This window comes from Curtobacterium oceanosedimentum (assembly GCF_020297365.1).
In the GTDB taxonomy this organism is placed as follows: Bacteria; Actinomycetota; Actinomycetes; order Actinomycetales; family Microbacteriaceae; genus Curtobacterium.
This window is the reverse complement of record NZ_JAIXIG010000007.1, coordinates 58,661-116,201: the sequence shown is the minus strand read 5'-3', so window position 1 is coordinate 116,201 and position 57,541 is coordinate 58,661. Positions and strand designations below refer to the sequence as shown.

At 72.9% G+C, this 57,541-nt stretch carries 53 protein-coding genes, 1 tRNA gene and 1 pseudogene (1 of these 55 only partly in view); 34 read left to right on the top strand and 21 right to left on the bottom strand.

What is annotated here, in order from left to right; genetic code table 11:
- Positions 1-27 precede the first annotated feature (27 nt).
- Both LEL83_RS04960 and LEL83_RS04955 read right to left on the bottom strand, forming a co-directional pair.
- A pseudogene (locus LEL83_RS04960) lies at positions 28-1,236 on the bottom strand (catalase); the annotation flags it as partial.
- 139 nt (positions 1,237-1,375) lie between these two features.
- Positions 1,376-2,128 (bottom strand): HpcH/HpaI aldolase family protein, encoded by a 753-nt coding sequence (locus LEL83_RS04955; RefSeq protein WP_225557983.1) that lies wholly within the window; start codon positions 2,126-2,128, stop codon positions 1,376-1,378.
- Positions 2,129-2,234: 106 nt separating this feature from the next.
- Between LEL83_RS04955 and LEL83_RS04950 the strand changes: the two genes are divergently transcribed.
- A complete protein-coding gene (locus LEL83_RS04950) occupies positions 2,235-3,614 on the top strand; it encodes a hypothetical protein (RefSeq protein ID WP_225557982.1) in 1,380 nt (459 codons plus the stop codon).
- A 13-nt stretch (positions 3,615-3,627) separates the two neighbouring features.
- Here LEL83_RS04950 and LEL83_RS04945 read toward each other — a convergent pair whose 3' ends face one another.
- Positions 3,628-3,834 (bottom strand): hypothetical protein, encoded by a 207-nt coding sequence (locus tag LEL83_RS04945; RefSeq protein ID WP_198658522.1) that lies wholly within the window; start codon positions 3,832-3,834, stop codon positions 3,628-3,630.
- A gap of 133 nt (positions 3,835-3,967) precedes the next feature.
- On the opposite strand from LEL83_RS04945, the gene LEL83_RS04940 reads away from it, so the two are divergent.
- From LEL83_RS04940 to LEL83_RS04900, 9 genes are all read left to right on the top strand, one after another.
- Positions 3,968-4,039: transfer RNA gene (locus LEL83_RS04940), tRNA-Gly, on the top strand.
- 447 nt (positions 4,040-4,486) lie between these two features.
- On the top strand, positions 4,487-6,088 hold the full coding sequence (locus LEL83_RS04935; RefSeq protein WP_198658523.1) for an ABC transporter substrate-binding protein: 1,602 nt from the start codon (positions 4,487-4,489) through the stop codon (positions 6,086-6,088).
- Positions 6,085-7,101 carry an ABC transporter permease gene (locus LEL83_RS04930; RefSeq protein ID WP_225557981.1) on the top strand — a complete coding sequence of 339 codons (1,017 nt, stop codon included), beginning with the start codon at positions 6,085-6,087 and terminating at the stop codon, positions 7,099-7,101. The genes LEL83_RS04935 and LEL83_RS04930 overlap by 4 nt, the downstream gene beginning before the upstream one ends.
- Positions 7,098-7,982 carry an ABC transporter permease gene (locus LEL83_RS04925; RefSeq protein ID WP_198658525.1) on the top strand — a complete coding sequence of 295 codons (885 nt, stop codon included), beginning with the start codon at positions 7,098-7,100 and terminating at the stop codon, positions 7,980-7,982. Before LEL83_RS04930 ends, LEL83_RS04925 begins: the two co-directional genes overlap by 4 nt.
- Positions 7,979-9,826, top strand: coding sequence for a dipeptide ABC transporter ATP-binding protein (locus LEL83_RS04920; protein ID WP_225557980.1), 1,848 nt, complete (start codon positions 7,979-7,981; stop codon positions 9,824-9,826). The genes LEL83_RS04925 and LEL83_RS04920 overlap by 4 nt, the downstream gene beginning before the upstream one ends.
- Entirely contained in the window at positions 9,823-11,886 is a 2,064-nt protein-coding gene (locus tag LEL83_RS04915) for a CocE/NonD family hydrolase (RefSeq protein WP_225557979.1), read from the top strand. The genes LEL83_RS04920 and LEL83_RS04915 overlap by 4 nt, the downstream gene beginning before the upstream one ends.
- Positions 11,883-12,575 carry a TetR/AcrR family transcriptional regulator gene (locus LEL83_RS04910; RefSeq protein WP_225557978.1) on the top strand — a complete coding sequence of 231 codons (693 nt, stop codon included), beginning with the start codon at positions 11,883-11,885 and terminating at the stop codon, positions 12,573-12,575. The genes LEL83_RS04915 and LEL83_RS04910 overlap by 4 nt, the downstream gene beginning before the upstream one ends.
- 29 nt (positions 12,576-12,604) lie before the next feature.
- Positions 12,605-13,027, top strand: coding sequence for an SIP domain-containing protein (locus LEL83_RS04905; RefSeq protein WP_198658528.1), 423 nt, complete (start codon positions 12,605-12,607; stop codon positions 13,025-13,027).
- Positions 13,028-13,151: 124 nt separating this feature from the next.
- A complete protein-coding gene (locus LEL83_RS04900; protein WP_225557977.1) occupies positions 13,152-13,664 on the top strand; it encodes a Dps family protein in 513 nt (170 codons plus the stop codon).
- Between the two features lie 140 nt (positions 13,665-13,804).
- Here LEL83_RS04900 and LEL83_RS04895 read toward each other — a convergent pair whose 3' ends face one another.
- From LEL83_RS04895 to LEL83_RS04880, 4 genes are all read right to left on the bottom strand, one after another.
- On the bottom strand, positions 13,805-14,464 hold the full coding sequence (locus LEL83_RS04895; protein WP_225557976.1) for a DedA family protein: 660 nt from the start codon (positions 14,462-14,464) through the stop codon (positions 13,805-13,807).
- 91 nt (positions 14,465-14,555) lie between these two features.
- Positions 14,556-15,440, bottom strand: coding sequence for a glycosyltransferase family 2 protein (locus tag LEL83_RS04890; protein ID WP_225557975.1), 885 nt, complete (start codon positions 15,438-15,440; stop codon positions 14,556-14,558).
- The gene (rfaE2, locus tag LEL83_RS04885; RefSeq protein ID WP_198658531.1) at positions 15,437-16,930 is read right to left on the bottom strand and encodes a D-glycero-beta-D-manno-heptose 1-phosphate adenylyltransferase; all 1,494 of its coding nucleotides are present in this window, start codon (positions 16,928-16,930) and stop codon (positions 15,437-15,439) included. The genes LEL83_RS04890 and rfaE2 overlap by 4 nt, the downstream gene beginning before the upstream one ends.
- Positions 16,927-18,411 carry an aldehyde dehydrogenase family protein gene (locus LEL83_RS04880; protein WP_225557974.1) on the bottom strand — a complete coding sequence of 495 codons (1,485 nt, stop codon included), beginning with the start codon at positions 18,409-18,411 and terminating at the stop codon, positions 16,927-16,929. The genes rfaE2 and LEL83_RS04880 overlap by 4 nt, the downstream gene beginning before the upstream one ends.
- A gap of 123 nt (positions 18,412-18,534) precedes the next feature.
- Between LEL83_RS04880 and LEL83_RS04875 the strand changes: the two genes are divergently transcribed.
- Complete coding sequence (locus LEL83_RS04875; RefSeq protein ID WP_372454436.1) at positions 18,535-19,632, top strand: glycosyltransferase family 9 protein; 1,098 nt, start codon at positions 18,535-18,537, stop codon at positions 19,630-19,632.
- Positions 19,633-19,890: 258 nt separating this feature from the next.
- On the opposite strand, the gene LEL83_RS04870 is transcribed toward LEL83_RS04875, so the two are convergent.
- The 7 genes from LEL83_RS04870 to LEL83_RS04840 all read right to left on the bottom strand — a co-directional run bounded on the left by LEL83_RS04870 (position 19,891) and on the right by LEL83_RS04840 (position 26,749).
- Positions 19,891-20,595, bottom strand: coding sequence for an SDR family oxidoreductase (locus tag LEL83_RS04870; RefSeq protein ID WP_198658534.1), 705 nt, complete (start codon positions 20,593-20,595; stop codon positions 19,891-19,893).
- 94 nt (positions 20,596-20,689) lie between these two features.
- The gene (locus LEL83_RS04865; protein ID WP_225557972.1) at positions 20,690-22,099 is read right to left on the bottom strand and encodes a PfkB family carbohydrate kinase; all 1,410 of its coding nucleotides are present in this window, start codon (positions 22,097-22,099) and stop codon (positions 20,690-20,692) included.
- Positions 22,096-22,719, bottom strand: a complete 624-nt coding sequence (locus LEL83_RS04860; RefSeq protein WP_198658536.1) for a D-sedoheptulose-7-phosphate isomerase — start codon at positions 22,717-22,719, stop codon at positions 22,096-22,098. Before LEL83_RS04860 ends, LEL83_RS04865 begins: the two co-directional genes overlap by 4 nt.
- Positions 22,716-24,041: a glycosyltransferase gene (locus LEL83_RS04855; protein ID WP_225557971.1), complete on the bottom strand. Its 1,326-nt coding sequence runs from the start codon at positions 24,039-24,041 to the stop codon at positions 22,716-22,718. Before LEL83_RS04855 ends, LEL83_RS04860 begins: the two co-directional genes overlap by 4 nt.
- Positions 24,038-25,039, bottom strand: a complete 1,002-nt coding sequence (locus LEL83_RS04850) for a glycosyltransferase (RefSeq protein WP_225557970.1) — start codon at positions 25,037-25,039, stop codon at positions 24,038-24,040. The genes LEL83_RS04855 and LEL83_RS04850 overlap by 4 nt, the downstream gene beginning before the upstream one ends.
- A gap of 79 nt (positions 25,040-25,118) precedes the next feature.
- Complete coding sequence (locus LEL83_RS04845; protein WP_225557969.1) at positions 25,119-26,195, bottom strand: glycosyltransferase family 9 protein; 1,077 nt, start codon at positions 26,193-26,195, stop codon at positions 25,119-25,121.
- Positions 26,192-26,749, bottom strand: a complete 558-nt coding sequence (locus LEL83_RS04840; RefSeq protein WP_198658540.1) for a D-glycero-alpha-D-manno-heptose-1,7-bisphosphate 7-phosphatase — start codon at positions 26,747-26,749, stop codon at positions 26,192-26,194. The genes LEL83_RS04845 and LEL83_RS04840 overlap by 4 nt, the downstream gene beginning before the upstream one ends.
- 100 nt (positions 26,750-26,849) lie before the next feature.
- On the opposite strand from LEL83_RS04840, the gene LEL83_RS04835 reads away from it, so the two are divergent.
- From LEL83_RS04835 to LEL83_RS04815, 5 genes are all read left to right on the top strand, one after another.
- A complete protein-coding gene (locus LEL83_RS04835; RefSeq protein ID WP_225557968.1) occupies positions 26,850-27,833 on the top strand; it encodes a glycosyltransferase family 9 protein in 984 nt (327 codons plus the stop codon).
- Positions 27,834-27,882: 49 nt separating this feature from the next.
- Positions 27,883-28,239 (top strand): PRC-barrel domain-containing protein, encoded by a 357-nt coding sequence (locus tag LEL83_RS04830; RefSeq protein WP_198658541.1) that lies wholly within the window; start codon positions 27,883-27,885, stop codon positions 28,237-28,239.
- Positions 28,240-28,331: 92 nt separating this feature from the next.
- Positions 28,332-29,369 (top strand): SGNH/GDSL hydrolase family protein, encoded by a 1,038-nt coding sequence (locus tag LEL83_RS04825; protein ID WP_225557967.1) that lies wholly within the window; start codon positions 28,332-28,334, stop codon positions 29,367-29,369.
- A gap of 127 nt (positions 29,370-29,496) precedes the next feature.
- Positions 29,497-29,964, top strand: a complete 468-nt coding sequence (locus LEL83_RS04820; RefSeq protein WP_225557966.1) for an NUDIX hydrolase — start codon at positions 29,497-29,499, stop codon at positions 29,962-29,964.
- A 117-nt stretch (positions 29,965-30,081) separates the two neighbouring features.
- On the top strand, positions 30,082-32,223 hold the full coding sequence (locus tag LEL83_RS04815) for a carboxypeptidase-like regulatory domain-containing protein (protein WP_225557965.1): 2,142 nt from the start codon (positions 30,082-30,084) through the stop codon (positions 32,221-32,223).
- Positions 32,224-32,460: 237 nt separating this feature from the next.
- On the opposite strand, the gene LEL83_RS04810 is transcribed toward LEL83_RS04815, so the two are convergent.
- Both LEL83_RS04810 and LEL83_RS04805 read right to left on the bottom strand, forming a co-directional pair.
- The gene (locus LEL83_RS04810; protein WP_198658543.1) at positions 32,461-33,819 is read right to left on the bottom strand and encodes an MFS transporter; all 1,359 of its coding nucleotides are present in this window, start codon (positions 33,817-33,819) and stop codon (positions 32,461-32,463) included.
- A gap of 227 nt (positions 33,820-34,046) precedes the next feature.
- Positions 34,047-34,607: a hypothetical protein gene (locus LEL83_RS04805; RefSeq protein ID WP_225557964.1), complete on the bottom strand. Its 561-nt coding sequence runs from the start codon at positions 34,605-34,607 to the stop codon at positions 34,047-34,049.
- Between the two features lie 504 nt (positions 34,608-35,111).
- Between LEL83_RS04805 and LEL83_RS04800 the strand changes: the two genes are divergently transcribed.
- Positions 35,112-35,333, top strand: a complete 222-nt coding sequence (locus LEL83_RS04800) for a hypothetical protein (protein WP_225557963.1) — start codon at positions 35,112-35,114, stop codon at positions 35,331-35,333.
- A gap of 1 nt (position 35,334) precedes the next feature.
- On the opposite strand, the gene LEL83_RS04795 is transcribed toward LEL83_RS04800, so the two are convergent.
- Both LEL83_RS04795 and LEL83_RS04790 read right to left on the bottom strand, forming a co-directional pair.
- A complete protein-coding gene (locus LEL83_RS04795) occupies positions 35,335-36,078 on the bottom strand; it encodes a YidC/Oxa1 family membrane protein insertase (RefSeq protein WP_225557962.1) in 744 nt (247 codons plus the stop codon).
- 61 nt (positions 36,079-36,139) lie between these two features.
- Positions 36,140-36,433, bottom strand: a complete 294-nt coding sequence (locus tag LEL83_RS04790; RefSeq protein WP_225557961.1) for a DUF6412 domain-containing protein — start codon at positions 36,431-36,433, stop codon at positions 36,140-36,142.
- Between the two features lie 66 nt (positions 36,434-36,499).
- On the opposite strand from LEL83_RS04790, the gene ybaK reads away from it, so the two are divergent.
- From ybaK to pdxT, 8 genes are all read left to right on the top strand, one after another.
- On the top strand, positions 36,500-36,985 hold the full coding sequence (gene ybaK, locus LEL83_RS04785; protein WP_198658548.1) for a Cys-tRNA(Pro) deacylase: 486 nt from the start codon (positions 36,500-36,502) through the stop codon (positions 36,983-36,985).
- A 96-nt stretch (positions 36,986-37,081) separates the two neighbouring features.
- Positions 37,082-39,685: an ATP-dependent Clp protease ATP-binding subunit gene (locus LEL83_RS04780; RefSeq protein ID WP_225557960.1), complete on the top strand. Its 2,604-nt coding sequence runs from the start codon at positions 37,082-37,084 to the stop codon at positions 39,683-39,685.
- Positions 39,686-40,294: 609 nt separating this feature from the next.
- Complete coding sequence (locus LEL83_RS04775; RefSeq protein ID WP_225557959.1) at positions 40,295-40,528, top strand: hypothetical protein; 234 nt, start codon at positions 40,295-40,297, stop codon at positions 40,526-40,528.
- A gap of 127 nt (positions 40,529-40,655) precedes the next feature.
- On the top strand, positions 40,656-41,198 hold the full coding sequence (locus tag LEL83_RS04770) for an adenine phosphoribosyltransferase (RefSeq protein ID WP_198658551.1): 543 nt from the start codon (positions 40,656-40,658) through the stop codon (positions 41,196-41,198).
- A gap of 54 nt (positions 41,199-41,252) precedes the next feature.
- Complete coding sequence (thrS, locus tag LEL83_RS04765; RefSeq protein WP_372454435.1) at positions 41,253-43,274, top strand: threonine--tRNA ligase; 2,022 nt, start codon at positions 41,253-41,255, stop codon at positions 43,272-43,274.
- Entirely contained in the window at positions 43,274-43,843 is a 570-nt protein-coding gene (locus LEL83_RS04760) for an HIT family protein (RefSeq protein WP_225557958.1), read from the top strand. Before thrS ends, LEL83_RS04760 begins: the two co-directional genes overlap by 1 nt.
- A 13-nt stretch (positions 43,844-43,856) precedes the next feature.
- Positions 43,857-44,777 (top strand): pyridoxal 5'-phosphate synthase lyase subunit PdxS, encoded by a 921-nt coding sequence (gene pdxS, locus LEL83_RS04755; RefSeq protein ID WP_225557957.1) that lies wholly within the window; start codon positions 43,857-43,859, stop codon positions 44,775-44,777.
- Positions 44,767-45,378, top strand: coding sequence for a pyridoxal 5'-phosphate synthase glutaminase subunit PdxT (pdxT, locus tag LEL83_RS04750; protein WP_225557956.1), 612 nt, complete (start codon positions 44,767-44,769; stop codon positions 45,376-45,378). The genes pdxS and pdxT overlap by 11 nt, the downstream gene beginning before the upstream one ends.
- Before the next feature lie 55 nt (positions 45,379-45,433).
- On the opposite strand, the gene LEL83_RS04745 is transcribed toward pdxT, so the two are convergent.
- Positions 45,434-46,861: a tetratricopeptide repeat protein gene (locus LEL83_RS04745; protein ID WP_225557955.1), complete on the bottom strand. Its 1,428-nt coding sequence runs from the start codon at positions 46,859-46,861 to the stop codon at positions 45,434-45,436.
- A complete protein-coding gene (locus tag LEL83_RS04740) occupies positions 46,858-48,159 on the bottom strand; it encodes an AAA family ATPase (RefSeq protein WP_225557954.1) in 1,302 nt (433 codons plus the stop codon). Before LEL83_RS04740 ends, LEL83_RS04745 begins: the two co-directional genes overlap by 4 nt.
- A 152-nt stretch (positions 48,160-48,311) precedes the next feature.
- Here LEL83_RS04740 and LEL83_RS04735 point away from each other — a divergent pair, with 152 nt between their 5' ends.
- From LEL83_RS04735 to LEL83_RS04695, 9 genes are all read left to right on the top strand, one after another.
- The gene (locus LEL83_RS04735; RefSeq protein WP_198655856.1) at positions 48,312-49,079 is read left to right on the top strand and encodes a YebC/PmpR family DNA-binding transcriptional regulator; all 768 of its coding nucleotides are present in this window, start codon (positions 48,312-48,314) and stop codon (positions 49,077-49,079) included.
- A 2-nt stretch (positions 49,080-49,081) separates the two neighbouring features.
- Positions 49,082-49,729 carry a crossover junction endodeoxyribonuclease RuvC gene (ruvC, locus tag LEL83_RS04730; protein WP_198655857.1) on the top strand — a complete coding sequence of 216 codons (648 nt, stop codon included), beginning with the start codon at positions 49,082-49,084 and terminating at the stop codon, positions 49,727-49,729.
- Positions 49,726-50,346 (top strand): Holliday junction branch migration protein RuvA, encoded by a 621-nt coding sequence (gene ruvA, locus LEL83_RS04725; RefSeq protein ID WP_198655858.1) that lies wholly within the window; start codon positions 49,726-49,728, stop codon positions 50,344-50,346. Before ruvC ends, ruvA begins: the two co-directional genes overlap by 4 nt.
- Positions 50,343-51,386, top strand: coding sequence for a Holliday junction branch migration DNA helicase RuvB (gene ruvB / locus LEL83_RS04720; RefSeq protein ID WP_198655859.1), 1,044 nt, complete (start codon positions 50,343-50,345; stop codon positions 51,384-51,386). The genes ruvA and ruvB overlap by 4 nt, the downstream gene beginning before the upstream one ends.
- 90 nt (positions 51,387-51,476) lie before the next feature.
- A complete protein-coding gene (locus tag LEL83_RS04715) occupies positions 51,477-51,878 on the top strand; it encodes a preprotein translocase subunit YajC (protein WP_198655860.1) in 402 nt (133 codons plus the stop codon).
- A 90-nt stretch (positions 51,879-51,968) separates the two neighbouring features.
- Positions 51,969-53,720 (top strand): protein translocase subunit SecD, encoded by a 1,752-nt coding sequence (secD, locus tag LEL83_RS04710; RefSeq protein WP_198655861.1) that lies wholly within the window; start codon positions 51,969-51,971, stop codon positions 53,718-53,720.
- Positions 53,720-54,724 (top strand): protein translocase subunit SecF, encoded by a 1,005-nt coding sequence (gene secF / locus LEL83_RS04705; RefSeq protein ID WP_225557953.1) that lies wholly within the window; start codon positions 53,720-53,722, stop codon positions 54,722-54,724. Before secD ends, secF begins: the two co-directional genes overlap by 1 nt.
- Entirely contained in the window at positions 54,724-55,071 is a 348-nt protein-coding gene (locus LEL83_RS04700; RefSeq protein WP_225557952.1) for a rhodanese-like domain-containing protein, read from the top strand. The genes secF and LEL83_RS04700 overlap by 1 nt, the downstream gene beginning before the upstream one ends.
- A gap of 69 nt (positions 55,072-55,140) precedes the next feature.
- Positions 55,141-57,465 (top strand): RelA/SpoT family protein, encoded by a 2,325-nt coding sequence (locus LEL83_RS04695; protein WP_225557951.1) that lies wholly within the window; start codon positions 55,141-55,143, stop codon positions 57,463-57,465.
- Here the strand turns inward: LEL83_RS04695 and LEL83_RS04690 are convergent.
- Positions 57,452-57,541, bottom strand: partial view of a type IV toxin-antitoxin system AbiEi family antitoxin gene (locus LEL83_RS04690; RefSeq protein WP_225557950.1) — the 3' end only. Its footprint extends 489 nt past the window's final position; 90 of the gene's 579 nt are visible here — the last part of the coding sequence; its start codon lies beyond the right edge, outside the window; it ends in the stop codon at positions 57,452-57,454. The genes LEL83_RS04695 and LEL83_RS04690 overlap by 14 nt on opposite strands.

Below are 57,541 nucleotides of genomic sequence, written 5' to 3'. Positions count from 1 at the left end.
GCGCAGGCCGCCGGTGATCGAGGGCTCGTAGTTGACGTGCGGGTTCTCGCCACCGTGGTCCTGGTGGTACGCCATCTGCCCGTCACGCTGGTTCGTGGCGACGTTCCCGTTCTTCGGCGCGTTCACCGGGAGCTGCAGGTAGTTCGGGCCGACGCGGTACCGCTGCGTGTCCGAGTACGAGAACGTCCTGCCGACGAGCATCTTGTCGTCGGAGAAGTCCAGGCCGTCGACGAGCACGCCGGTGCCGAACGAGAGCTGCTCGTTCTCGGCGAAGTGGTTCGTGACGTTCCGGTTGAGCACCATCTTGCCGACGACCTTCGGCGGGAACTCGTTCTCCGGCCACACCTTCGTGTCGTCGAGCGGATCGAAGTCGAGCTCCGGGTGGTCGTGGTCGTCCATGAGCTGCACACGGAGCTCCCACTCCGGGTACTCGCCGCGCTCGATCGCCTCGTACAGGTCCTTCGACGCGTGGCCGAGGTCGCCGCCCTGCACCACGGCGGCGTCGGCCTCGGTCATCGAGCTGACGCCCACCGACGGGATCCAGTGGTACTTGACGAGCTTGGTGTCGCCGTCCGCGTTCACCCACTTGTACGTGTTCACGCCGAACCCCTGCTGCGTCCGGTAGTTCGCCGGGATGCCGCGCGGGCTGAACAGGTTCACGAGCATGTGCATCGACTCGGGGGTCTGCGACATGAAGTCGAAGATGCGCGCCGGCTCCTGGCGGAAGGTCACGGGGTCGGGCTTGAGCGAGTGGATGACGTCGGGGAACTTGATGGCGTCGCGGATGAAGAAGACGCCGAGGTTGTTGCCGACGAGGTCTCAGTTGCCGTCCTCGGTGTAGAACTTCACGGCGAAGCCGCGGGGGTCACGGGCGGCCTCGGAGGAATCGCGACCGCCGATCACGGTCGAGAAGCGGATCGCGAGGTCGGTGCGCTTGCCGGCCTGTTGGAAGAGCTTCGCGCGGGTGTACTGCGCGATGGGCTCGTCGCCCCAGGTACCGGTCGCCTCGAAGTACCCGAAGGCCACGGCCCCGCGCGCGTGCACGACCCGCTCCGGGATCCGCTCGCGGTCGAAGTGGCTGATCTTCTCGAGGAACTGGTAGTTCTCGAGCGTCGCCGGGCCGCGTGCTCCGACGGTGCGCTGGTTCTGGTTGTCGTAGACGGGGTGGCCCTGGCGGTTCGTCAGGACCCGGCGGTCGTCACCTTCGGCGGGCGGTTGGCTGGAGACGTCGGTCATGTCTCGTCCTCTCTCGGTCGCGGTGTGCTCGGGTTCCCGTCCGAGTCTGGACCGGGGCGCGAGGTGGCTTCCCAGCGGCCACGGAGGACGCCGACCCGGCAGCGGCGCGGGTCAGGAGGCCCGGGTCAGGAGGCCCGGGTCAGTACGAGGTCCGTCCGGTCGCCCCGGCACCGAGCACCGCCGCCGCACCGTGGGCGAGCAGGGTCGCGTCGGTGACGACGGCGACGCGGTCGAAGCCGAGTGCGCGCAGGCGGTCGGCGCGGGCGAGGTCGCCGGCGAAGGCACCGGTCTGCTTGCCGGCGCGGCGTGCGGCGGCGACGATCGCGGGGAGCGCATCGGCGGCGTCGTCGGCGGCGAGCAGGGCGTCGAGCTCCGTGCCGAGTCCGATCGACAGGTCGAAGGGGCCGACGAACACCGCCGAGACGCCCGGCACCGCCAGCACCTGTTCCGCGGCACGGACGCCGTCCGGGGTCTCGAGCATCACCCAGACCTCGGGCTCGGCCGCGGTCACGGCCGGGGCGGTGCCGCCCCAGAGTCCCGACATCGGCCCCCAGCTGCGTCGCCCCCGGGGCGGGTAGTGCGCGGCCCGGACGGCGCGTTCGGCCTGCTCGACGGTCTCGACCATCGGCACGACGACCGCGTCGGCCCCGAGGTCGAGCGCCCGCCCGATCGCCGCGTCCGACAGCTCGGCGACCCGGACCGCGACCGGCACGGCGGGAGCGGCGACGGCGAGGGTCGCCATCGTCGCCGTCAGGGTCGCATCGTCGAAGGCGCCGTGCTGCGCGTCGAGCCCGACCCAGGCGAAGCCGGAGCGGGCGATCTGCGCCGTGGTGCGCGGCTCGCCCAGGGTGCACCACACACCGTCGGCTCGACCGTCTCCGAGTGCTGGCACCGCTGTCCTCCGTCCGTTCCCCGCGTGGCAGCGTACCGGCGCGTCCGCCGCGGTGTGCGCCCTCGACGGGCGTCGGGGTGCGGGTGGCACCGGTACCGTTGCGTCCGTGACCGACGACCCCGATGCCGCCATCGCCCAGCACGTCCACGACGCATGGGACGGCTCGCTGCGGCTCGTCCACATCACGATCACGGACGAGGACGGTGACGCCTGGCCGGGCCAGGACGTCGACCGCTGGGTGATCGACGTCCGGGTCCCGATCACCGACGACGACGCGCAGGCGGTCTCGGTCGCCGAGGTCACCGCGTTCACCAGCCGTGCGCCCGGATCGCTCGAGGACCTCGTGCTCGGCTACCAGGTGTCGGACGTCGTCGGCGCCTTCGCCACCGCGGTCGCGACGCCCCACGCCACGGGGGAGACGTTCTTCGCCCTGCAGACGAGCGCGACCGAGATGCTCGGCGCGCCCGACCTGCTCGCGATCGACCGGCTGACGGTCCGGCCGTCGTACCGGACGCTGCCCGGACTCCTGCCGGCGATCGTCGACGCCGTGCGGCACGGACCCGCGGGACGCACCGCCTCGTGGGTGCTCGTCGACCCGTCCGTCTGGGACGTCCCCTTCAGCGACGAGGACCGCGCCGCCGGGGACTTCGTGCCCTGGGCGGACAGCGGCGTGCTGACGTCGATGAACGCCGCTCCGGACGACCTGGAGCGACTGTCGCTCGTCCCACCGACCGGTGGCATCGCGGTCGGCGCACGTGCGGACGAGGTCCACCTCGGCGACGCCATCGAGCACGCGATGACGCTGCCCGCGATCGCCGTACCGTTCGACCTGCCGCCGAAGCTGCCCGCGAGCACCTGGGCCGCCGCGCCGGAGGACGTGCACGGCGTGCACCCCGACGAGGCCACCGGGTCGATCACGGTCGAGACCCACGACGAGCAGCTCGAGGTCGTCGGCTCACCCGGGACGGCGCCGCAGCTCGTCGGCACGTCGGCGTCGGCAGACGCCGCGACGCAGGACTGGCTGCGAGCCGTGCACCAGCGCTGGTGGCAGTACGAGCCCGACCTGCACGCCCGCATCCACGAGGTCGTCGACGAGTACCTGGCGACCGGTCGCATCGAGTCGGCGACGGACGAGCTCGCCGGGCACCTGCACGCGCCGGACCTGCCGCCGTACCAGACGGAGTGGCCGGGGACCGGGACGGTCGTGCTCGAGGCGCTCGGCGAGGACACGGAACCGGTGGTCTTCGACGCGGTGCTCGAGGACGGCTCGCGGCACGAGCACATCGGCGTCGTCGTGGTGCACGAGTCCGGGCACGTCCGGGCGTTCCTGCACGACGAGTGGGAGCCCGGGTTCGCCGAGCCGGAGGCTGCGGTCGCGCACCTGGTGAGCCTGGGCGCCGGTGAGTTCTTCGCGGACGCGCTGCACGACGAACTGTCGGCCGGGGTGGAGCACGCGATCCTGACGGGCGACGTCCGGGGGCACTGAGCCCCCGGCGCGCTCAGACCGGGCGGTAGATGGCGATCGGCGGCGTCCCGTCGTCGCCACCGTCGTGGGCGTCACCGGTGGCGAGCCACGTCCGCCCCTCGTGCTCGATGCTGGTGGGCAGGTCGCCGTGCACCAGGATCCGGACCGCCGGGGCGTCACCGTCCACCAGGTCGACCCCGTGGGCCTCGGTTCCGCCGGGGTTGTCGTGCACGTAGCTCATGCTCTGATCGAACTCCGTGCACCTGGTGGACACCCCCGCGGCGCGCCGGACACGCCCGGAACGGCGGCGGAACCAGCCGCCGGGGTCGCCATCGGGTAGAGTCGTCTCCGCACGGCCGACAGGGCGTGCGAACGCGGATGTGGCGCAGTGGTAGCGCATCACCTTGCCAAGGTGAGGGTCGCGAGTTCGAATCTCGTCATCCGCTCGATCAGGACCCCCGGTGCAGCGCTCAGCGCGCAGCATCGGGGGTCCTTCTGTCTGCCACGACGCTCGCACCGGGGTGCGGCGTCCGTGCCGGCGGTCTGCGTCCGGCGGGCGCAGGTCTTCGGGTACCCGCGCCCACCGTTCGCGCGGGCGACGCTGCCCATCGGTGCGCGGCAGGTGGGTGGCCCGTCGCAAGCACCGAGGAGTGATCCGGAGCCGCCCCCCGAACGGGTGGGTCCGGAACGAGAACCTGCGGACAACCACAGGAACCGTACCCGGCGGCGCGTGTAACGGCTTGGTGAAGTTCCGGCCGGGCCGAACGCCGTCGATCCGCGCCCGCACGCGGATCCGCTGCTGCCGAGCACCGGCCCGCGCCCGGTCGCGGGCTTGGGGGATCGGCCCCGGCCCCCTATCGTTCACCGGAACGATTACTGGAGGGGTCACCCCGATGCAGCCCATCGTCACCGAACCACGGAACGCGCACGGCCCGAGCCGTCGCGCGGTCCTCACCGGCGCGGCCGGCCTGGCCGGCCTCGGCCTGCTCACGCTCACCGGGTGCAGCTCCGGTGCGACCGCCGGCACGCCCACCATCCCCGAGGCCGCCGCCACCGGCGTCGCGCGCCGCGGGGGACGCCTGCGCATCGCGCGACCTGCGGCGTCGGCCGCCGAGACCCTCGACTCCGCCAGCTCGCTGTCGGCGTACGAGTACCTCGGCGCGCTCTACAACCGGCTCGTGAAGCTCGACGAGCAGGGCACCACGGTGCCCGACCTCGCCGAGGAGTGGTCCGCGAACGCCGACGGCACCGAGTGGACCTTCGCGCTCCGCCGCGGTGTGACGTTCCACGACGGCTCGCCGTTCACCGCCGACGACGCCGTCGCGAGCATCCGGCACATCCTCGACGAGGCGACCGGCAGCCCGCAGGCCGGCGTGCTCGGCGAGGTGATGGACGCCGACTCGATGCGTGCCCTCGACCCGCACACCCTGCGGTTCTCGCTGACCAAGCCGAACGCCGAGTTCCCGTCGCTGCTCACCGCGTACCAGTGCTACATCGTGCCCGCTGGTGCGATCGCCGACATCGGCCGCACCGGCATCGGCACCGGCCCGTTCCGCCTGTCGTCGTTCACGCCGGCCGGCGCGGGCAGCGTCGAGGCGTTCGAGGACCACTTCGCCGGCCGCCCGGCGCTCGACGGCATCGACTTCTTCTCGATCCAGGACACGACGGCGCGGGTGAACGCCCTGCTCGCCGGGCAGATCGACCTGATCTCGCAGACGAACCTGGACTTCGCGACCGCCCGGGTGGTCTCGGCGTCCGACCGTGCCACCGTCGCCCGCTCGAAGAACGCGCAGTGGTACACGATCCCGATGCTCGCGACGAGCGACGAGTTCCGCGACCCGCTGGTCCGCCAGGCGATGAAGCTCGCCTACGACCCGCAGACGATCGTGGACACCGCACTGCAGGGCACCGGGTCACCGGGCTGGGACAACCCCGTGCCGCCGCAGCTCGCCGCCTTCGTCGACGACCACCGCGAGTACGACCCGGACAAGGCACGGGCGCTGCTGAAGCGGGCGGGGCGCGAGGGCTTCCGCACCGCGATCCACACGTCGAGCTACGAGTCGGTGTTCACCCCGTTGGCCGTCGCCTACCGGGACGCCGTCGCCGACGCGGGCATCCGGCTGACCGTCCGCAACGCCAGCGCGGACTCGTACTACACGCAGATCTGGATGCAGGAGCCGCTCATGGTGAGCTACTGGTTCACCGGGCGACCGATCGACCAGCTGCTCAACCAGATCTTCCGGACCGGGTCGTCCTACAACGAGAGCGCCTGGTCGAACGAGACCTTCGACGCGCTGCTCGACGACGCCCGCGCCGAGATGGACGACGCGAAACGGCTGACGCTCTACCAGGACGCCCAGCGACTCGTGGTCGAGGACGGCGCCGACATGACGCCGATGTTCGGCGACCGGCTGGTCGGGTTGTCCCGTGACGTCGTGAACTACTCGGAGTTCGGCTTCGAGTTCGACTACCTCCGGATCGGACTGCGCCGATGACCATCCTCACCACCGTCCTGCGCCGGGTCGGCATCGCCGTGCTCACGGTCGTGCTCGCCTCGCTCTTCGTGTTCCTCGCGGTGCAGGCCCTGCCGGGCGACGTCGCCCAGCAGCTGCTCGGCCAGAACGCCACGCCTGAGGCGGTCGAGCAGCTGCGGGGCTCGCTCGGCCTCGACCAGAACGTCTGGCTGCGCTACCTGCAGTGGCTCGGCGGCGCCGTGCACGGCGACTTCGGCACCTCGCTCGTCGGCGGCGAGCCCGTCGCGCCGACGCTGTTCACGGCCTTCCGGAACAGCATGCTCATCGCGGTGCCCGCGATGCTCGTCGGCGTCACGCTGTCGCTCACCCTCGGCGTGGTCGCAGGCGTCCGCCGTGGCCGTCCCACCGACCGGGTGATCTCGATCGTCAGCCTGGTGGTGATGAGCGTGCCGGAGTTCATGGTCGCGACGGTCCTGGTGCTGCTCTTCGCCATCGGCCTGCCGGTGTTCCCCGCCGTCGTGCTGCGGGGGAGCGACGCCACCGTCGCCGAGCTGCTGCCGACCATCTGGCTGCCGATCATCGTCCTCACCCTGGCGATGGCCGCCTACATCGTGCGCACCGCACGGTCGTCGACCATCGACGTCATGGCGTCGGAGTTCGTCACGACCGCCGAGCTCAAGGGGCTGACCGTGCGCCGGGTGGTCTGGAAGCACGCGGTGCCGAGCGCACTGCTGCCGACGCTGAACGTCGTGGCGCTCAACGTCGCGTGGCTGCTCGGCGGTGTGGTCGTCGTCGAGAACGTCTTCAACTACCCCGGCATGGGCAAGCTCATGCTCGAGTCGGTGTTCAACCGGGACCTGCCGACGATCGAGGCGATCGCCCTGCTGAGCGCCCTGATCTACGTCGTGTGCAACCTCGCCGCCGACCTGGTCGCCCTCGCGCTCGACCCGAAGCTGCGGACGCGACAGCGGCGCAGTCGGACGCGCACCCGTGCCGCCGTCGCCCCGCGCCGCACCAGGAAGGCCGCCGCATGACCGCCACCGCACCCCGCCGCCGCGCCGGCGTCGTCCTCGCCGGTGCCGTCGCGCCACTGCGCGGGTCCACCGCGCTCGCTGTCGGCCTCGGGCTCATCGCCCTGCACGTCGTGCTCGCCGTGCTCGCGCCCCTCATCGCCGGACACGACCCCGTGGCGACGAACGCCGGTTCCGTGCTCGGTGGGCCGTCGTGGACGCACTGGCTCGGCACGGACCAGTACGGGCGCGACGTCCTCTCGCGCACGCTGAACGGCGGCCGCTACGCCCTGCTCGTGACGTTCCTCGCCACGACGATCGCGGTGGCGATCGGCACCGTGCTCGGCTGCGTCACCGCGTACGCCGACAACTGGTTCGACGAGGTCGTCATGCGGGTCGTCGACGCGCTGCTCAGCGTGCCGTCGATCCTCGCCCTGCTCGTCGTCGTCACCGTCTTCGACGCGGGCCTGTGGGTGATCGTCCTGGCCGTGACCGTCGTCTACGCGCCCGCCGTGACCCGGGTGGTGCGCGGCGCCGCGCGGACCGTCATCACGCAGGACTACGTCACCGCCGCCCGGGCACGCGGCGAACGCGCCCTGTCGATCGTGTTCCGCGAGATCCTGCCCAACGTGCTCGACGTGGTCCTCGTCGAGTACGCGATGCGGGCCTCGTGGATCGTGCTGCTCGTCGCGTCGCTGTCCTTCCTGGGCTTCGGCGCGAACCCGCCCACGCCGGACTGGGGCCTCATGGTGCAGGAGAACCGCACCGCGCTCACGGTGGTGCCGCTCGGCACGCTCGCACCGATCGTGGCCCTGGCCACGCTGGTGATCGGGCTCAACCTCGCCGCCGATGGTCTGAGCAAGTCGCTCGGTGTCGACCGCGCCAAGCAGGGAGTCAGCGCATGACCCGTCCCGACGTCCACCCCGGGCCCGCGACGACCACGACCGCGGCCGAGCCGATCGTCCGCGTGGACGACCTGTCGATCTCGTACGCCGCGGGCAGACGGTCCGTGCCCGTCGTGCAGGGCGTGTCCTTCACGATCGCCGCCGGCCGCACGCTCGGCCTGGTCGGTGAGTCCGGCAGCGGCAAGTCCACCGTCGCACGCACCCTCCTCGCCCACCTGCGCGCGGGCTCGTCGATCGACGCGGGCACGGTCCGGGTGGACGGCGCCGACGTGTTCGCGCTGTCGCCGGCCGGTCGTCGTGCGCTGCGCGGTGGCACCGCGTCGGTCGTCGCGCAGAACGCCGGCCAGGCACTGACCCCGTCGATGCGCGTCGGCGACCAGATCCGCGAGGCCCTCCGCGCCCACGGCGAGCCGGACGGCCCGGAACGCGTCGCCGAGCTCGTCCGGCTCGTGCGCCTGCCGGACCCCGACGCGATCGTGCGGCGCTGGCCGCACCAGCTGTCCGGCGGTCAGCAGCAGCGCGTCGCCATCGCGATGGCCGTCGCCGCCCGACCCCGGGTCCTGGTGCTCGACGAACCCACGACGGCGCTCGACGTCGTCACGCAGGCGGCCGTCCTCGACCTGGTCGCCGACCTCGGCCGCCAGCTCGGCATGGCCGTCCTGCTCGTCAGCCACGACCTCGGCGTCGTCTCCGCGATGGCGGACGAGATCGCCGTGATGCGCGCCGGAGCGGTGGTCGAACACGCCGCCACCGCCGCGCTCTTCGCAGACCCGCAGCACGCGTACACGCGCGCCCTGCTGGCCGCGGCGCCGGACGGGCGACGGCCAGGGCACACGTCGCCGGTCCCGGATCGACGCGCCAGCGGCGAGTCGGCCGTGCCGATGGGGAGCGGGCCGGACCACGTGTCCGAGGACGCCACCGTCCCCGGGACGGTCGCCGCCACGGCGACCCGCACCGCGCCTCCCGTCCGCACCGACCGCCCCGTGGTGACCGCGGACGACCTGGTGGTGCGGTACGGCCGCGGCCTGCCCGCGGCCGTCGACGGCGTCTCGTTCACGGTCGCCGCCCACGAGACGCTCGCCGTCGTCGGTGAGTCCGGCAGCGGCAAGTCGACGCTCGCGACCGCGCTGGCGGGCCTGGTGCCCGCCGAGTCGGGGACGTTCTCGTACGACGACGGCACCACGCGCGGGGACCTGCGCGTGCCGATCGCGGGCAGGCCCGCTGCGCTGCGACGCGCGGTGCAGCTGGTGTTCCAGAACGCCGACACCTCGCTCAACCCGCGGCGCACCGTGGGCGCGGCGATCGCACGGCCGCTGCGGCTCTTCACCGGGTCGTCGTCGCGGGAGCGGGTCGGTGCGCTGCTCACCCAGGTCGGGCTCGGTCCGGAGTTCGCGGACCGCCTGCCCGCGCAGCTGTCCGGCGGGCAGCGGCAGCGCGTCGGCATCGCCCGGGCGCTGGCCGCCGACCCCGCGCTCGTCATCGCCGACGAGATCACCACGGCGCTCGACGTGCAGGTGCAGGCGGGGATCCTCGCACTGCTCGCCGACCTGCAGCGCGAGCGCGGGCTGGCCTGCCTGTTCATCAGCCACGACCTCGCGGTCGTGCGCGGCGTCGCGGACCGCGTCGCCGTGATGACCGGCGGACGCATCGTCGAGATCGGCCCGACCGAACACGTGTTCACCGGTCCGAACCACCCCTACACCTCGACGTTGCTCGCGGCGACGCTCGAGCCGGGCCGCACGACGCTGCCCGACGTCGGCGACGGCGTCGCCCGCTGGCGGCACACCGACGGCTGGACGGACCACGGCGACGGACACCGCGTCCGCAACTGGGAGGACGCATGAGCACGCACGACGGCACCGCCGCCACCAGCCTCACCGCCATCGGCGACCCCGGTTCGCTGCCCGCTGGCGTGACGGTGCGTGACGAGTGGGTGCCGATGCCGGACGGTGTGCGGTTGCACGCCCGCATCTGGTCGCCGGTCGCCCCGGACGGGCCGGTCCCGGTGCTGCTCGAGTACCTGCCGTACCGGCTCGACGACTGGACCGCTCCGCGCGACTCCGAGCGGCACCCCTGGTACGCCCGGCACGGCTACGCGTCCGTGCGGGTGGACATCCGCGGCACCGGGTCGTCGGACGGCCTGTTCGACGACGAGTACAGCGAACAGGAGCTCCGCGACGGCGAGGCCGTGATCGCGTGGCTCGCCGAGCAGGAGTGGTCGACCGGTGCCGTCGGCATGTTCGGGATCTCGTGGGGCGGGTTCAACGCCCTGCAGCTGGCCGCGCGCGCTCCGGCCGCGCTGAAGGCCATCGTCACGGTCTGCTCGACGGACGACCGGTACGACAACGACGTGCACTACGTCGGCGGTGCGGTGCTCGGCATCGACATGGCGGCGTGGGGCGCGACCATGTTCGCGTTCAACTCGCGTCCACCGCGGCCGGAGGTCGTCGGGCCGGAGTGGGTCGACCGCTGGCGCGAGCGGCTCGAGGCGAACCGTCCGATGACGCCCGTGTGGCTGGCGCACCAGGAGCGGGACGACTACTGGCGGCACGGCAGCGCCGCCGAGGACTACGACGGCATCCAGGCGGCGGTGCTCGCCGTCGGCGGCTGGGCGGACCCGTACCGGGACGCGGTGCTGCGGCTCGTCGAGCACGTCGGTGCCCCCGTGAAGGGCATCATCGGCCCGTGGTCGCACCAGTACCCGGACCGGGGACTCGCACCGGGACCGTCGATCGGGTTCCTGCAGGAGACCCTGCGGTGGTGGGACCGCTGGCTGCGGGGCGTCGACACCGGGGTGGAGCAGGAGCCGGCACTGCGGGCCTGGATCAACGAGGGCGAACCGCCCGCCGCGCACTACGCGGCCCGCCGTGGGCGGTGGGTCGGCGCCGAGGCGTGGCCCTCCGCCGCGACCCACGAGCGCGTCCTGCCCCTCGCCGCCCTGCGCGGTGGCGACCTCGGCCCGGTGGTCGTGCGGTCGCCGCAGCACACCGGGGTGGACGCCGGCCGGTTCTTCCCGTTCGGCAACGCCACCGACCTGCCGACGGACCAGCGCGCCGAGGACGGCCGTTCGGTCTGCTTCGACCTGCCCGTCGGCAAGGCCTTCGACCTGCTCGGTACGGTGCTCGTGCGATTGTCCGTCACGAGCGACCAACCCCGCGCCACCCTGACCGTGCGGCTCTGCGACGTCGCGCCCGACGGGTCGTCGACACTCGTCACCCGGGGTGTGCTCAACGCGGCGAAGCGACAGGGCATGCACCGCGACGACGCGCTCGTGCCGGGCACGCCGGCGGACCTGCCCGTGCGCCTGGTGTCGACCGGGCACCGCTTCGCCGAGGGACACCGCCTGCGCATCGCGGTCTCGTCGTCGTACTGGCCGTGGGTGTGGCCGCACGGCACCGAGGCCGCCGTGACCGTCGACCCGACGGCCTCGAGCGTCACCCTGCCCGCGTGGACCCGGACCACCGACGACGGCGTGTCCTTCGCCGAGCCCGAACGGTCCGAGCCGCTCGTCATCGAGCGGGTCACGCCGGCCGACCCGCTGCCGCAGCGTACCGTGACGCACGACGTCGAGACGGGGGAGTGGACGCTCGACGTCGACCCCGGGTACGGCGGCGGCCGGGTGTACCCGGACGGCCTGGTGTTCACCGAGGACGCCCGCGAGACCTACCGCATCCGCTCCGACGACCCGACGAGCGCCCGCGCGACGTCCCGGTGGGCGATCGGCCTGGCGAAGCCGGAGTGGTCCGCGCGGCTCGAGACGACCTCGGAGGTCACCGCCGACGCCCGCGCCTTCCACGTCGTCAACACCGTGCGGGCGTGGGCGCGCGACGGTGGACCGGACGCGCACGAGGTGCTCGTCGCCGAGCAGACGTTCGTCGACGACGTACCGAGGACCTCGGCGTGAGCCCGACCGGCCGGGCGCGACAGCGCCCCGAGGTCCGTCGGGCCATGATCGTCCAGGCGGCCCGCGCGGTCATCGTCCGCAAGGGTGTCGGCGCCACCGGCCTGCGGGACATCGCGGCCGAGGCCGACGTGTCCGTCGGCACCGTGACGTACCACTTCGGCAGCGTCGCGGAGATCCTCAACGAGGTCGTCGTGCTCGAGACCGAGCGCTTCTACGGTGCGATCGTGGAGGCCGTCGACGCCGAACCCGACGTGGTGGCGGCCCTGCGGATGCTCGTGGCCCCGCTGTTCGGCGACACCGAACAGGTCCGGCAGCACTGGCGCATCTGGTCGGACTACTGGACCGCGGTGGTCCGCCGGCCCGAGGTCGCCGCCGAGTACGCCGAACGGATCCGCGTGTGGGAGGCCTGCCTGGCGCGCGTGGTCCGCCGCGGCGTCGACACGGGCGTCTTCGGCCGTCCCGGCGGCGCCGCGGCCGGCAGCACGGGGCCGGACGGGGCCGACCGCGTCGACCCGGACACCGTCGCCCTGCAGCTCGCCGCCTACAGCGACGGCGTCGCGACACAGATCGCCCAGGGTGTCCCGGGGCTCACCAGCTCGGTCGCGTTGTCCTGGATGTGGCGCTTCCTGTCGCACGAGCTCGGCGTGCCGGCCGGACGGATCGCCGGGACCGATCGGTCCCCCTTGTGATGAGGTAAGGCTTGCCTTACCGTTGGCGCATGGCACGGACCCGGCGACAGCCCAGCGACCGCATCCTCATCGCGGGCGGTGCCGAGGACCTCGGCGAGATCCACCGCATGCTCGAGGACCTGCCGGAGAACGCCTACGGGCAGGTCTTCGTCGAGGTCGCCCTCGACGAGCAGGTGCGCATCCTGCCCGCCCCGCCGCGCGTGACGGTGACGTGGCTCGTCCGGAGCGCGCGCGGTTCGGCCGTCGCACCGCTGGTCTTCGCCGACCACGGCGAGGCCCTGGCGCACGCCCTGACCGGGTGGGCCGCCGAGTGGTGCGTCACCGACTGCGAGCCCCGCACGGCGGTGTGGATCGGCTGCGTCGACAGCCCGTGGGTCGAGCGTGCACGGTCCGTGGTGCAGCTCGAGCTCACCGATGCCGGCCAGCAGGTCCAGGTCGAGTCGGGCGGGTAAGGGGAGCCTGCTCTTCCTTGCGGCATGCAAGACAGGCGGGCATGGTTGACCCCATCGGACGCACCGGATCGGACACACCAGGGCAACGACCCGGTGCCACCGCCACGACGAAGGAGGAACCGACATGACCACGCACACGACCGCCACCACGCCGACCACCACGGGCACCACGTCCCCGTTCTCGACCACGCCCGAGCTCGCAGCCGGCGTCGCCCAGTTCCTGTCGCCCGTCGTCATCGACCTCGAGGCCCTCGTCGTCAACGGCAAGCAGGCCCACTGGCACGTCCGTGGCCGCAACTTCGTCGGGGTCCACGAGCTGCTCGACGACGTCGTCGAGCACGCGCAGGCGTACGCCGACACCGCCGCCGAGCGGATCGTCGCGCTCGGCCTGCCGGTCGACGCACGGGTCGCCACCGTCGCCGCGAACACGACCCTGCCGCCGCTGTCGCAGGGCTTCCAGGACTCCGACGTCACCATCACCGAGGTGATCGCCCAGGTCGACGCGGCGCTCCTGCAGGTCCGGCGCGCGGTCGAGGGCCTCGACGAGGTCGACCTGAACAGCCAGGACGTCGCCATCGAGATCGAGCGCGGGCTGACGAAGGACCGCTGGTTCCTGCAGGCGCACCTCGCGGCCTGAGCCGCGGCAGCAGACGGACGGGAGGCCCGGTGCCAGCTGGCACCGGGCCTCCCGTCCGTCCGCGGTCGCGTCCGGCACCCGCGACGATGTCGTCGTCGTGCGACGTCGACGCTGTCGTCCCGCGTCCGTGCCTGCCGCGCTCAGCGTCCGATCGCGACCGGCTCCGGCACCTCGGACGAGTCGGGCACGCGGGCCGCGCGCGCATCCCGCCGCCTCGCCAGGACGGCGATGACCCGGTCGACCGCGATGCCGAGCCCGGCGGCCACGACCATCGACACCAGCGCCGCGACGACCGGCTCGTGCAGCACCTGCGCGGCCGCGAGCGCGATGCCCACCGAGGTCGACGCCCAGGCGACGCCCGCGATCGAACTGATCGCCAGGAACCGCCGGTAGGGCAGCCGCGTCGCTCCCGCCGTCGTGTTCACCGCGACGCGACCGACCGGGATGTACCGTCCGACCAGGATCAGGCTGGCCGACCGGCGCTGCATCTGCCGCTCGGCGAAGGCGAACGCCGCGACGATCCGGGGTCGCCGCGACCGTCCGAGCCGGGTGAGCCCGATGCGCCGACCGATCCCGTACGCGATCGAGTCCCCGGCGATCGCGCCAACGGCGGCGGCGCCGAGGACACCGACCAGGACCGGCTGGCCGGACGTGGCGGCGACGGCGGCGACCGCCACGAGGGCGGCCTCGCTCGGGACCGGCGGGAAGAACCCGTCGACCAGGCAGAGGGCGAGGAGCACGACGTAGACGAGGGGACTCGCGGCCAGGTCGACGACGAACGGGGTGATCTGGTCCAGCACGGCGACTCCCTCCGCCGACGGACCTCGCCGACCGTCCCGACGCTACGGAATCCGGCGACGGCTGCCATCCGGCGGGGGTCGGAGCGGCCTCCTACTGCGGGATGACGTTCCCCTCGGCGAACACGACGTCGGGGGCGTCCACCCGCCGGTCGACCACGGTGGTCGGGGCCTCGAGGTGGACGGCGCCCGACGGCAGGATGCCGACACCGCCGGAGCGTTCCATCACCCGCCACTGCGCCACGACGTCCTCGCCGGCGTGCTCGGGCGGCAGGGTGTCCCAGAAGGCGAAGCCGCCGACGTCGAGCAGCGCGGCGCGGTCGTAGAGCGTGCAGGCTCCCACCCAGGCGACGCGGTACGGCACCCACCCGCCCGGTTCGACGTCGAGGTCGGCGGCGACGTGCGTCGGGTTTGCGGCGTTGTGCAGCGACCAGCGGTCGAACCCGGGCGTCCCGCGCCGCACCACCTCGGGCACGACGGGGCCGTCCCACCGCTCGAACACGGCGGTCTCGTGCGGGCGACGGTCCTGCAGGTAGGACAACCCCTGCACCGCGCTGCCGACGAAGCCGCAGCCGAGCGTGCGCAGGGCGTCGAGCATCCGGGCGATCGAGCCCGGTTCGAGCCAGACGTCGTCGTCGAGGAACAGCACCGCGGGTGCCGAGGCGTGGTCGAGCAGGAACTGCCGGTGCTCGGCCAGGCCACGCCGTTCCGGGTGCGTGAGACGCGTGACGGGCCGGCCCTGGGCCTCCAGGACGCGGAGCATCGCCGCGACCGCTGGTTCGCTGGCGGCGTCCGAGCCCGCCGACTGGTCGCTGAGCACCACGCGCAGGTCGACGTCGGTCTGCGCGGCCAGGCCGGCGAGCGTCGCCGCGAGCTCGGCCGGACGGCCGACCGTGGGGATGAGCACGTCCACGTCGACGTGCCCGGTGTCCGCTGGATCGGGGGCCTTCGCCCAGGACCCGGACCAGCGGGCGGTCACGGTGCCGGGTCCGGTTCGGGGCGTGCGGCGGCCTCGCGGATGCGGCGCACCACGGCCGTCGTGGAGTGCTCGGGCACGTAGTCGACCATCACGACCTCGCCCCCGTAGCCGCGCACGACCGCGGTCTCGCTGAGCATCTCGGGGGAGTAGTCGCCGCCCTTGACGTAGACCTCGGGCCGGAGCCGTTCGATGAGCGGGATCGGGGTGTCCGTCGCGAAGACGGTGACCAGGTCGACGCAGGCCAGCGCGGCGAGCACGCCGGCGCGGTCCTCGGCGGGGTTGATCGGCCGCTCCGGGCCCTTCAGCCGGCGGACCGAGTCGTCGTCGTTGAGCGCGACGACGAGCAGGTCGCCCAGGTCGCGTGCCTGCCGCAGGTACGTCGTGTGGCCGCGGTGGACGACGTCGAAGCACCCGTTCGTGAAGACCACGCGGCGGCCGGCACGGCGGGCTGCCTCGACCGCGGTGGCGAGTTCGTCGTGGTCGACGACGGTCGCTGCGGGCGCGGTGACGGAGTCGAGGAGCGCGGCGGCGGTGCAGACCGAGGTACCGGCCTCGCGGACCACGACGTCGGCGGCGGCCTGGGCGACCGACACCGCGTCGCGCAGGGGGGCCTGCACGGCGAGGGCGACGGTCGCGGCGGCGCAGAACGTGTCGCCGGCGCCCGACGCCTGCTGCTCCGACGCCGGGATCGCCCTGGTGCGGAAGCCGCGGTCGGAGCCGGGCTCGAGCAGCACCGTGCCGTCGCGGTCGAGGGTGACGACCGCGGCGCGCGCACCGCTGCGGGCGAGGACGTCGTCGCGGGCGGCCAGCACGGTCGCGGCACGGTCTGCGCCGGTACCGAGCTCGGTGCCGAGCAGTGCGGCGGTCTCGCCGGCGTTCGGTGTGACGAGGTCGGGGTGCAGCGCGGCCCAGCGGGTCAGGTCGTGCGCGTCGACGACGACGGCACCCGGGCGGTCGCGGTCGAGCATCGGGACGACGTCGTCGGGCTGGACGCCCAGGCCGTAGTCGCAGACCACCGCGGCGTCGGCGCACCGGACGGCGCGGGCGACGGAGCGGGCGAGCTGTTCGCCGTGCTCCGGGGTTGGTGTGGCGGCGAGTTCGTCGACGCGGACGACCATGCGGTCACCGCCGACGACACGGGACTTCGTGGTGGTCCGTGCGCCGGGGATCTCCACCAGGTACGACGTGTCGACCCCGGCGGCCTCGAGTCGCTGGCGCAGGACGGCGCCGGCCTCGTCGTCGCCGATCAGACCGACCATCCGGACGCGGGCACCGAGCGCGCGGGCGTTCACGGCGGTGTTCGCGGCGCCGCCGGGCACGGCGATCGTCTCGGTGACGCGGACGACGGGGGCGGGCGCTTCGCGGGAGACCCGCTCGGCCTCGCCGACGGTCCACCGGTCGAGGATGCAGTCGCCGATCACGACGACGAGGGGCTCGCGGTCGTCGACGGTGGCGACGAGGTCGCGGACCAGGCGGACGTCGGCGGTCATCGGGTGCCTCCCACGGTGTCGGCGCTGCCGGCGGTGGCGCCGGCGGCGGCTGCGGGGTCGCTGCTGCCGGCCGCGCTGGCGGGCTGCGTGCCGCGGCGGGGCGGTGCGGCCTCGAGGTGCACGACGGTCGTCGTCGTCATCTCGTCGAGCAGGTGCGGGCCGTACCCGAACCCGGCGCCCGAGGCACCACGCGGCTGGGCGCTGCCGCCGGGGGCGCCGCCGAACACCGCGTTCACCTTGACGGTGCCGACGGGCAGCTCGGCCGCGGCGCGCAGGGCGTGCCCGGTGTCGTTCGTCAGCACGGTCGCGGCCAGGCCGTAGCGGTCGGCCGCGGCGAGCCGGATCCCCTCGTCGAAGTCCGACACCACACGGACGGGCGCGATCGGACCGAAGGTCTCCTCGGTCAGCACGAGCATGTCGTCGGTGCACTCGGTCAGGACGGTCGCCGGGTAGAACGAGCCCGGCCCGTCCGGCGTGACGCCGCCGGTGCGGACGACCGCGCCGCGCGAGACGGCCTCGTCGACGTGCGCCTGCACGGTGCGACGCAGGCGGTCGTCGACGAGCGGACCGAAGTCGGCGGCGGCCGACGCCGTGCGGCGCTCGGCCTCGGCGACGAGCGCGGTGACGAACGCGTCGGCGACGTCCTGGTGCACGTAGACCCGCTCGACGCTCGTGCAGATCTGTCCGGTGTTCGCGAAGGCCCCCAGTGCGACCTGCGCGGCGGCCCACTCCGGGTCGACGTCGGTGTCCACCACGACGGCGTCGTTGCCGCCGTTCTCGCGGATGACGTGGGCACGGGTGGTGGCGGCGACCTCGCTCAGGCGGTCGCCCGTGGCGGTCGAGCCGACGTGCGCGTACACGTCGATGCCGTCCTGGGCGAGGAGCTGCTCGCCGGTGGTCGCGTCACCGTCGACACCGACGAGCACGCCGTCCGGCAGCACCTCGGCGAGCAGGGCGTTCAGCCGCGCGAACGTGGCGGGGCACCGCTCGCTGCCCTTGTGCACGACGGTGTTGCCGGTGACGATCGCGGCGCCGAGGATCCCGCAGGCCACCGCGACCGGGTCGTTCCACGGCGTCAGCGCGAGGACGACACCACGGGCGTGCGGCACCGACCAGTCGGCGGCACCGAACTGGCCGCGCAGGGCCTCGCCGCGGTGCACCGGTCCGAGCTCGGCGTACTGCACGAGCGTGCCGATGCCGGCCTCGACGCCGCCCAGGGCGTCACCGGGGACCTTGCCGGTCTCGCGGGTGTTGAGGTCTGCCAGCTCCTGCGCGTGTGCGCGGAGGTGCTCCGCCGCCGCGTGCAGCAGTGCCCCGCGCTCCGCCGGCGCCGTCCTGGCCCAGGCGCCCGCGGCTGCGCGTGCGCGTGCGACCGCGTCCCGGACGTCCTCCTCGGTCGAGCGGGGGACGCTCGACGCGGTGGACCCGTCGACCGGGTCGGTCACGACGAGGTCGTCGGTGGCGGTGGGTGCGATCGTCATGGGGTCCTTCCGGGGACGGGCGGGCCTCACACGTTGCCCGAACATCGCTGGGTGCGGTCACGGCGTCGCGCTTCTCGTCCATCGGGCACCGGTGCTGAACGTCCGACCGGGGCCGACCGGTAGATGTTGACTGTGCAACAGATCGGTGTGGGCGGAGAACGGTTCGACGGCGTCAGGGAGATCGCGGTGCTCCGCGGTGGGGGACTCGGCGACCTGATGTTCGCGCTGCCGGCGATCGAGGCACTCGCGGCCGCCTACCCGGACGCGCGGGTGACGCTCCTCGGCACCCCGGCCGGGCACGCCGTGCTGCAGGGGCGGACCGACGCGGTGCACGCCTTCGAGGAGCTCCCCGTCGCGCCCGGCGTCCGCGAGTCCGGCGACGGCGCCCCGTCCGAGCAGGACTTCTTCGAGCGGCTGCACGGACGCTTCGACCTCGCGGTCCAGGTGCACGGCGGCGGGCGGAACTCGAACCCGTTCCTGCTCCGCCTCGGCGCCCGGCACACCGTCGGCACCGCCACCGAGGACGCCGAGGTCCTGGAACGCTGGGTCCGGTACGTCTACTACCAGCACGAGGTCGTCCGTGCCCTCGAGGTCGCATCCCTCGCCGGGGCGGAGCCGGTGACCCTCGACCCGCGGGTCCGCGTCACCGCGTCCGAACGAGCGGCCGTGCGCGAGCGCCTCGGTGTCGCCGGACGCCTCGTCGCCGTGCACCCCGGCGCGACGGATCCTCGTCGGCGCTGGAGCCCCGATAGGTTCGCCGCGGTCGTGCGCGCCCGCCTGGAGGCCGGCGACGCCGTCGTGCTCGTGGGCGACGCCACCGACGTCCCGGCGTCGGACGCCATCGTCGCCGCGGTCCCGTCGGAACTCCGTGCCGGACTGCACGACCTGACCGGGTCGCTGCCGCTGCCCGAGCTGCCCGCCGTCCTCGCCGCCGCCGACGTCATGGTCGGCGACGACTCCGGTCCGCGCCACCTGGCGGTCGCCGTCGGCACCCCGACGGTCGGCGTGTTCTGGTTCGGGAACGTCGTCAACGCGGGTCCGTTCGACCGCGGGCGGCACCGGGTGCACCTGTCGTACGTCACGCGGTGCCCGGTGTGCGGCATCGACGTCACCCAGGTGGGGTGGACCGCGGAGCGCTGCGAGCACGACCCGTCCTACGTCGACGAGGTCGAGCCGGACCTGGTGCTCACCGACGTCGAGGACCTGCTGCGCCACGCCTGACGGCGGGCTGCGCGGTCGGTCGTTCGCCCTCGCGGGAGCGAGAGGGCGCCGCGGACCGTGCGTGCGCGTCTGTCGCTTCCGCGGGGTGGTCGCGCCACCCACCGGACGGGAGGCACGGCGCACTCCGCCACCGCGCCTCCCGTCCGACCGCCGGTCGCGATCGGGACGCGCGTGCTGCGTCCGGGGCCCACGCCACGCGCCCGGAACGCGACAGGACCCCGCGGGCGTCCGCGGGGTCCTGTCGCTCGCGCGAGGGGCCTACGGCCAGCTCGGCTCCGTGGCGGGCATGATCGACAGCTCGCGGATCTCGCAACCGGCTGGCTGCGACAGCGCGAAGATGATCGAGTTCGCGACGTACTCCGGCTCGATGAGCTGTGCGTCCGGACCCGGCTTGTACTGCTCGGTGCGGTCCGCGAAGAAGTTCGTGCGCATGCCGGCCGGGATCACGTTGGTGACACCGATGCGGCCGGCGGTCTCCGCGGCGAGGGCCTGCGAGAACCCGCGGACGCCGAACTTCGACGCCGAGTAGGCGGTGCCGTGGCCGACCCCGCGCAGGGCGAGCGACGACGAGATCGTCACGACGCGGCCGTGCGTGGCCTCGAGGGCGGGCAGCGCGGCGCGCACGGTCGACGCGGTGCCGATCAGGTTCACGCCGACGATCTGCTCCCACTTGCCCGACGAGATGGCGTCGATCGGCGCGGGGGTGTCGATGCCCGCGGCGGTGACGACGGCGTCCAGGCCGCCGTGGCGCTCGACGGCCTCGCGCACGGCCTGCTCGACGGCCTCGGTGTCCGAGACGTCGACCGCGACGGCGTCGACACCATCGGGCACGGCGTCGATCCGCAGGTCCAGGACGATGGGCGTGCCGCCGGCCTCGGTGACGGCCGCGACGACGGCGGCGCCGAGTCCGGACGCGCCGCCGGTGACGAGGACGCGGCCGATGGGGGTGGTGGGGACGGGCATGGAGTTCCTTCCGGGTGGGCGTGGTGCTGCCGGCGGACCGGCGGGGTGTCGGACGACCGGGACGTCCGTCGTCGGGACGACGGGCGTCGCCGGGTCAGCCGACCTGTTCGAGGGCCGCGGCGAGGCGGGTGGTGGAGCGTCCCGGGTGGAACGGCACGGTCACGACGCGACCGCCCCACTCCGCCAGGGTCGCCGTCTCCGGCAGCTCGCTCGCGGTGTAGTCGCCGCCCTTCGCCCAGACGTCCGGGCGGAAGCGGCGCAGGGCCTCGTCGGGGGTCGACTCGTCGAACACGACCACGGCGTCGACGCAGTCGAGTGCGAGGAGCAGCTCGACCCGGTCGTCCTGGGTCATGATCGGCCGGTCGGGGCCCTTCAGGCCGCGCACCGACGAGTCCGAGTTGAGGCACACGACCAGGCAGTCGCCGAGCGCGCGGGCGGCGGACAGGGTGCGGGCGTGCCCGGCGTGCAGCAGGTCGAAGCACCCGCCGGTGGCGACGACGGTGCCGCCGGCGCTCCGGACGTCGTGCACCAGGCGCATCGCGTCGCGGTCCGAGCCCGGGACCGCCAGCGGGGCGGGCCCGTCGTCGGCGAAGAGCGCGGTGACGCCCCCGGCCGCCAGGTACTCGGACGCCGCGACCACCCCGGCCGACACGGCGTCGGGGACGTCCGCTCCGGCTGCCAGGGCGACGGCGACACCGGCGGCGAGCCGGTCACCGGCACCGCAGGGGTCCCCGGCGCTGACGGACGGCGCCGGCACGAAGCGGCTGTCGCCCTGCGTGTCGGCGAGCAGCGCGCCGCGGTCGCCCATGGTGACGGCGACGGCACCGGCCTGCCATTGCTCGACGAGCCGTGCGGCGGCCTCGGTGGCGAAGGGCACACCGTGCCCCGCCACGTCGGTGAAGCGTCGCGCCTCGGCGGCGTTGGGGGTCGCGACCGCGATCCCCGCCACCGGGGCGGCGCCCTTGGGGTGCGGGTCCCAGACCACCGGGACGCGCTCGGCGACCCGGGTCAGGGCGTCCCGCAGCGCGGGTGACGCGGCGACGCCCCGGCCGTAGTCTGCGACGACGACCGCGTCGACGTCGTCGAGCGCGGCGAGCATGGCGTCGGTGGCCTCGGGGACGGGCGGGGTCGCGCAGCCCTCGTCGATGCGGACGAGGGCGTGGTCGACGACGCGTACGCGGGTCTTCACCGGGGTCGGCGCACCGGAGGGCCCGGCGACGACGGTGACGTCGGGCAGCAGGTCGCGGATCTCCTGCGCTCGTCCGTCGTCGCTCAGCACGGTGACCAGGGTGACGTCGTGGCCGTCGCGGGTGAGCATGGTCGCCACGAGTCCGGCGCCGCCGGCGCGGCGGTCGTCGGTGTCGACGTCGACCACGGGCACCGGGGCGTCGGGGCTCAGGCGTTCACTCGTGCCGGAGACGTCCACGTCGAGCAGGGTGTCGCCGACGACGGCGATGCGGAAGCGCGGCGAGGCGGCGCGGCCGGCACCGGTGGACGCGCTCACCGGCGGACCCCGCGTCGGAGCGTCGGTTCCATGGCCTTGCACAGCGCGTGCACCAGGACGAGCTGCGCTTCCTGCACGTTGGCGGAGGGGCCGTCGATGCAGATCGCGTCGTCGACGGCCTCGGCGAGGGGGTTCGGCCGGGGACCGGTCATCGCGATGGAGCGGGCGCCGACCGCGCGGGCAGCCTCCGCCGCGCGGAGCAGGTTCGGGCTCTTGCCGCTGGTCGACAGCAGCACGACGACGTCACCGGCGCGGGCGTGCGCCGACACCTGCCGGGCGAAGACCTGGTCGTACCCGTAGTCGTTGCCGATGGCCGTGACCGCCGAGGACTCCGCGTGCAGCGAGATGGCCGAGTACGCGGGCCGGTCGCCGTCGAAGCGTCCCGTCAGCTCGGACGTCAGGTGCTGCGCCTCGGCCGCCGAACCGCCGTTGCCCGCGGCGAGCAGCCGGCGCCCGGCCACCAGGCGTGCGGCGATGTCGTCGGCCCACTCGGCGATGTGGTCCTTGTGGTCGACGAGCGAGGCGATCACGGGGACCGACGCGGCGACGTGGTCGACGACGACGCGGGCGCTCTCCGTGGAGGCGCGCTCCTCGAGTCCGGTCTGCTGGTCGATGGTCATCGTGCGGTCCTCTCCGTCGGGTGTGCGGCGCGGGCGACGCGACCGGCGTTGGTGGGGCGCGAGCGGCCGGCGGCCGGTGCGCTGGCCGCGGTGGACGACGCGCCGGCGAGCAGGCGTTCGTAGACCCGCTCGCTGTCCGCGGCGACCTTCTGCCACGTGTAGCGCGACTCGGCGCGCTCCCGTCCGGCGCGACCGTAGGCCTCGCGGCGGTCGGGGTCGTCGAGCAGGGCACCGACGGCGGCGGCGACCGCGGCCTCGTCGCGCGGCGGCACGTGCAGGCCGGTCGCGTCCTCGACCACCGTGTCGATGAGGCCGCCGACGCTCGAGGCGACCACGGGGCGACCGCAGGCCATCGCCTCGAGCGGCACGATGCCGAAGGGCTCGTACCAGGGGGCGCACACGACGACGTCGGCGCTGCGGTAGACGGCGGGCATGTCGTGCTGCCCGAGCTGCCCGCGGAACGACACGTGGTCGCGGACGCCGAGCGAGCGTGCGAGTGCGTCGAGCCGCTGGTACTCGGGGTCGTCGACCAGGTCGGCACCGGCCACACCGGCACCCCCGACGACGACGAGTTCGACGTCGCGGCCCTGCTCGACGAGCGCGGCGAGTGCGGCGATGGTCGTCCCCACGCCCTTGCGCTGCACGAGTCGCGACGCGGTGAGCACCCGGAGCGGTCGGTCCCGCTCCTCGACGGGGCCGTCCGGACGGAAGAGCGAGACGTCGACGCCGCACGGCACCACCGAGATGGCGTGCAGCGGGACGCCGAGGGCCTTGAGCTCGAAGGCCTCGTCGGAGCAGGTGGCGACGACCTGGTCGACGCTGCGGCCGACCGCCGGCTCGATCCACTCGCGCTCGGCGGGGCTCGTGTCCGCGGAGCCCTGGTGGCGACGCTTCACGACGCCGAGGGCGTGGAAGGTCTGCACGACGGGGATCCGGACGCCACCGGTGCGGGCCTGCACCTGCGCCACGGCCTCGAGTGCTGCGTGGCCGGACATCCAGAAGTGCGCGTGCACGACGTCGGGGCGCTCGATGAACCACTCGGCGGCGAGCACCGCGGCGAACGTGCCCATGTACGGGAACAGGTCGTCCTTCGGCACCGAGCGCGCCGGGCCCGCGTCGACGTGCACGACGTCGACACCCGGTCGCAGGGGCACGCGGACCGGCTGCGCGGCGTCGTCGCGGCGCGTGTACACGGTGACGTGGTGGCCGCGGTCGGCCAGGGCGCCGGACAGCTCGGCCACGTGGACGTTCTGTCCTCCGGCGTCGACTCCACCGAGCACCGCGAGCGGGCTCGCGTGCTCGGACACCATCGCGATCCTCATCGCAGGCTCCCTTCGAACGCGGCTCCCGCCGCCCGGTCCCGTCGCGCACCGCGCGTGACGGCGTCGTCGAGCAGGTCGTCCCAGTCCGCCAGGAAGCGGCCGAGCGCGTGCCGCGCGAGGACGGCCTCCCGTGCCACCGCGCCCCGTCGGCGCGCCTCGTCGGGGTCCTCGAGCAACAGCCTGGAGGCCCGCACCAGCTCCTCGACGTCCGTCGCGATCGCGCCGGCCTCGGCGGGCACGGTGCGCGCGGCGTCGGTCGTGGCGAGCACGAGCACCGGCATCGCCATGTGCATCGACTCGATGAGCGACAGTCCGAGCGAGGTCCAGCGGTTCGGGTGCACGTAGGCACGCCGTTCGGCGAGCGCCGCGTGCATCGGGTCCGACTGCACGTCGCCCTGCGCGACGACGCGGTCGCCGAAGCCGAGCTCCGGCAGCCGTTCGGTGCCGATGCCCCAGACGTCGACCGGTGCGACCTCGGCGAAGCGGGGGAGCAGGTCGGTGCCGACGACACGGTTGCGACGGACGGGCTCGTTGATCACGACGCCCAGGCGGTCGAGCGTGCCGGTGTACAGGGGGCCGGGGTCGACGACGCCGTGCTCGACGACGGTGGTCCGGGCGCTGCCGCAGTCCCACATGAGGGCGTTCCAGTGCGTCACGTGCGCGATGGTCAGGTCGTCGCGGTCGCGCATCGGGTGCAGGCTGTTCGGCACGTCGACCCGGGGGGCGTTGTGCTCGACGAACACCATCGGGACCTCGCGACCACCGAGCAGTCGGCGGGCCTCCTCGAGTTCCTCGGTGCGCTGCAGGACGACGACGTCGACCTCGGCCTCGGCGACGTCCGCCGGGTCGATCTCGACGGCGTTCTCCGGCCAGGCGCGCCCGCCGCGACCGAGTCCCCAGGCGTCGCGCGCCGGGGTGGTCGGGATGAGGTACTCGTGGGGGCCGCGGACGAAGGCGTCCATCCAGCCGCCGTGCACGTGCCACACGAGGATCCGCATGCAGGGCCTTCCGGTCGGGGTCGGTTCGGGGTGCTCCGAGGTGCAGGAGGAGGAGCAGGAGGAGAAGCAGTGGCGCACGCTACGCACGGCCTTCTGGGGAGTCGCGCAGACTTCCCCCGATCATCCGCTCAGCGCGGTGCAGCAGGCGGTCGTGGGCCTGCAGGACGTCCTCGACGCCCACACCGGACAGGCAGGGGTGCCCGGCCACGGGGCACTCGCGGGCGCGGCTCAGTCGGCACGGTGCCGACTGGTCGCCGAGCAGTTCGACGAGCGGGGCGTACGGCGCCCACTTCACCGCGGGGACGACGGGCGAGAACAGGCTGACGATCGGCGCGCCGACGGCGGCGGCGAGGTGGGCCGGGCCGGTGTTGCCGACGACCACCACCTCGGCGCGGGCGAGCACGGCGGCGAGGCCGGCCGGGCTGGTGCGGCCACCGAGGTCGATGCCGGTGTCCCCGGCCACCGACGCGGTCAGCGCGCGTTCCCCGGGAGAGCCGGTGACGACGACGGGCACCCCGCGCTCGGCGTACGCCGCGACGAGGGCGCGGTGGTGGGACTCCGGCCAGGACCGTGCGGGGACGCTGGCACCCGGGTGCACGACCACGTAGCGGTCGAGCGCGGCCACGGACGGTGGCAGGTCGTCGTCGTGCCGCACCACGAGCCTCCCGTCGTCCCCGGCCGGCAGCCGGAACCCGGCCGCCTCGGCGATGCGCAGCGCGCGTTCCGGTTCGGGGAGGTCCTCGGGCAGGTCCTCGCCGGGCCGCAGGCGCACGTCGAGCAGCGAGCCGGGGTGGTCGACGGACGCGCCGGAGACCCGGGGGACGCCGGCCAGGCGGAGCAGGAGCGCCAGGGGGAGCGGCGACTGGTGGAACGAGGTCAGCACGACCGCCTCGTCCGGGCGTTCCTCGGCGACCAGGGCCCGGAACTCCTCGAGCACGGCGTCGTCGAGCGGACGTGCCGTCTCGGTGACCCACGGTGCCGCCCAGACGCGCACGCGGTCGACGCCGGGCAGCAGGTCGGCCGCGGGGGCGCCCTGCGGTCCGCACAGCATGGTGACGTGCGACGCGCCGGCGGCGACGGCTCGGACCGCCGGCCCGGCGACCAGGACGTCGCCGAACGAGTCGAGGCGGGCGACGAGGACGCGGGGGCCGGTCACGCGCGGTCAGCCGGTGCGCCGGTCCGCTGCAGGACGAGGTCGACGGCCTCGGCGAGGTCCGTCGCGACGGTCTCGGCGGCGTCGACCTCCTCGACGCGGGTCCGCTGCGTCGGGACGAGGATGCCCTGCGCGCCGGCGTTCCGTGCGGCCTGCACGTCTGCGCCGATGTCGCCGACCACCACGACCGACTCCGGCGGGATGCCGAGCCGCTCGGCGGCCTCGAGCACCATCCCCGGCCGCGGCTTGCGGCAGGCGCAGTCGTCACCGGCGTCGTGGGGGCAGACGCACCAGACGTCGAACGGTCCGACGAGTTCGTCGACCCGGGCGTTGGTGGCGTCGACCTGCTCGCGGGTCGCCATGCCCTTCGCGATCACCGACTGGTTCGTCACGACACCGAGCCGGAGTCCGGCGGCCCGTGCCCGCTCCACGGCGCGGGCGGCCCCGGGGACGGGCACCACGAGGTGCGGGTCGGCGTTGTAGGGGACGTCGACCACGATGGTGTCGTCGCGGTCGAGGAGCAGGCCGCGGATGACGCGGTCCGGAGCGAGGGCCATGCGTCCATGCCTACCGGTGCGCGGCACGGCGTGCCCGCGCACCGTCCGCGGAACGCGTTCTCCGTGCCGCCCACCAGCGTGTCGGGTCTACGGTCGGCGCGTGACCGCCCTCGAGAGCATGCCCCCGTCGGACGGACGCCCGGAACTGGTCGTCCTCCGCGCCATCAAGCTCGGTGACCTGCTCGTCGCCGTCCCCGCCCTGCACGCGCTGCGTCGCGCGTTCCCCGACCACCGGATCACCCTGGCCACGACCGCGTGGCTCGCCCCCGTCGTCGAGCTGGTCCCCGCGGTGGACGTCCACCTCGCGCAGCACGGTCTGGACCACCCGATCGGCGTGCCGGCCGGTTCGGTCGACGTCGCGGTCAACCTGCACGGTGCCGGCCCCGAGTCGTCCGACCTCGTGGCCGCCCTCCGCCCGCGCCGGGTCATCGGACACGCCGACCCCACCCACGGGTACGAGGGTCCCGAGTGGCCGCACGACGTGCACGAGCGCGACCGGTGGGCCGACCTGCTCACCTGGCACGGCATCGACGCCGACGCGACCGAGGTCGCGATCGACCGTCCGGTCGCCCCGCCCGTCGTCGACGGCGCGGCCGTCGTGCACGTCGGCGCCTTCCACGGCGCCCGGCACTGGCCGACCGACCGCTTCGCCGACGTGGTGCGCGGCCTGCGCGAGCGCGGTCTCGACGTCGTCCTGACGGGAGGCGCGGACGACGTCGTGCGCGCACGTGCGGTCGCCGACGCTACCGGCCTGGCGCCGGAGGCGGTCCTCGCCGGCACCCTGGACCTGCAGGCGTTCGCCGCGGTCATCGCCGCGGCGCGGCTCGTGGTGACGGTCGACACCGGTGCGGCACACCTGGCGACCGCCTACGGCGTGCCCTCCGTCGTGCTGTTCGGCCCGGCACCGCCCGAGGCGTGGGGGCCGCCCGCGACCGGTCCGCACATCGTGCTCACCGATGCCTCGGTCCGGCGCGGGGACGTCTTCGCCGAGGACCCGGACCCGGCGATCCTGGCCGTCTCCGCCGACGACGTGCTGGCCGCCGTCGACGAGCTCGCGGTGAGCGCTCAGGGTGGCGGGCGGTAGCGTCGAGCGCGAGCACCCGGACCTGCCGGACGCTCGGAGGGAGCCCTTCGTGTTCGAAGCCACGAACATCCGCGACTGGATCGGCCTGCCGGTCGTCGACGAGGCCGACGACAAGGTCGGCACGCTCGAGAGCATCTACTACGACACCGCGACGTCGGACCCCGCCTTCGGCGCCCTGACCACCGGGATGGTCGGCTTCCAGAAGCTCGTCTTCGTGCCGCTGTTCGGCGCGACGGTCGCCCCGAAGCACCTGCGGGTGACGTACGCGAAGAAGCTCGTGAAGGACGCGCCGTCGATCCCGACCGACGGCGAGCTCGACGCGGCCACCGAGCCCGAGCTGTTCCAGCACTACGGGCTGGAGTACCGCACCGGCAGCGGCGGCGAGCGCCGACTCGGACGCCGCTGACCGCGACCGACCCGCACGACCCGACCGACCACGTCCCACCCGCCCGGAGGCCGCAACTGCTCCGCACCGCCCGTCGGACACTGACCGTCGCCGTGGCCGCACTCGGTGTCGCCGGCCTGCTCGTCTCGGGGGCCGTCGTCCCCGGCACGGCGCCGGCGGCGTCGGCGGCGCCGATGTGGCCGGTGCCCGAGCCGTACCCGGTACCGACCGACCCGCCGGAGCGCCTCGCCGACCTGCCGCCCGGCAGCGAGTACGTCGCCCTCGGCGACTCCTACTCCGCCGGCTACGGCCTGCCCACGCCGACGCGTCTGCCGACGAACGCGTGTGCCCAGTCGGCGCGCGACTACCCGCACCGGCTGGCGGCGCGGTTCGGGTTCGCGCTGACCGACGTCACGTGCGCCGGTGCCACGAGCGAGGACGTCACGACGCGCAACCAGTTCGCGGGGGTCCCGCCGCAGATCGAGTCGCTGTCGCCGAGCACCCGTCTGGTGACCCTGACGATCGGCGGCAACGACGCCGACCTGTTCGGCACCGCCGCGTCGTGCCTGGCGATCTCCGCCCAGGGGCCGGTGTTCTCCGGCCGTGACGCGCCGTCGTGCGAGAGCAGTCTCGTGCGGGACGGCGAGGACCAGCTCCGCGCGAAGATCCAGTCGCGGGTGGCCCTCGGTGTCGCCGACACCCTGGCGGCGGTGCGCCGGGCGGCGCCGAACGCGGTCGTCGTGTTCCTCGGGTACCCGGCGATCTTCCCGGACGCTGAGCACACCCCGGCGACGGGGTGCTTCCGGTCCGCGCTCGACCTCGGCACGCTCGCCGGCTCGTTCCCGTCGGACACCTTCCCCTTCACCGACGCCGACGTCGAGTACCTGCACGGGGTGCAGGAGGAGCTCGACGCGGTCTCGGCCTCGGCAGCCGACGCCGCGGGGGTGCGGTTCGTCGACGTGCTCGCCGACACCGCCGACCACTCGGCGTGCGCCGCCGCCGACGAGCGGTACGTCGCCGGCGTCAGCCTGACCGGCACGGGCGATCTGCGACGGATCGACCTCGAGGCCGGCGCGCTGCACCCGAACGGCCGCGGTGTCGCGTACCTGACCGACCGGGTGGCGAGGGCGATCGGCGCGCCCGCGGGCTGACGCGCAGCGTGCCGGACCGGTGTGCAGCCGGAGGGGTACGCAGCCGGACCAACAGCGGACGCGAGCCGAGCGACGGCGGTGATCCGGGCCTCCCGGCCGTCCGCTCGGTAGTGTCGCGAGCGTGGTCGTGAGCGCCGGACTGTTGCTGCACCGGACCGGACCGTCCGGTCCCGAGGTCTTCGTGGCCCACATGGGCGGGCCGTTCTGGCGGAACCGGCCGCGCGCCTGGACGATCCCCAAGGGGCTCGTCGAGGACGGCGAGGACCCGGTGGCGACCGCGCTGCGCGAGTTCGCCGAGGAGATCGGCGTGCCGGCCCCGGTCAGCGGCACGGACGTCGTCGACCTGGGGGAGTTCCGGCAGGCGTCGGGCAAGCGCGTGCAGGTGCTCGCCGCGGCGGCACCCGGCTTCGCGGTCGACGTGGTGCGGAGCAACTCCGTGCTGCTCGAGCTGCCGCGCGGGTCGGGGCGCACGGTCGAGGTGCCCGAGGTCGACGACGCGCGGTGGGTGCCGGTGGCTGAGGCGCGGACGCTGCTCGTCGCCGGGCAGGTGGCGGCCGTCGACGCGCTCCTGCTGACGCTCGGCCGGGACGACTGATCCGTCCGGTCGTCCGGGGACCTGTGTCACGATCTGGTCTCGCCCGGACGGCGGCCCGGGGCCGTGGATAGCCTGACCGGGTGTCGAGCGGGTCGGCGCCACCACCAGGGAGCACACATGCGGCGTCGCCACGCGGTCTCGGCCGGCCTCACGGCCCTCGCACTCGGAGCGGGGCTCGCGATCGGTGGCGCGACGAGCGCCTCCGCCGAACCGCAGGGCAACTGGGGCACCTTCACGCTGAGCGGATCGAGTCGTGCCTACACCGGCACGATGACGCTCGCGGGGTTCCCCGAGACGACGTTCACGTCGAACTCGCGCCAGTCGTCCGTGGTCAGTGGGGCGTCGACCTGGCAGTCGGCGAGCACCCCGGTGGGCGCCGCCGGCTTCGGGTCGAGCCGCGGGCAGACCTACCTGAACCAGCGGCCGCTCGCCGACAACACGACGAGCCCGTCGGTGACCACGTACACGTTCGCCGAGCCGACACCCGGAGCACGCTCCTGGGCGTTCGTGCTCGGTGACGTCGACGCCGACCAGGCCACGGTGACGGCGACGGGCGCGAACGGCCAGCCGGTCAGTGCAGCGGGTCTCGGGTTCAACGGCCGGGACGGCGGCACGGTCGGCTACAACTCCTGCTCGGCGGCGGTCGACGGCGGGTGGTCGTGCAGCAGGGACCCCGACGGCACCGTGGGCCAGGACGTCCCGACGTGGACCGCGAACACGGACCCCGACCAGGGCGGCGGCACGCTCGTCGGCAACGCCGGCGCGTCGGACACCGCCGGTGCGTCGGCCTGGTTCAGCCCGACGGTGTCACTCCGGACCCTCACCATCACCTCCCAGCAGCGCAGCGGCTTCCCCGTGCACCAGACGTGGTTCGCGTCGAAGACCGCGGCGATCAGCGGCGTCGCGACCCTGGACGGCACCGCGGTCCCCGGGGCGGTCGTCACCGCCACGGCCCCGCGCGGCGTCGTGTACTCGACGACGACGGACGAGGACGGCCGGTACGCGTTCCCGGCGCTGCCGCAGATCAACGACTACGTCGTCCGCATCGCCACCCCGACCGGGGCCATCGACCCGGACGGCACCGACGACGGCGTGTCCGCGGTGACCGGGGTGTCCCTCAACCGTGCCGACGGTGGCAACGACCGGTCGAACGTCGACTTCGACTTCACCGCTCCGGACGACTCGGTGTCGATCATCGGCGTGGTCGAGGACGGCGCCGGCAACCCGGTCTCGAGCATCCCCGTCGTGATCGACGTCCCCGGCGGGGAGCCCGTCGAGACGACGACGAACAGCGACGGTGTGTACACGGTGTCCGACCTGCCCGAGGGCACCGCGGTCGACGTGACGGTCGGCGGGGACGACACGCCCACGACGATCACCACCGGCGACCTCGGCGCCGGCCCCGAACTCCAGGAACCGATCACCGCCCCGGCGGCGGTCGTGGCCACCGTGACGGGCGTCGTGTCCGTCGACGGCGAGCCCGTCCCGGCCGGGCGGGTCGTGCAGCTGCTCGATGACGACGACGCCACGGTGGTCGCTGAGACCACGACCGACGCGGACGGCCGCTACACCTTCGCCACGGCGGCCGGCACGTTCTCCGTGCACACCGACCGACCGACGCCGGGTGCCACCGGTGCCACGACGAACTCCGACATCGCGGCGGTGGCCGGGGGTCGCGTGGTCTCCGACCTGTCCTTCGCCTCGCCTGCACAGGCAGTCGTCGTGACGAGTTCCCAGCCCGGCACCGTCGTCGACACCGACGGCGAGCCGGTCGCCGACGTCACGGTCACGGCGACCCCGACCGACGGCGCGGCCGGTGCGGTCGTGACGACCACGACCGACGACGGAGGCGCCTTCGACCTGCCCGGACTGCAGCCCACGACCGAGTACACGATCGCGGTCGACGTCGAGGGTGCCGAGTCCGTCGTCGTCGTCACCCCCGAGGACGGCGCCGCGACCCCGCTCGCGTTCGTGGTGCCGGCTGCCGCCGGACCTGGCCCCGCCCCGGAGCAGAGCTCGCCTGCCGAGCCCGGGCCGAGCGGGCCGTCGAGCCCGGCCGTCCCGGTCGCGGGCGGCGGTCCGGACGGCGCACCGGCGGCGGGTTCCGGTGCACAGGACGACCAGGGCCCGTTGGCCTACACCGGGGCCGACCTGGTGCCGGGGCTCATCGCGGCCGGGGCCTTCGTGCTGGTCGGTGCGGCGTTGCTGACCTACCGTGCCGTCCGGAACCGTCGGCGCACGGGGCACCTGCAGGACTGAGCCGCGCGGGGCTGCGCTCCGCCTCGGTCGTGCGACACGCCGCGCCGCGTGCGTCCCGTCGAGGTCGCACGACACGCCGCATGCGTCCCGTCGAGGTCGCACGAGACGTCGGCCGAACTCGTCGGCAGCGACAGTTCGTGCAACCTCAGCGCCCTGCCGACGACGTGTCGTGCAACCTCGCCGACCGGGCTGCGGCGTGGCATGCGACCCGTGCCTCTCGGCAGAACCGCCCCGGCGCTACCGCGTGCGCGGCTGCCGCACCGACCCCGTGGCGACGCCGATCGACCCGGTGACCGTCTGGATCGCCCGGCCGACCACGGGCACCGACGTGGTGACCACCGCGAGCGACGACGTGATGGCCTCGAGCGACGACGTCGACAGGTGCTCCTGGCCGTGCGCGTGCACCGGGAACCCGCGGCGCGCCAGCACGACGACCCCGAGCGACCCGACCAGCACCGCGGCACCGGCCAGCGGCAGGTACTGCAGCCCGACGATGCCCAGGGCCTGCCCGCCGAGGGCCGCGCCCCCGGCGATCCCGATGTTCGACGCGCCGTTGACCAGGGCACCGGCGATGTCGGGGGAGACGCCTCCGGCCCGGATCGCAGCAGCCATGAAGAGCGTGCCCGTCGTGCCGTTCGCCGCCATCCACACCCCGGCCACGACCATGGTGCCGAGCAGCGAACCGTGCACGAACGGCATCGCGGCGAACGCGACGACCATCGTGCCGACCGCGACGACGAGCGTCTGCCGCGGAGCGCGGTCGACGAACATGCCGGCGAGCCAGAGTCCGACGACCCCGGTACCGCCGAGCACGAGCAGGGCCCCGCTGACCATGCCGGCGTCGAGCCCGGCGTCGATCGCGTACGGGCCGATGTAGGTGTAGACGACGTAGTGCCCGGCGAAGAGCAGGCCGTCGGCGACCACGACCGCGAGCAGGCCGGTCCGCGCCCACGACCGCGGGGAACCGATGTGCGGGGAGGTGGCGCCGTGCACGGCGGGCAGGAACAGCAGTGCGACGACGGCGAGCACGGCGGCCGCGACCGCGACGGAGAACACGGCGGGGCGCCAGCCGATGTGCTGCGCGACCCAGGTGGCGAGGGGCACGCCGAGCACGAAGCCGAGCGAACTGCCGGAGTACACGAACGCGATCGCCCGACCGGCCAACCGCGGCGGCACGATCCGGGTCGCGTACGCCGAGGCCACCGAGAAGAACAGGGCGTGGGCGACGCCACCGACGACCCGGCCGGCGCAGACGACGGCGAACGACGGCGCGAGCGCGATCATCACGTTCGACACGGTGTAGCCGACGAGCGTCGACACGAGCACGGTCTTGCGCGGCAGCTTCGCGGTGAACGCGGTGAGCGGCAGGGCGAGCAAGGCCACGGCGGCGGCGTACACCGTGATGACGATGCCCATGGTCGCCTCGGTGACGCCGAGGTCGGCGCTCATCGTGCCGAGCAGCCCGACGGGCATGAGCTCGGTGGTGATGGCGAAGAACGTCGCCAGACCGAGCACGGCGATGCCGACGACGGACTGGCTGGTGACGGTGATCGGCCGCGTGTGGGTCGACACGGCCGAGGTGGTGTTGGTGGACACGCTGCTGACCTCCTCCGGGGCACGGTGGAGCGCGCGACGATGCCGATCGGGTGAACGGCGATGACCGGGGGGTCTGCGGGGCGCGCTCGCGGGCGGGTGTGGATGATGTGGGTACGACTCCACGACGAGTGCGCGCAACCAGTGTTGCACGGTCGAACAGCGTCACGCGAGGGGGTCCGGCCAACTTTTCGGAGCGCTCCAACGAACTCCCAGGTCAGCGGCGGACCTCAGTACCCGTTCGTCACCCGGCCCTGTACCCCGCCCCCGCGCAGGTCGATCGTCAGGGTCCCGCTCCTCGACTGCGCCGACATCGACACCGATCCGTGCAGGGCCGCATCGCGCGGGAAGCACGCCGACGAGGACTCGATCCGGTCCGCCGTCGCCACCAGGCAGATCGTCGACCGGTCCGTCCCGACGCCGGCCCACACGTTCCAGGGCGTCTCGGCGGTCCCGCCGTCGAGCGCGCGGTTCGAGAAGACGATCCGCGTGGTGTGCAGGCTCACCGGGGCGGCCACCGGTCCGGGCAGCTGGTCGGCGTAGGTCTGCGGCGCGTCGAGCAGCTGCTCGAGCGTGACCGTCCCCGCGGTCGGCGTGATGCTGGGCGCCGCGGCGACGTCCGGCCGGGCGGTGCCCACGACGGTGCCGACCGCGAAGGCGACGCCCACCGCGGCCACCGCACCGGCCACCGCCCAGGCGCGTGGCCGCCGGGTCCAGAGCAGCGTGCGCCAGCGGGACGGTCGCGTCGGTCCGGCCGGGAGGCCCGGTGCGCGCCCGTCGTCATCGCTCACGGCGCCGGCGTGGTCACCCGTGTCCCCATCGGCGGCGTCGGCAGCGTCGGCGGTGTGTCCGGCGTCGTGCTCGACGGTGGTCCCCGCACGGCTCGGAGGCGTGCCCCCGGTCCCGTCCTCGGTACGGCGCCGGGCGCCGCCCTCCGCGCCGCGTCGCGCGCCGGTCCCCGCCGGAATCGCCCCGTGCTCGGGACGCGACCCCGTCGGGGACGATGGCGACGTGCGGACCGGATCCGGGCCTCCCGTCCGACCGCCGCGACCACCGGACGCACCGAGCACCCGTGAGCGCCGACCGCTGTCCAGGTCCTGCAACGCGATCCGGGCGCGCGCGGCGTCCGCGGGGCTCGAACCCGATCCCCAGGCCACGGCCTCCAGCCGTTCCCGTTCCGCTGCCACGTCGTCGTGGGCCATGCGCACTCCCGCTCTGCCGGTCGGGTGGACTGGTCCATCGTGGCACCGCGTCGCCGTCCGCGCGCACCCAGAACGAGGGAGTAGGCGTGGTGCATGAGCAGCGAACCCGGCCCCGTGCCCGAGCCCGACGCCGACCAGGAGCCCATCGGCCCACTGAGCCACGACACGCAGTCGGGCGAGGCCGACTACGTCGCCACGAGCCCCGGTGGTTCCTTCACCGAGAGCCACGTCCCGACCGCCGACGAGGAACAGGGCCGCGGCACCGAGTACGACCCGGTCGACCAGGGCCCGCAGCAGGAGGGCCAGGGCGGCTGAGCTACCGGAGCACCCGTCGCAGCACGGCCCGCTCGCCGAGGGTCCAGAGGGCACTCGTCACGATGTACAGGGCGGCCGCGAGGGGTGCGATCGCCGCGAACACGACCGTCAGGAACGGCGCGACCCGACCCACGCCGGCGGCGACGGCAGCACCGGGCACCTCGGCGCCGGCCTCGGGCGCCGCCACCGGGTTCCAGTGGGCGTTCGCGCGGCGGCTCTGCTCCACCACGAGGGCGAGGACCACCAGCAGCAGGACCACCACCCAGGCGTGCGTCCAGAGCGGCGAGGTCAGGGTGACGACGAGCGAGTGTCCGAGTGGGACACCCACCAGGGTCGCGTCGAGCAGGGCGTTCGCGGTGCCGCCGATCCACGGGTGCGTGAACAGGGCGTAGACGAGCGACAGCACCGGGGCCTGGGCGAGGACGGGCAGGCAACCGGCCAGTGGCGAGACCCGCTCGTCGGTGTACAGCTGCTGCACCGCGCGCTGCAGTCGTTCGGTGTCGTGGCCGTACCGCCTGCGCAGCGCCGCGAGCTGCGGTGCCAGACGTCGTCGGTCTCGTTCGGCCCGCACCTGCAGCACGGACAGCGGGACGAGCACGAGCCGGACGGCCAGGGTGAGGAGCACGACGGCGATCGCCGCGGCGAACGGTCCGGCGACGGGGGAGAGCGCCGCGGTGAGGGCGGCGACGAGGTCCGCGCCGCCGTGCAGCAGCGGGCCGACGAGGGGCAGGGTGGACAGGTCCATGACGGTTCCGATCGGTGGTGGGTCAACGGGGTGCGCGAGCGGCCCGGCCACCGGTCGGTGGTCAGGCCGGGGTCGCGACCCCCGGTGCCCGAGAGCGGACGTGTCCGTCGGCGTCCGGGTGGCTCCACCCGATCCTGGTGACCAGGTCGGGCACCGCCGAGCGCTCCGACACGGATGCCGGTCCGACCCCCAGGACGGCCGCCAGCACCGCGACGAGCAGCCGGGCGACGACGACGGTCACGGCGACCGCGGTCAGTCCGAGTGCCGCCGCGGCCAGCAGGGGCAGCACCCCGGCGGCCGGGTCGCCGAGCACCAGCGCGGCGGTGGCGCGGAGCAGCAGCAGGACGGCGGTCATGGTCCGTTCAGCGTAACGCCCGCGTGCCGTCGAGGACCGGGAGGTGCGGCGGGGGAGGATCACGGCATGACCGCAGGTTCGCCGAGCACCCCAGCGACCGTCGCGCTCGAGGCGGCCGGGGTCCCGTACACGCCGCACGTGTACGAGCACCACGAGAGCGCCACCAACTTCGGAGAAGAGGCGGCCGCCGCCCTCGGGCTGCGCGAGGAGCAGGTCTTCAAGACCCTCGTCGTCTCCGTCGACGGCACCCTCGCCGTCGCGATCGTGCCCGTGGCGAACCGGCTGGACCTCAAGGCCATCGCCGCCGCGGTCGGGGGCAAGAAGGCGACGCTGGCCGATCCCGCCCTCGCCGAGAAGCGCACCGGGTACGTCGTCGGCGGGATCAGCCCGGTCGGGCAGAAGACGCCACTACGGACGGTCATCGACGAGTCGGCCCTGTCGTACGCGAGCATCTTCGTCTCCGGCGGGCGCCGCGGCTTCGACATCGAGGTCGCCCCGACCGACCTCGCACGGATCACCGACGCGGTCGCTGCACCCATCGCGCGGACCTGAGTCGGGTCGCCGCAAGTTTCTTCCGGACCCGGGAATGACCCGGGCCCTCCTGCGTTGCATTGAGTCGAAGGCACTCAAGTTCCCCAGGAGGTCCCTTTGCCAGCAACGTTCGGCCCGACCGGTGGCAACGACTCGTTCGACGAGTTCCTCGCCCGCCTGCTCGCGGCACAGCGCACCGGTGACCAGCAGCGCGTCCGTGCGTTCGGTCGACCGGTCGACATCACCCGGCTGCTCAGCCGCCGGACCCACGAGCTGCTCCAGCACACCGCCGAGTACGCGGTCGCGCAGGGGCAGCGCGAGATCGACGCCCTGCACATCCTGCACGTGCTCGTCCGCACCGAGCCGTTCGACGCCGTCGTGCGCTCCGCCGGGGTCGACCCCCGGCGACTCGCCGAGGAGATCGAGCAGCGCCTGCCGGTGGCGCACGAGCCGCTGGCCGAGCAGACCGGCCGCCCGGCGCTGACCGGCACCGCCCAGCGCATCCTCGTCGAGGCGACGCAGGCCGCGCGGGGCTTCGGCAGCACCTACACCGACCCCGAGCACGTCTTCTTCGCGCTCGTGATGGACCAGGAGACCGTGACCGGTCAGCTGCTCGCCAGCGCCGGGATCACCCCGCAGGTCATGCAGGACTACGCGGCACAGGCTGCCGCCGCCGCGAGGGAGGGGCGCCCCGCGCCCGGGACACCCGAAGCCGTCGGCACCGACCAGGCCACCGACAGCGGCACCCCGACGCTCGACCAGTTCGGCACCGACCTCACCGCCCGCGCCCGTGACGGGCACGTCGACCCGGTGATCGGCCGCGCCGACGAGATCGAGCAGACCGTCGAGATCCTGCTCCGTCGCACCAAGAACAACCCCGTGCTGATCGGTGAGCCCGGCGTCGGCAAGACCGCGATCGTCGAGGGCCTCGCCCAGCGCATCGTCGACGGTGACGTCCCCGCCCTGTTGCAGGGCAAGCGGGTCGTCGCGCTCGACCTGCCCGGCATGCTCGCCGGCACCCGCTACCGCGGCGACTTCGAGGAGCGCCTCACCACGGCGATGGACGAGATCGCGGCGCACGCCGACGAGCTCATCGTCTTCGTCGACGAGCTCCACACCGTCGTCGGCGCAGGCGGCGGCGGCGAGGGCGGCTCGATGGACGCCGGCAACATCCTCAAGCCCCGGCTCGCCCGCGGCGACCTGCACATGGTCGGCGCGACGACGCTCACCGAGTACCGCCGGATCGAGAAGGACGCCGCACTCGAGCGCCGCTTCCAGCCCGTCACGGTGGGGGAGCCGACCGTCGAGGACGCCGTCGCGATCCTGACCGGCCTCGCCCCGCGCTACGCGGAACACCACGGCGTCGTGTACACGCCCGAGGCGCTCCGCGCGGCCGTCGAGCTCTCGCACCGCTACGTGACCGACCGACACCTGCCGGACAAGGCCATCGACCTCGTCGACCAGGCCGGTGCACGCCGTCGCCTCGCCCTGTCGGGCGACGTCGACGTCGAGGCGCTCCGCACCCAGGTCGCCGACCTGACGGCCCGGAAGGACCGCGCGGTCGCCGAGGAGCACTACGAGGAAGCGTCCGACCTGCGCGACGAGATCGTCGGACTGGAGGCCCGGATCACCGCCGCCTCGTCGGCGGACGCCACCCGCGCCTCCGGTCCGGAGTCCGCGGACTCGTCGATCACGGAAGCCGACATCGCCGAGGTGGTGTCCCGCGCCACCGGCATCCCGGCGGCCCGTCTCGGGTCGGCAGACAAGACGCGGCTCGCCGCGCTCGAGTCCGAGCTGCACGAGCGCGTGGTCGGCCAGGACGACGCTGTCGTCGCGATCGCCAGGGCCGTCCGGCGCAGCCGGACCGGCATGGGCGACCCGCGTCGTCCGGTGGGCAGCTTCCTGTTCCTCGGCCCGACGGGCGTCGGCAAGACCGAACTCGCGAAGGCCCTCGCCGGCTCGCTGTTCGGCGACGAGTCCGCCATGGTCCGCTTCGACATGAGCGAGTTCGGGGAACGCCACACCGTGTCCCGCCTGGTCGGTGCCCCTCCCGGGTACGTCGGGTACGACGAGGCCGGGCAGCTCACCGAGCGCGTCCGCCGCAACCCGTACTCCGTCATCCTGCTCGACGAGGTCGAGAAGGCCCACCCGGACGTCTTCAACCTGCTCCTGCAGGTGCTCGACGACGGTCGGCTGACCGACGGCCAGGGGCGCACGGTCGACTTCCGCAACACGGTCGTCATCATGACGTCGAACCTCGGGTCGGAGTTCCTGGCCTCGCGGTCCGGAGCGCTCGGGTTCTCCGCGGCGGCCGACGGCGGCTACGGGGAGCAGGACCTGCGCAACCGGGTGATGGGCAAGGTGCGCGAGGCGATGCGGCCGGAGTTCATCAACCGCATCGACGAGGTCGTGCTGTTCCGCAAGCTCGATCCGACGCAGATCCGCTCGATCGTGTCGCTGCTGCTGCAGGACACGGCCCTCCGACTCGTCGCGCAGGACCTGCTGCTGTCGGTGTCGGACGCCGCGGTCGACTGGCTCGCCGAGCACGGGTACGAGCCGGAGTACGGTGCCCGCCCGCTCCGCCGACTCATCCAGCGCGAGGTCGACGACCGCATCGCGACCCTGGTGGTCGAGGACGGGGTCACCGCGGGTGACACCCTCCGGGTCGACGTCGTGGACGGCGAGCTGACGGCGTCCGTCGCAGACCACGCCACGGTGTAGTCCCGACGAACCGGGCGAGGCCCGGCACCCGATGGGTGCCGGGCCTTTCGGTGTGTTCAGGAGTGCAATTCCGGAGAATCTCGACGAATGGGGTTGCGCGGTGAATTGTCGTGCCGATAGTGTTCACTCGTCGCGAACGGTCGGGTATTCGACCAGGACGACTCCACCAGCTCGAGACCGAAAGGGGGCCGACCATGATGATCTTCGCAACCACTCCGTTCCGTGGGATCCGCGAGCGCGTCGGCACCCCGTTCCGCGTCCGCTGACCCGGGGCGTCCCACTCTCCTGACACCTGTGCCTCCGAGCACCGTGCGCTGCGCCGATCAGGCTCACTGATCCGGCTCGCGCAGGACCGGTCCGTCCGTCTGCCGAACGGCTCGTCGACACGTCGACGAATGCCGCTCGATCGTCGCGGACGTCGCCGGGAGAATGTCGATGGACAGTGCGACGCTCTCGGTGTCGACGTGCATTCCACGATGCGCCGTGCGGTCATTCCCGGGACCATCCGGGAGTGCATTCTCGCGCATTCATTTCCTGCTGCCCGCGACCCGGGCAGATCCGTCGTGCCCGCAACCCGGGCAGCTCTGCCGTGCCCTGAAGGGGAACACCGTGTCCACGAAGACCACCACCCGTCCACCCGATACCCGCGCGGTGCGCCGTCGGGTCTCGCTCACCGACCGCATCGCCCTCCGCGTCGGGGTGTCGCTCATCATCTGGAGTCGACGCACCCGGACCGTGCGACCGTCACTCGACCGCGCCACCGTGGCGCGTCTCGAGCGCGAGCGCCGGCAGCGCGAACTCGACTGGCTGACGCAGGTCGCCGCGCTGCGCATGTGGCGCTGAGCCGCCGGTCGTGCGTGGCGCTCGTCCTCGCGCTTGCTGGCCCGGCACCCGGCGGCCCCCGCCGCCGGGTGCCGTCCGCGCGTGCCGACGTGTCGGACGCGCCCCGGGCCTCCCGTACCGTTGACGGGTGACCGAAACCGCAGCTGCACTCGTCGAACGCCTGACCGCCCTCGTGCCGGACTTCCCGAAGCCGGGGGTGCTCTTCCGTGACGTGACGCCCGTGTTCTCGGACGCCGTCGCCTTCGGCCGCGTCTGCGAGGCACTCGCTGCGCCGTTCGCGATCGGCGCCGGGTTCGACGCCGTCGCCGGCATCGAGGCCCGCGGCTTCGCCCTGGCCGGCGGCATCGCCGCGCAGCACCAGGTCGGCGTGCTCACCGTCCGCAAGGCCGGCAAGCTGCCCGGCGAGGTGCTCAGCGAGCAGTACGCGTTGGAGTACGGCGAGGCCGAGCTCGAACTCCGGCCGGGTCAGCTGCCGGCGGGCACGCGGGTGCTCGTCGTCGACGACGTGCTGGCCACCGGCGGCACCGGCGCGGCCACGATCACCCTGCTCGAGCGGGCCGGGTACCAGGCGATCGGCTTCGCCGCCCTGCTCGAGCTCGACGGGCTGAACGGCCGCGAGCGACTCGAGCCCCGGCTGCCCGTCGCGACCCTCGGCGCCGTCCCCGCCTGAGCCCGCACCCGCACTAGTCTTGACGCACCATCCCGATCGAGGAGTCCCATCACCGTGACCGAGTCAGTCGCCCCCGCGCCCGCCGAGCTTCCCCTTGCACCCGAGCCCCGGACCGCGACGACGACCACGACGGGCACCGAGCTCTTCGACGGCGAGCGCGGCATCGTGGCGATCCGTGTCGACGGCGTCCTCAAGGACCTCGCCGCCGACGTGCAGGCCGGCGAGACCGCCGAGCCGGTGACCCTCGACGAGCAGGACGGGCTCGACATCCTGCGGCACTCCGCGGCACACGTGCTCGCGCAGGCCGTGCAGCAGATCAACCCGGACGCGAAGCTCGGCATCGGTCCGCCCGTCACCGACGGCTTCTACTACGACTTCGACGTCGCCGAGCCCTTCACCCCCGAGGACCTCAAGGCGATCGAGAAGGGCATGGACCGCATCGTCAAGCAGGCCCAGCGCTTCCGCCGCGTGGTCGTCACCGACGAGCAGGCGCGCGAACTCATGGCGGGGGAGCCCTACAAGCAGGAGCTCATCGGTCTCAAGGGCGCCGCGGACGCCGGTGACTCGGGCGAGAGCGTCGAGGTCGGCGCCGGCGAGCTGACAGTCTACGAGAACGTCGACCCGAAGTCGGGCGAGGTCGTCTGGCAGGACCTCTGCCGCGGTCCGCACGTCCCGCACACCCGTTGGATCGGCAACGCCGCCAAGCTCATGCGCGTCGCGGCGGCCTACTGGCGCGGCTCGGAGAAGAACCCGCAGCTGCAGCGCATCTACGGCACGGCCTGGCCCGACAAGGACCAGCTCAAGGCCTACCTCGTGCGCCTGGAGGAGGCCGCCAAGCGCGACCACCGCAAGCTCGGCGCCGAGCTCGACCTGTTCTCGTTCCCCGACGAGATCGGGTCCGGCCTGGCGATCTTCCACCCGAAGGGCGGCATCATCCGCCGCGAGATGGAGGACTACTCGCGCCGTCGGCACGAGCAGGAGGGCTACTCCTTCGTCTACACGCCGCACATCACCAAGGGCGACCTGTTCGAGCAGTCCGGGCACCTCGGCTGGTACAAGGACGGCATGTTCCCGGCCATGCACATGGACGAGGCACGCGACGAGGACGGCAACGTCACCCGCCAGGGCGCCGACTACTACCTCAAGCCGATGAACTGCCCGATGCACATCCTGGCGTACCGCTCGCAGGCCCGGTCGTACCGCGACCTGCCGCTGCGGATGTTCGAGTTCGGCACGGTGTACCGCAACGAGAAGTCCGGCGTCATCCACGGCCTGACGCGTGTGCGCGGCATGACCCAGGACGACGCGCACATCTTCACCACGCCCGAGAAGATGAAGGAGGAGCTGACCACGACGCTCGAGTTCGTGCTCTCGCTCCTGCGCGACTACGGCCTCGACGACTTCTACCTCGAGCTGTCGACGAAGGACCCGGAGAAGTACGTCGGTGACGACGACGTCTGGGAGGTCGCGACGAACACCCTGCGCGAGGTCGCCGAGGAGTCCGGGCTCGAGCTCGTGCCCGACCCGGCCGGTGCCGCGTTCTACGGCCCGAAGATCTCGGTGCAGGCGCGGGACGCGATCGGCCGCACGTGGCAGATGTCGACCGTGCAGCTCGACTTCAACCTGCCCGAGCGCTTCGGCCTGGAGTACGCGGCCGCCGACGGCACGCGTCAGCGCCCCGTCATGATCCACCGCGCCCTGTTCGGGTCGATCGAGCGGTTCTTCGGCGTCCTCACCGAGCACTACGCCGGTGCGTTCCCGGTCTGGCTGTCCCCGGTGCAGGTCGTCGCGATCCCGGTCGCGGCCGAGTACGGCGACTACCTCGACGAGGTCGTCGCGAAGCTCCGCAGCCACGGCGTCCGCGCCGAGGTCGACCACTCCGACGACCGCATGCAGAAGAAGATCCGCACGCACACCAAGGCGAAGGTCCCGTTCCAGCTCATCGCCGGCGGCGACGACCGCGACGCCGGAGCCGTCTCGTTCCGCTTCCGTGACGGGCGCCAGGACAACGCGGTGCCCGTGGACGAGGCCGTCGACCGGATCCTCACCGCGATCCGCGAGCGCGCGCAGGTCTGATGACCGACGAGCAGGACCCGCTGGTCATCCGGGACGCCGCCACCGCGGCGGCCGTCCCGGATGCCTTCCAGCGTCTGTGGAACCCGCACCGGATGGCGTACATCGATGCGGGTCGGCAGGGCGAGGGACGCGGGCACAAGGACGACTGCCCCTTCTGCGAGGCACCCCGGAAGTCCGACGAGGACGCCCTGGTCGTCGCCCGCGGTGCGCACGCCTACGTCCTGCTCAACCTGTACCCGTACAACAACGGCCACCTGCTGGTCTGCCCGTACCGGCACGTCCCGCTCTACGACGAGGCGACGCCGGAGGAGACCCGCGAGATCGGCGAGCTCACGCAGACCGCGATGCGCGTGCTGCGGCAGGTGTCGCACTGCGACGGCTTCAACATCGGCATGAACCAGGGCGAGGTCGCCGGGGCCGGCGTCGCCGCGCACCTGCACCAGCACATCGTGCCGCGGTGGCAGTCCGACGCCAACTTCTTCCCGATCATCGCGCGCACGAAGTCGATGTCGCAGATGCTCGACGAGACCCGGCGACTCATCGCCGACGGGTGGCCCGCGGCGCACTAGACTGGGCGGCATCATGAGCGACAGCACCAGCACCTCCGGCACCCCTGGCACCTCGATCACCGGCTCCGACCGCGTCAAGCGCGGCCTCGCCGAGATGCTCAAGGGCGGCGTCATCATGGACGTCATCGACGCCGACCAGGCACGCATCGCCGAGGAAGCCGGCGCCACCGCCGTCATGGCACTCGAGCGCGTCCCCGCCGACATCCGTGCGCAGGGCGGCGTCGCCCGCATGTCCGACCCGTCGATGATCGAGGAGATCATCGCCGCCGTGTCGATCCCGGTCATGGCGAAGGCCCGCATCGGCCACTTCGTCGAGGCCCAGGTGCTGCAGGAGCTCGGCGTCGACTACATCGACGAGTCCGAGGTCCTGTCGCCCGCCGACTACGTGAACCACATCGACAAGTGGAACTTCACCACCCCGTTCGTCTGCGGTGCCACCAACCTGGGCGAGGCGCTCCGTCGCATCACCGAGGGAGCGGCCATGATCCGCTCCAAGGGCGAGGCCGGCACGGGTGACGTGTCCGAGGCCACCAAGCACATCCGCACGATCAGCAAGGAGATCGCGGCGCTGCGCAACCTCAAGGACGACGAGCTCTACGTCGCCGCGAAGGAGCTGCAGGCCCCGATCGACGTCGTGAAGGAGGTCGCGGCGACCGGCAAGCTGCCCGTCGTGCTCTTCACCGCCGGTGGCGTCGCGACCCCGGCCGACGCCGCGATGATGATGCAGCTCGGTGCCGACGGCGTCTTCGTCGGCTCCGGCATCTTCAAGTCGGGCGACCCGGCCAGGCGAGCAGCCGCGATCGTCAAGGCCGTTACCTTCCACGACGACCCCAAGGTCATCGCCGAGGTCTCGCGCGGGCTCGGCGAGGCGATGGTCGGCATCAACGTCGCCGACGTGCCCGCGCCGCACCGCCTCGCCGAGCGTGGCTGGTAGCCCGACGGGTGGCGCTCGGCCCCGCATCGGGGTGCTGGCGCTGCAGGGCGACTTCCGTGAGCACATCGTCTCGCTGACGGAGCTCGGCGCCGACGTGGTGCCGCTCCGCCGTGCCGAGGAGATCGGCGGCCTCGACGGCGTCGTCATCCCCGGCGGCGAGTCGAGCGTCATGGACAAGCTGTCCCGGTCGTTCGGCGTCGCTGAGCCGCTCGCCGACGCCATCCGCGGCGGGCTGCCCGCCTACGGCACGTGCGCCGGCATGATCATGCTGTCGGCACGCATCGCCGACGGGATCAGCGGGCAGCAGACGCTCGGGGTGCTCGACACCACCGTGCGTCGCAACGCGTTCGGCGCGCAGAACGACTCGTTCGAGACCGACATCCCGATGCCCGACCTCGGCGAGGCCCCGGTGCACGCGGTGTTCATCCGGGCGCCCGTGGTCGAGCAGCACGGCGACGACGTGCACGTGCTCGGGGCGCTCCCGGACGGCCAGGTCGTCGCGGTGCAGCAGGGCAGCGTCATCGCGAGTGCGTTCCACCCCGAGGTCGCTGGCGAGGACCGGTTCCACCGGCGGTTCCTCGACCTCGTCCGCAGCGCCTGACCACGGCAGCAGGCGGCGGCTCCGTCGTCCGACGACGCGGGTGCGGTGTGGCGGGTCAGCCGACCGCGAGCTGCGCGACGACGGACAGCGCCGTCGCCACCAGCGCGGCGGATCCGAGCACGGCCCAGAGCACGAGGGGCTTCCGCGTCCGCCGGTGCGGGCGTCGGAGCACCTCGCTCGCGCACATGCACGCCGCGAAGACGGCGGCCCAGGCCGTCGGCAGCGTCCGCCCGACCGCGGCGGTCCCGGGCGTGCCGAGCACCGCCGAGAACAGCCACACCCCGAGCGCCGTGCACGCCGGCAGCGCCGCGAGCCTGCGCCACTGATCGCCCCAGCCGAGGCGCAGGCGACCGGCGGGGGTGTCGGGGAACCGCTCGGCCCGGACGTCGACCCGGGCACGGGTCACGACGACCGTCGCGAGCGCGGCCGTCTGCAGCAGCACGACCACACCGACGGCGGCGACCGCGTGCCCGACCGCGGGCTCGGACGACCCGGGCGGACGGGTCAGCACGACGACGGAGGCGACGACGGTCACCACGATGCCGAGCACGCTGACGAGCACGGCTGCGGCGACCTGCGGATCGCGCGCGAACGTCCGTCGCCAGACGCGCCACCGGTACTTCCGCGCAGCGTTCCGCACGGTGACGCTGAACGACAGCGCCGCGAACGCCGTCACCACCCAGGCGATCGGTGCCGACGGTGCCGACGGGGCGCCGGCACGGACCTCGATGCCGAGCACGGTGACGGTCGCCACGACCAGGACGAACAGGACGGTGACGGACAACCGCCGCCAGAGCAGGGCGTCGAGCTGTTCCCCGGCGCCGCGCGATGCGGGGTTCACCGCGAGCACCGAGAGCGACCGCTCCGCAGCGGTGGCCTCGTCGGCCAGGCGTGCCGACGCCAGCAGGACGTCCTCGTCCGTCGGGGCGAGCTCGAGCGCGGCCTCGATCAGCCGTCGCGACTCGTCCGGCCGCCGGAGCGCCATCGCGCACCGTGCGGCATCGGCGAGGATCCCGGGCTGGTCGGCGCCGAGTTCGGTCGCACGCCCGAGCGCTCGCACGCACCGCTCGATGTCCGAGTACGGCCACGCCGCGAGGTCGCGCGGACGCCGATCGGACGGGGACCACCACGTGTGCACGAAGGCCCACTGCAGGTGTGCCCGCGCCCAGTCCGGACGGAGTTCGACGAGCCGGTCGGCGTACCGCTTCGCATCCGCGTCCTGCCCGACCGCGGCACTCGACGTGACGAGCGCGTCGAGCGCGGTGACCTGCTCCGGGTCGATCGCGAGCGCGCGGTGCCCCGCGTCGACGGCGGCCCGGTGGTCCTCGCGGATGCGCTCCACACGGGCGAGTTCCGCCCAGAGCCGAGCGTCGTCCGGCAGGGTGGCCAGGCCGCGACGGACCTCGTCGCGGGCGTCGTCCGGTCGACGGAAGTCGAGCAGCGCCCGTGCCCGTTCGAGCGCGTGCTCGACGTCGTCGCTCACCCGCGCGGCTTCTCGGTGCGCAACCACGCGGCGAGGTCGTCGTACTCACCGCTGGTGTTCGCGAACTCGGCGACGTTCCGTGCGGCCTGCACCCACGGCCCGATCGACGGACGCACCTCGTGCAGGGCGTCGCGCACGTCGGTCATCCGGATCGGCCGGACGGCGCCGGTCCGGATGGACTCCGCCATCGCCTTCTCGGCGGCGGTCGTCACCAGGTGCTGCAGGTCCGCGCCGGAGAAGCCACGGGTCCTGCGGACGAGCGCGCCGAGGTCGATCCCCTCGATGGGTCGTTCCCGCAGGTGCACACGCAGCACGGCCTCGCGGGCGACGTCGTCCGGCGGACCCACGAAGACCATGCGGTCGAACCGGCCCGGCCGCTTCAGCGCGGCGTCGACGTCCCACGGGTGGTTCGTCGCGGCGAGCACGTACAGCCCGTCGTTCCGGGCGTCCACCCCGTCCATCTCGACGAGCAGCTGGTTGACGACGTTGCGGAACGACGACCACTGGCCCGCGCTGCGCTTGCCGCCGATGGCGTCCATCTCGTCGAAGAACAGGACCGCGGGTGCTGCCGCGCGTGCCTGCTCGAACACGCGGTGGACGTTCTTCTCGCTCTCCCCGATGTACTTGTCGAGGACGTCGTTGAGGCTCACGCTCAGGAAGTGCGCCCCGAGCTCACCGGCGATCGCCCGCGCGATGAAGGTCTTGCCGCAGCCGGGCGGGCCGTACAGCAGCAGCCCGCCGCGGAGTGTCTTGCCGAACGCCCGCGCGATGTCGGGGTGCGCCATCGGCTGCAGGAACGACTCCTCTATGCGCCGCTTGACCCCGTCGAGCCCGCCGACGTCGGCCAGCCGGGTCGTCTCGCGGCGCAGTTCGGCGATCGGGACGGGGTCGTCGTCGGACGTCCCCTGCTCGGTCACGAAGGGCGGCGGCGTGGCGACCCCGATGTCGCGTTCCAGGGCGTGCCAGTCGATGCCGTCGTCGGCCGCCGGAGTCGCCGGAGTCACCGGACTCGACGGTGCCGACGGTGCCGCCGTCGGCGATCCTGGCAACGCGGACCGCTCGGTGTCCCCGGTGCCCGCACCACCCGCGCCGGCACCACCGGCAGCGTCGGCGGCCCGACGGACGAGGGCCTGGGCGTCCGCGTTGCCGGGTTCGCGCTGCAGGACCGCCGCGGCCTGCGCGATGGCGTCGGTCAGCCGGCCGGCATCGACGAGGAGTCCGGCGTAGCGCAGCCGGAGGGCCGTGTCGTCCGGCAGTACCTCGACGGCGGCCGCGAGCGCTGCGAGCGGGTCGGTCATGCTTCCCCCCTGGGTGTCCGTGCCCTCGATCGTAGGCGACACCCGGTCGGCCACGGCGACCACCGGGTCGCGGCGAGCAGCGCGGCGGCGGCGATCCGGGCCTCCCGAGCCGGTAGACTGGAGCGGATTTTCGGCGAGACGCAAGGAGAACCGTGTCCGGGCATTCCAAATGGGCAACGACCAAGCACAAGAAGGCGGTCATCGACCAGCGCCGTGCCAAGTCGTTCGCCAAGCTCATCAAGAACATCGAGGTCGCCGCGAAGATGGGCGGCGCCGACCTGTCCGGCAACCCGACCCTGGTCGACGCCGTCCAGAAGGCCAAGAAGACCTCGGTCCCGAACGACAACATCGACCGCGCCATCAAGCGCGGCGCCGGTCTCACGGGCGAGACCATCGAGTACACGACGATCATGTACGAGGGCTACGGCCCGAACGGCGTCGCCATGCTCATCGAGTGCCTCACCGACAACAAGAACCGCGCCGCGGCCGAGGTCCGGACCGCGATGTCGCGCAACGGCGGCACCATGGCCGACCCGGGCAGCGTCGCCTACAACTTCTCGCGCAAGGGCGTCATCTCGGTCACGAAGACCGACGGTCTCGACGAGGACACCGTCATGACCGCCGTGCTCGACGCCGGCGTCGAGGACGTCGTCGACCAGGGCGGCGGCTTCGAGGTCATCACCGAGGCGTCCGACCTCGTCGCGGCACGCACCGCGCTGCAGGAGGCCGGCATCGACTACGACTCGGCCGACGCCGAGTTCGTCCCCGGCCTCAAGGTCCCGGTCGACGCCGAGACCGCCCGCAAGGTGTTCCGCCTGATCGACGCGCTCGAGGACTCCGACGACGTGCAGAACGTCTACTCGAACTTCGACATCCCCGCGGACGTCCAGGCCGAGCTCGACGAGGACGAGGGCGAGTAGCCGTGCTCCGTGTGCTCGGGGTGGACCCCGGGCTCACCCGGTGCGGTGTCGGCGTCGTCGAGGTCGCACCGAACCGACGCGCACGGCTCGTCCACGTGACGGTCGTGCGCACCCCGCCGGACATGCCGCTCGAGCAGCGGCTGCTCCGGATCGCCGACGGCATCGCCGCCGAGATCGACGAGCACCGCCCCCAGGCCGTGGCCGTCGAGCGGGTGTTCGCCCAGGCGAACGTCCGCACCGTGATGGGCACGGCGCAGGCCGCCGGCCTGGCGCTGCACGCCGCGGCGGCCCGCGGCCTGCCCGTCGGGCTGCACACGCCCTCCGAGGTCAAGGCCGCCGTGACCGGCTACGGCAACGCCGACAAGCGCCAGGTGCAGACCATGATCGCGCGTGTGCTCGGCCTCGACGAGGCCCCGAAGCCCGCCGACGCCGCCGACGCGCTCGCGTTGGCCGTGTGCCATGCCTGGAGGCTCGGATCACCCGACGCTGCCGGCGCACGTGCCACGAACCTCACCCCGGCACAGCGTGCCTGGCGGGACGCGCAGGGCGGCACCGTCGACTCGCCGCTCGCGCGGGCCGCCGCCGCCGCGGCGCGTCCGCAGCGTGGCAGGTCGGCGTCGTCGGCGGCCGGCCCTAGGCTCGGAGCATGATCGCGAGTCTCCGGGGCACCTGCATCGACATCGCCGGCTCGGCCGTGGTGATCGAGGTCGGGGGAGTGGGCTACGCCGTCACGGTCACGCCCGCCCACGCCCTGACGATGCGCCACGGGGCCGAGGTCTTCGTGCGCACCGCGATGATCGTGCGCGAGGACGAGCACCTGCTGTTCGGCTTCGAGTCCACCGACGCCCTGCAGGTGTTCGACCTGCTCCGAGGTGTGTCCGGGGTCGGCCCGAAGTCGGCGCTCGGGGTCCTGGCGCACATGGACCCGTCCCAGATCGCGAACGCCGTCGCGCACGAGGACGACGCCGCCTTCCGCAAGGTGTCCGGCATCGGCCCGAAGACCGCGAAGCTCATCATCGTCGCCCTGTCCGGCAAGCTCGTCGCCTTCGAGCAGGCCGCCGTGGTCGCCGCCGCCCGGGGGACCGCGCAGCACCCCGCCGCCGTCGACGTCGTCTCCGCGCTGGTCGGCCTCGGCTGGCGCGAGGACGCCGCGCAGACCGCCGTCGACGAGACCATCGCGAACGAGCCCGGGGCCGCGGCGATGGGCACGCAGGCCCTGCTCCGCGCCGCGCTCGGCGCCCTCCGACCCGCGGCTGCCGGCCGGTGAGCGGCATCACGGCGGCCGGTGCCGAGTCGCAGGAAGAGCTCGCCTTCGAGGGTGCGCTCCGCCCCAGGTCACTCGACGAGTTCGTCGGCCAGCGCAAGGTCCGGGGTCAGCTCGACCTGCTCCTCAAGGCCGCCGGGCTGCAGGAGCGCACGCCCGACCACATCCTCATGGCCGGACCGCCCGGCCTGGGCAAGACGACGCTCGCGATGATCGTCGCCCACGAGACCGGCCGACCCCTGCGCATGTCCAGCGGTCCGGCCATCCAGCACGCCGGCGACCTCGCCGCCGTGCTGTCGTCGCTCGTGCCGGGCGAGGTCCTGTTCATCGACGAGATCCACCGCATGGCGCGCTCGGCAGAAGAGATGCTCTACCTGGCGATGGAGGACTTCCGCATCGACGTCATGGTGGGCAAGGGGGCCGGTGCGACGAGCATCCCGCTCGACCTCGCGCCGTTCACCCTGGTCGGTGCCACCACCCGGGCCGGCCTGCTGCCGAACCCGCTCCGCGACCGTTTCGGCTTCACCGCGCACCTGGAGTTCTACGAGCGCGACGAACTCGAGCAGGTCCTCATCCGAGCGGCGCACCTGCTCGAGCTCGACATCGACCGGACGGCCCTGCGCGAGATCGCGGGCCGGTCCCGGGGCACCCCCCGCATCGCGAACCGCCTGCTCCGCCGTGTGCGTGACTTTGCACTCGTGCACGGCACGACCGACGGCATGGCCGCGGTCCAGGGTGCCCTCGACCTGTACGACGTCGACGAGCTCGGACTCGACCGGCTGGACCGCGCGGTGGTCGAGACCATGCTCACCCGCTTCGACGGCGGCCCGGTCGGGCTCAACACGCTCGCGGTGTCGGTGGGTGAGGAGTCCGAGACCATCGAGTCGGTCGTCGAACCGTTCCTGGTCCGGGTCGGTCTGGTCACCCGGACCCCACGGGGGCGCATCGCGACACCGACCGCCTGGCGGCACCTCGGCCTCACGCCCGGACAGGGCGCCGGCGGGCAACCCGGGCTCTTCGACGACCAGGACACCACCGCCTGACACCGTTCAGTCGAGTGACATGCCACGGACGGTGGCGTGCCCTAGACTGCTACGGCCCGAAACCGAGCAACCAGAGAAGGCATCGCCACCATGGACCAGTCAATCTTCCTCATCGTCATCATCGTGGCGTTCGCGGCCTTCATGTTCTACAGCAGCCGCAAGCGCAAGAAGCAGCAGGCCGAGATCGCCGACAAGATGGTGCCGGGCGCCCGCGTCATGCTGTCCTTCGGTCTGTACGGCACGCTGCTGTCGGTCAACGACGAGAAGGTCACGGCGGACGTCGAGATCGCTCCGGGGACCGTCGTCACCGTGCACCGTCAGACCCTGTCCCGCGTCGTCGACGACAACGAGTCCGACGTCGAGACCACCACGACCACCGAGGCCGAGGCGACGCCCGTCGCCGAACTCAACGGGGAGCCGGTCTACGGCGAGCGGGTCGACACCGACCGCGTGGACGAGACCGACGCCACGAAGCGCAAGTCCGACGACTGACGCCCCAGCCGCCGGGTCGACTGACCCGGCGGCTCCCTTCTGCCGTCGCACGGTGTGCCGACGGTCCTGAACAGAAAGACGAGACGACCGGTGGCACGATCGACACCCGTCAAGAAGGCGCTGCGCTCGCTCACCTGGTTGGTGATCCTGATCGCGATCCTCGCCGGTGTGAACACCACCGCGTCGATCCTGGCCGGCTCTTCGAAGGACGACACCGACGAGTGGTACCAGGGCGCGAGCTGGGTCCCGGAACTCGCACTGGACCTGCAGGGCGGCACGCAGCTGACCCTCGCCGCGCAGAACACCGAGGGCGGCTCGGTCACGCGTGAGCAGTTGAACCAGGCCGTCGAGATCATCCGTCAGCGCATCAACGCGACGGGCGTCTCGGAGTCGCAGATCAACACCCAGGGCACGAACAACATCGTCGTCTCGATCCCGGGCAAGCCGGACCAGGCCACGATCGACCGCATCGAGGCGGCCGCCAAGCTGACCTTCCGCCCGGTGCTCTTCACCGAGGCCGCCACGAACACCTCCGTCGGCGACGACGGGAAGGGCACCGCGTCGCCGACGCCGTACTCGCCGCCGGCCTCGCTCGAGGCCAGCCCGAGCGCGAAGCCGTCGAACGCGAGCGACCTGAACTGGGTGACGCCCAAGCTCCAGGACCTCTACACCAACTACAACTGCGCGGCTCCGGACGACACCACGACCGCGCCGGACGACGAGCCCCTGGTCACCTGCGACCAGAGCGGCACGGCCAAGTACATCCTCGGCCCCGTCGAGGTACTGGGTGACGACATCAGCAACGCCACCTCAGGACTCGCCACCGACTCGCAGGGCACGTCGACGGGCCAGTGGGCCGTCAACCTGACCTTCAACGACGCGGGCTCGAAGGACTTCCGCTCCGTCACGAACCGACTCGTCTCGCTGCAGCAGCCGCAGAACCAGTTCGCCATCGTGCTCGACGGCACGGTCATCGAGGCCCCGCGGACGAACACGGCGATCACGAACGGCAAGGCGCAGATCAGCGGCAGCTTCACGGCGGAGTCGGCGAAGACCCTCGCCGACCAGCTGAAGTACGGCGCCCTGCCGATCAACTTCCAGGTGCAGTCGAACGAGAACATCTCCGCGACGCTCGGCACCGCCCAGCTCGTCGGCGGTCTCGTCGCGGGCCTGATCGGGCTCATCCTGGTGATCATCTACTCGGTCATCCAGTACCGGGCGCTCGCCTTCGTCACGGTGCTGTCCCTGGGGGTCGCCGCGATCCTGACCTACCTGGTGATCGCGATCATGTCGTGGCGCGTCGACTACCGCCTGTCGTTGGCAGGTGTCGCCGGCCTCATCGTGGCGATCGGCATCACCGCGGACTCGTTCATCGTGTACTTCGAACGCATCCGTGACGAGCTCCGGGACGGCCGGGGCCTGGAGAGCGCCGTCGAGTCCGGCTGGAAGCGTGCGCTGCGCACCATCCTCGCCTCGGACTCGATCAACTTCCTCGCCGCGATCGTGCTCTACGTCCTCGCGGTGAGCGACGTGAAGGGCTTCGCGTTCACGCTGTTGCTCACGACCCTGATCGACGTCGTCGTGGTCGTGATGTTCACGCACCCGATGATGCAGCTCATCGCCCGCAGCCGGTTCTTCGGTGAGGGCCACCGCTTCAGCGGGCTCGACCCGGCAGCACTCGGTGCCGTGTACCGGGGACGCGCGCAGTTCCGTGCCCCCGTCGTCGACGGCAAGCGGCAGCGGAGCGCCGGCGAGGCGCAGCGCCGCCAGACGATCGCGGAGCGGAAGGCCCAGCAGGGCACCGCCGAGAACGGCACCACGCCGGACGGGAAGGACGACTGATGGCCAGCTTCAGCCAGTTCGGCAGCGACCTGTACACGGGCAAGCGCTCGTACGACATCGTCGGCCGCCGCAAGACCTGGTACCTCATCGCACTGATCGCCATCGTGGTCTCGCTCGCGGTGCCGTGGCTGCGCGGCGGGTACCAGCTCGGCATCGAGTTCACGGGTGGGTCCGAGTTCACGGTCTCGAACGCGAAGGACCTCGACCAGTCGCTGGCGACCCGGACCGTCGAGTCGATCGTCCCCGAGGGCATCCCGCGGGTGTCCCAGGTCGGCCAGGACGGCATCCGCGTGCAGACGGAACAGCTGACCGACCGCGAGACCACCGAGGTGCAGGACGCCCTGGCCGAGGCGTACGACGTGACGCCGGACCAGGTGGCCTCCACCTACATCGGTGCGACCTGGGGCGCCGACGTGCTCGCCCAGGCGATCCGGGGTCTGCTGATCTTCCTGGCCCTGGCCGCGATCGTCATGGCGCTGTACTTCCGCACCTGGAAGATGTCCGTCTCGGCGATGGCCGCGCTGCTGCACGACCTGCTCATCACCGCCGGTGTGTACGGCATCGTCGGGCTCGAGGTCACGCCGGCAGCCGTCATCGGCTTCCTGACGATCCTCGGCTACTCGCTCTACGACACCGTCGTGGTGTTCGACAAGGTGCGCGAGAACACGACGCAGGAGTCGCATCGCACCTTCGTGCAGTCGGTCAACCTCGCGGTGAACCAGACGCTCGTCCGGTCCATCAACACCTCGGTCGTGGCGCTGCTACCGGTCGCGGCGATCCTGTTCATCGGGTCGTACGTGCTCGGTGCGGGGACGCTCCGCGACATCTCGCTCGCGCTGTTCATCGGCATCATCGTCGGCACGTACTCGACGATCTTCATCGCGTCGCCCATGTACGCCCACCTGCGCGAGAACGAGCCGAAGATCAAGGACGCCGATGCCAAGAAGACGCAGGCGGCCGAGAAGCGTCGGCACGAGGTCGACACCGCGGCGGCGGGTGCCTGATGCCGATCGAGATCCAGAACATCGACGTCGCCGAGGCGCAGCGTCGCCTGGCGTCCGGCGCCCGACTGTTCGACGTGCGGGAGCAGGGGGAGTGGGACGAGGTCCACGCGCCCCAGGCCACGCTCGTGCCGATGTCGGCCTTCGCGGACCGCTGGCAGGAGATCGACGGTGGCGACCAGCCGGCGATCGTCGTGTGCCACTCGGGCGCCCGCTCGGCGCGCATCGTCGCGGCCCTCGAGCAGTCCGGTGTACCGGCCGTCAACCTCACGGGCGGCATGGTCGCCTGGGAGCAGTCGGGGGCTCCGGTGGAGCGCGACGCCCAGGGCGAACCGCGTCACGGGCACTGACGGAGGACGCGTAGTCTTGTCGGATCGAGCTCGGACCGAGCTCTCGGACCGAGTCGTCGGAGGCGCAGCATGACGGACACCCGCGAAGACCCGTCCGCGCCGAGCCGTCCCGGGTCGGCCTCGCAGCCGACCAGTCCGATCGGTCCGAACACCACCGGCAACCTCGGCTCCCTCCGCTCCCTGCTGCCGCGTCTGTTCTCGCGCGCGCAGCCCGCCGGCGCGGTCGACACGCTCATCCGCACGCTGCGCTCGCACCACCCGAAGGCCGACGTCACCCTGGTCGAGCGCGCCTACTCGGTGGCGGAGCGCGCGCACGACGGGCAGAAGCGGAAGTCCGGCGAGCCGTACATCACCCACCCGGTGGCGGTCGCACAGATCCTCGCGGACCTCGGCATCGGCACCATCACGATCGCAGCGGCGCTGCTGCACGACACCGTCGAGGACACCGACTACCAGCTCGACCAGCTGCGAGCCGACTTCGGCGACGAGATCGCCATGCTCGTCGACGGCGTCACGAAGCTCGACAAGGTCAAGTACGGCGACAGCGCGCAGGCCGAGACCGTCCGCAAGATGGTCATCGCGATGTCGAAGGACATCCGCGTCCTCGTCATCAAGCTCGCCGACCGCCTGCACAACGCCCGCACGTGGGGCTTCGTCGAGTCCGCCTCGGCCACGCGCAAGGCCAAGGAGACGCTGGAGATCTACGCGCCCCTGGCGCACCGGCTCGGTATCCAGATGATCAAGCTCGAGCTCGAGGACCTGTCGTTCGCGGTCCTGCACCCGAAGCTCTACGTCGAGATCGACAGCCTGGTCAAGGAGCGGCAGCCGAAGCGCGAGCAGTTCGTGCAGAACGTCATCGGCACGCTCAAGAAGGACCTGAAGTCCGCCAAGGTGCGCGGCGACGTCATGGGCCGCCCGAAGCAGTACTACTCGATCTACCAGAAGATGATCGTGCGCGGGCGCGAGTTCGACGAGATCTACGACCTGGTCGGCATCCGCGTGCTCGTCCCGACCGTGCGCGACTGCTACGCGATGCTCGGCTCGGTGCACGCGCGGTGGACGCCGCTGCCCGGCCGGTTCAAGGACTACATCGCCACCCCGAAGTTCAACCTGTACCAGTCGCTGCACACGACCGTGCTCGGTCCGCAGGGTCGTCCCGTCGAGATCCAGATCCGCACGCACGAGATGCACCAGCGGGCGGAGTTCGGCGTCGCCGCGCACTGGAAGTACAAGCAGCGTGCGGCGGGGCGCGACGTCGGCACCTCGTCGACCACGGACGACCAGGACATGGCCTGGCTCGCGCACATCACCGACTGGCAGGCCGAGACGAGCGACCCGGGGGAGTTCCTGGACTCGCTGCGCTACGAGATCGGCGCGAAGGAGACCTACGTCTTCACGCCGCAGGGCAAGGTCATCGGGCTGCCGGCCGGTGCGACCCCCGTCGACTTCGCGTACGCGGTGCACACCGAGATCGGCCACCGCACCATGGGCGCGAAGGTGAACGGTCGGCTCGTCCCGCTCGAGAGCCAGCTGTCCAGCGGCGACGTCGTCGAGATCTTCACGTCGAAGAACCCCGACTCCGGTCCGTCACAGGACTGGCTGCAGTTCGTGCGCAGCCCCCGGGCCCGCAACAAGATCAAGCAGTGGTTCACCAAGGAGCGCCGCGAAGAGGCGATCGAGCAGGGCCGCGACGCCATCGCCCGCGCGATGCGCAAGCAGAACCTGCCGCTCCAGCGGATCATGAGCCAGGACAGCATCGCCGAGGTGGCCTCGGCCATGCGCTACGAGGACGTCTCCGCCCTGTACGCTGCGGTCGGCGAGGGTCACGTCTCGACGCAGTCCGTCATCGAGAAGGTGCTCGCCGGCGTCCAGACCGAGACGGAGACGGACGAGCCCGAGCTCGCCTTCCCGCGCCAGGTCACCAGCCGACAGCTGCGCACGAGCGACAGCGGCGTGCTCGTCCGCGGGGCCCCGGACATCCTGGTGAAGCTCGCGAAGTGCTGCACCCCGGTGCCCGGCGACCAGATCGTCGGCTTCATCACCCGCGGGCAGGGCGTGTCGGTGCACCAGTCGTCGTGCACGAACGTCAAGTCCCTGATGAACGAGCCCGACCGGATGATCGAGGTCGAGTGGGCGCCGTCGTCGAAGTCGGTGTTCCTCGTGCAGATCCAGATCGAGGCGCTCGACCGGTCCGGACTGCTCAGCGACGTCACCCGCGTGCTCACCGACCACCACGTCAACATCCTGTCCGCGACCGTGTCGACCTCGTCCGACCGCCTGGCCCTCAGCCGGTTCGTGTTCGAGATGGGCGACACGATCCACCTGGACCGGGTGCTCAACGCCGTGCGTCGGATCGACGCCGTCTACGACGTCTACCGCGTCAGCGCGGGCTGACCCCGGGGGCGGCTCCGGCCTGCACCGCGCGGAGCCGCCGCTCGGCCTGCCGAGCCATCGGCACCGTGCCGAGTGC

Bases quoted from the DNA above. Each gene is read 5' to 3' on its own strand.
- ruvA (WP_198655858.1), top strand. From the start codon at position 49,726: ATGATCGCGAGTCTCCGGGGCACCTGCATCGACATCGCCGGCTCGGCC.
- LEL83_RS04800 (WP_225557963.1), top strand. From the start codon at position 35,112: ATGAGCAGCGAACCCGGCCCCGTGCCCGAGCCCGACGCCGACCAGGAG.
- LEL83_RS04920 (WP_225557980.1), top strand. From the start codon at position 7,979: ATGACCCGTCCCGACGTCCACCCCGGGCCCGCGACGACCACGACCGCG.
- LEL83_RS04790 (WP_225557961.1), bottom strand. From the start codon at position 36,433: ATGACCGCCGTCCTGCTGCTGCTCCGCGCCACCGCCGCGCTGGTGCTC.
- LEL83_RS04915 (WP_225557979.1), top strand. From the start codon at position 9,823: ATGAGCACGCACGACGGCACCGCCGCCACCAGCCTCACCGCCATCGGC.
- LEL83_RS04935 (WP_198658523.1), top strand. From the start codon at position 4,487: ATGCAGCCCATCGTCACCGAACCACGGAACGCGCACGGCCCGAGCCGT.
- LEL83_RS04840 (WP_198658540.1), bottom strand. From the start codon at position 26,749: ATGGCCCTCGCTCCGGACCGCGTCATCCGCGGCCTGCTCCTCGACCGC.
- LEL83_RS04700 (WP_225557952.1), top strand. From the start codon at position 54,724: ATGCCGATCGAGATCCAGAACATCGACGTCGCCGAGGCGCAGCGTCGC.
- ybaK (WP_198658548.1), top strand. From the start codon at position 36,500: ATGACCGCAGGTTCGCCGAGCACCCCAGCGACCGTCGCGCTCGAGGCG.
- LEL83_RS04695 (WP_225557951.1), top strand. From the start codon at position 55,141: ATGACGGACACCCGCGAAGACCCGTCCGCGCCGAGCCGTCCCGGGTCG.
- LEL83_RS04740 (WP_225557954.1), bottom strand. From the start codon at position 48,159: ATGACCGACCCGCTCGCAGCGCTCGCGGCCGCCGTCGAGGTACTGCCG.
- LEL83_RS04860 (WP_198658536.1), bottom strand. From the start codon at position 22,719: ATGACCATCGACCAGCAGACCGGACTCGAGGAGCGCGCCTCCACGGAG.
- LEL83_RS04905 (WP_198658528.1), top strand. From the start codon at position 12,605: ATGGCACGGACCCGGCGACAGCCCAGCGACCGCATCCTCATCGCGGGC.
- LEL83_RS04855 (WP_225557971.1), bottom strand. From the start codon at position 24,041: ATGAGGATCGCGATGGTGTCCGAGCACGCGAGCCCGCTCGCGGTGCTC.
- pdxS (WP_225557957.1), top strand. From the start codon at position 43,857: ATGAGCGACAGCACCAGCACCTCCGGCACCCCTGGCACCTCGATCACC.
- LEL83_RS04760 (WP_225557958.1), top strand. From the start codon at position 43,274: ATGACCGACGAGCAGGACCCGCTGGTCATCCGGGACGCCGCCACCGCG.
- LEL83_RS04875 (WP_372454436.1), top strand. From the start codon at position 18,535: ATGTTGACTGTGCAACAGATCGGTGTGGGCGGAGAACGGTTCGACGGC.
- LEL83_RS04870 (WP_198658534.1), bottom strand. From the start codon at position 20,595: ATGCCCGTCCCCACCACCCCCATCGGCCGCGTCCTCGTCACCGGCGGC.
- LEL83_RS04930 (WP_225557981.1), top strand. From the start codon at position 6,085: ATGACCATCCTCACCACCGTCCTGCGCCGGGTCGGCATCGCCGTGCTC.
- LEL83_RS04925 (WP_198658525.1), top strand. From the start codon at position 7,098: ATGACCGCCACCGCACCCCGCCGCCGCGCCGGCGTCGTCCTCGCCGGT.
- LEL83_RS04715 (WP_198655860.1), top strand. From the start codon at position 51,477: ATGGACCAGTCAATCTTCCTCATCGTCATCATCGTGGCGTTCGCGGCC.
- rfaE2 (WP_198658531.1), bottom strand. From the start codon at position 16,930: ATGACCGCCGACGTCCGCCTGGTCCGCGACCTCGTCGCCACCGTCGAC.
- LEL83_RS04795 (WP_225557962.1), bottom strand. From the start codon at position 36,078: ATGGACCTGTCCACCCTGCCCCTCGTCGGCCCGCTGCTGCACGGCGGC.
- LEL83_RS04945 (WP_198658522.1), bottom strand. From the start codon at position 3,834: ATGAGCTACGTGCACGACAACCCCGGCGGAACCGAGGCCCACGGGGTC.
- LEL83_RS04880 (WP_225557974.1), bottom strand. From the start codon at position 18,411: ATGACGATCGCACCCACCGCCACCGACGACCTCGTCGTGACCGACCCG.
- LEL83_RS04850 (WP_225557970.1), bottom strand. From the start codon at position 25,039: ATGCGGATCCTCGTGTGGCACGTGCACGGCGGCTGGATGGACGCCTTC.
- LEL83_RS04815 (WP_225557965.1), top strand. From the start codon at position 30,082: ATGCGGCGTCGCCACGCGGTCTCGGCCGGCCTCACGGCCCTCGCACTC.
- LEL83_RS04900 (WP_225557977.1), top strand. From the start codon at position 13,152: ATGACCACGCACACGACCGCCACCACGCCGACCACCACGGGCACCACG.
- secF (WP_225557953.1), top strand. From the start codon at position 53,720: ATGGCCAGCTTCAGCCAGTTCGGCAGCGACCTGTACACGGGCAAGCGC.